This window comes from Paraprevotella sp., from assembly GCF_986071375.1.
The window spans coordinates 1-50,825 of record NZ_CFQRNQ010000023.1 but is presented as its reverse complement, the minus strand read 5'-3'; the positions used below and the strand labels follow the sequence as shown (position 1 = coordinate 50,825).

Here is a 50,825-nt window from a genome sequence, read left to right as displayed (position 1 = left end):
CCTGATATGAGTTCAATCCTTCACAGGATACCTCATATCAGGCTACTCACACCAATATTAACCTAATTTCTAACTGCATCTCTCTTATTAGACCAAGGTACGCTCCATCATCTTAGAATGCCTTCACATCAGGATTTCTGAAACGCATGGCAAAGATAAAACGAATCATCCATTCCATTGGTGACAGATAAGCACAAAAAATGGGACATTTTCATCCAAATGCACTTTATGCACCATTTCTACCCGTTTTTGACGCTTTTTGTCTAATTCCGGCTAAAGGATTCACCAAATATCATCCCAAACGTTCTTGTTCGACAACTGTTCGGCATCCGAATAATCATCATGGATATCCATTCCATTTCCTGACCCACAAAGCATGTCTTGTTGCAACAATACCACTGCGTCAACCTCAGGAGTTACATATACCTTCTTTTTCATTTCGTTTCCTATTTTAAGATTTTCCTTCCATTTATAATATAAATTCCTTTGGGCAACCCCTCCAAAGCCTCAGAAGCCTTCACACCGGAACGCACGCGTATGCCGGAAATCCCGTAGACATCCACAGGGGCTTCCTCTGCCGTAAGCTCTGTATCGGTGATACCCGTTGCATCAAAGTCGAATGCAAGGAAGTTGGCCTCTTGCGCCACGGCCTCCGGCAAAGCCAAATATGCCTTGTTCGCTCCGTTTACGATAGAGCTGCCGTCTTGGGTGGCAAAGTAGAAGCCTAAACCGTTCGTCACATCATCAGCCAGTTTGTAGTACTTGTAGCCTTCGGCATCCACAGTGGTTTCCACCAACGTGCCTTCCAACAGGTTATCCTCCGGACGCGACATGTTTGCCACACTAAAGTTACCCGTATAACCACCGGCCTTACCCCTAAGAAGGATACCGGTCAAACCCGGGACAGTACTGCCCGAAGCATAACGCCAATCCACAGCCAAAGTGGTTCCTCCATCGGAAATCCCGGTCACGACACCGGCTTCCAGACCTTCAGGCACAGTAAAGGCATTAGCGGAATAATAAGTAGCCATACCTGCGTCAGAGATGCGAATAGCCTGCGAGGCGGATTCGGGGACACCGATGTAATACAAGCGGAAGTTGTCGGCCTCCCAATGCTGTCCATTACCATGTACGATATCTTCACCCTTCACTCCCAAATAAAGGACACCTCCACTTACGTCCATCCGTAGTTCCGTGGTTGAACCATCGTTCACCCCGGTAGCGGCATTATAAACCGCTTCATCGCCATTGAAATCAGAGAACTCCATGTTTACGTTATCCAACGAACCATATAAATTCACATTCGCGGCATCACGGGTACAATAAGTGGCAGCTTTCAACAGATAAGTACCGTCTGGCAAATTAGCTACACGGTTTCCTGTCCCTCCTATTTTAGTATAATAATGAGCCTTGCCTACATTGTTGTTTTCATTGCTTGACCAACTAGAAGACCATAATGCGGCATCTCCTTTCCCCCCAGTGGTGACATCAGGACTATTGTTTTCTCCAAGTGCGGCCACGACCCATCCGTCCGGAGCTTCCTTGTTCTCTCCTACTTGATAAATATTCGGGTTCTGGATCAAACAGGTCATGTCTATGGGAGCATCTGATGTAGCCTTCGACAAGAAATCCATAGTCATTGCATTGCGGCAAACCAAATTCAAAGCCGCCACATCGGTTGTTACTTTCTCGAAAGTCAATGCCACATCATCCAAATCACTCACGACTTGCCGGTAAGCATCCGTCTCGCCAAGTCCCGTTATCGCATCAGCCAGCTCTTTGGCCTTTTCCAACGGATATATCATACCCATCCAAAGCCTGGCATCCCGGACTTGGGCATTAAGAATTTCCACGTAAACAGGAGCCTGTGTACCCATAGCCGACATCTGCGTTTCCTGCAATATCCTTTCGGCTTCAGTTATGCCCCGCTCCAAAGCTTCTTTCCCCTTGGTGGACAAGGTATATGTACCGTCCTCAACCTTTGCATAAAGCGACTCGGCTGTTTTTATGGAAGCCACTAAACTGTCCACATTGACCTGCACGTCCTTAGCTTCGGCCATGACCTCAGACAGAGCTTTCTGTGCTACTTCTATACCATCGCCCGAAACATCTTTATTTTTGTCATACACCTCCTGCAACTCCGTGGCGATGGCGGTTGCCCCGGAAACTGTAAAATCCGCAATCAAGGTTTCCAACATCTTCAATGACTGTTGGAATGCCTCAGAAGCATCTGCCTCTCCCAAATACGTTAAACGAAAGTTATCAAAAGCCGCCCAATCTTTTGATATATGTACATCCTTCCTCACACCAATCCTCAATGTACCATCCATCACGACCGTACGTACTTCATTACCGCCATAACGCCCAACCAAGAAAGCATCGGCAGCCTTCTCCATGTTATTAGGAATGCCTTTCCCGTCATCCTTCAGCAACTGAAGCGGAGTCTCATCTGCATTCGCATATAAAATAGCATTCTGTGCCCCATTGGCATCCACGTTACCGCCTGGACGATAATACCCTTGGCAGGATACCAAATAACATCCGTTTTTCAATCCTGTCATAACTTGGTATACCTCAAAGTTTGCATTGTCGTACGCCTCAGTACAGGAATTTGTAGACTTTGCCGCCCTGTCTGGTCCGATAAGCGTCAGTGTACCACCGGTATGGCTTTCCTTCCATTCACTCGGCTGAGAACGGTCGAAATTAGCTCCTGTGACATAAAACGTGGCATCTACGCCCTGCTCTTCCGTCGCGTTATCCAAAGCCTTGATACGTTGGTCCTTGGATACCAAAATCCATTCGCAAACATCTACAGTTTCCACCCGTGCCAGAACCGAACCCGAACCATTGTAATGTAAATAACGACCATTCCCGAACAAGGAAAACTCATACACTTCGTCTTCTATATTCTGGTCAGTAAAAATATATCCGGTCTTGTCTTTGTCAATGTAGTCATCTTTCAAATAATTATTAGCCGTCGTCTTGATGGCATATTTACCATCGGGCATAACCTCTAACGTACACAACAGGCCGGGCTGCCCTAACGAGGCTTGCGTGCCCCAAGTATTTGCCCCAAGCAGGAATCCTCCACCTTCCTTATTATAAAGGTAAAACTCTCCACCTTCGGCAGGCAAAGGTTCCCCCACCCAAGAAGATTCTTCCTGTGCCCACACCCCGTTCGCGGCCATACAAGCCACAAACACAGCCATCAACGGCCTACGCTTCCCCATCAACGGGAACAAAGAATTTGGTATTTTCTTTTTCATGTTTAAAAATTTTAAGGTTCTATTGTTTTCCACCGTGCCGCCACCGAACCTATTGACGAGGACACGGAGCTTTCATACGGAATAAACATCATGCTAGCCAACTTGTTTCTATTCCTTTTTCAGGATACAAAATTATATTCTTCCCCCACATTGGAATAAGACATAAAATAACCAATGATAGGATAAATCTTACCAAAATACATTTTCCGACCCGTTTTCCGTCATATATCATGCCATATTCCTTTCTTCCTTTGAAAAGAAGGATACGAATCGGACATATAAAAAGTCCGGATTGAAAACCTACCGTTTCAATCCGGACCCAATCAAAATAAGATAGACGCTGCCACCTGTTACACCGCCTTGTTCCACATACTTTTAGAACCTCCACTTCGGTTTACGCTTCTCCAGGAAAGCACGGCCACCCTCCTGCGCCTCATCAGTCATATAGTAAAGCATCGTGGCGTCCCCGGCCAGTTCCTGAATACCGGCCTGGCCGTCCAGTTCGGCATTCAGCCCCACCTTTATCATACGCAGGGCCAACGGACTGAGTTGCATCATCTCTTCCGCCCATGCCACATATTCGTCTTCCAATTCAGCCAAAGGCACCACCTTGTTGACCAATCCCATGTCGAGGGCCTCCCGGGCATTATACTTCCGGCACAGGAACCATATCTCACGGGCTTTCTTCTGACCTACGACACGGGCCAGATAAGAGGAACCGAAACCGGCATCGAAGCTGCCCACGCGAGGTCCGGTCTGCCCGAAAATGGCATTGTCCGAAGCTATCGTCAGGTCGCACACCACATGGAGCACGTGCCCTCCGCCGATGGCAAAACCGTTGACCGCCGCAATCACGGGCTTGGGCAACGAACGAATTTGTTTTTGCACCTCCAACACATTCAAACGGGGCACACCGTCGTCCCCGACATATCCCCCGTGCCCTTTCACGTGCATGTCGCCTCCGGAACAAAAAGCCTTGTCGCCCGCTCCTGTCAACACCACCACACGGACATCACGCCGCTCGCGGCAAATATAGAACGCGTCGCTCATCTCCGACACCGTGCGCGGCGTAAAAGCGTTGCGCACCTGCGGGCGGTTGATGGTGATACGGGCAATGCCGTTATAAAATTCAAAAAGAATATCCTCGTATTCCTTCAAAGTTTTCCATTCTCTGTTCATATCCTTCATCTTAAAAATTCTTCCATCTCTCCTTTATCGCATGATAGTAACTCCGCTGCTCTTCGGCATCGGCCTCCGCATCGGTAAACACTTCCAACAAGACAGGTGCCGTGGCTGTTTCGTCCAACAAATCATCAAAAGCGGCCAAGAGGGACACAGTGTCCGTAGCCTGCAAATAAGTGAATCCCTGCGATTCAGCCCAACCTGCCGCCGACGCGCCATGAGAAGCCGTCACGAAATGCCGCGTATCCCCGGCCATGTCCAATCCGGGCAAGGCATGGAAAATGGCCCCGCCGCCGTTGTTCAACACGACAATGCGGAGGTTGGAACGTATATGGCCGTTCCATAACGCATTCATGTCATAAAAGAAACTCAAATCACCTACAAGCAGGAAATTCATCCGGTCGGACACTGCCGCATAACCTACCGCAGCCGACACGGAACCCTCTATGCCGTTCACTCCCCTGTTGCATTGCACTTCCACACCTTCGGGCAGGCGGCACAATTCCGCCAAGCGCACCACCGAACTGTTGGCCAAATGGAGCACTGCATGGGGTGGCAATGCCTCTAACACGCGCCGCACGGCATACATCTCGGAGTATCCGGTTTCCGGAGAGGCCAACCGGGCACAACTTTCATGCCATAGCTGCGCATACGCCCCGGACGGCAAAGCCTCCGGCCGGAAAAACAAACGGAAGAAATCAGCAGGAGAAGCCTCCACAACCGTGGTCAGCGCACAAAACAAATCCGCCGGAAGGCCATCCGGCGAAACATGCCAGTGCACCAACGAAGGCGTACGCCTCAGGAACTGTTTCAAACGTTTCGACACGACATGCCCGCCCACGGTAATCACCAAGTCCGGGCGCAACGCCTGCAAGTCTTCCTCACGGGCTGCATATAACAAGGCATCGAAGCCCCGTACCGCATCTGAAGCCGACGGGCAATTCCCCAACACTTCAGCCAACCAAGCCACGCGACTGCCGGACAGGCAAGCCGCTACACCGGCCGCCTCGTCCGAAGACATCTGCCCCGACACGACCAGAACCCGACGGTACTTGGGAAACTCTTCTTTCAGGAAGAAAGACAAAGTCCGTCCCTCGTCGGACATATCCCGCCGTACCATACGCCGTACGGAAGGCAAAGCTTCCGCCGTAAATTGAAACAACGGTTCGGAAAGGGGGACATTGATATGCACCGGCCCGTAGCCGTGGTGGTCCACTTCAAGCAAAGCCTCGTTGACAAGCCGGTTGGCATACCATTCATCTTCCCCGGTACGTACCTCGGGCAGGTTGACCGCCTTCCGCACCAAGCCACCGAAAACACCCGGCTGCGGCAAAGTCTGCCCGTCCATCTGCCCGATCCAAGCCGCCGGACGGTCGGCGGAAATGACTACCAAAGGCACCCGACGGTAAAATGCCTCGCACACCGCCGGATGGAGGTTGAGCAAAGCCGAACCAGAGGTGCAACAGACCACCACGGGAGCCTGTACATGCAAAGCCAATCCGACGGCGAAGAAACCGGCACTGCGCTCGTCCGTCACCGAAAAGCATTCAAAATCCTCACACGTGGCGAAAGCCTGTACTAACGGTACATTACGGCTTCCGGGACACAACACCGCCCGGCGAATGCCGTGCGCACGCAGCAAGGCAACAAGCTGCAACACGTTCTTCTTATCCGAATACATCAGTTCCTCCTTTCGAGATTACATATTTCATAGTCTGCAACTTACGTTCCGTCTCCATCCATTCTTCTTCGCACACGGAAGCCGGCAAGATCCCGCCTCCGGCATACAGGCGGATTTTTTCCGCCCCTTCGCCACATTGCATGCATCGCAAATTCACATACAAAGCCGTCTTCCCCTCCGGCTCCCACCGTCCGAGGAAACCGGCATAATAGCCACGGTCATATCCTTCATGCGACAGGATGAAGCGAAAAGCCTCTTCTTTGGGCAACCCGCATACGGCAGGCGTAGGATGCAAAGCCTGCAACAAGCCGCCTAAGGCTTCGGCCGAAGAAAGACGGAAACGGATATCGGTTTTCAAATGGGCCAATTCTCCGGCCGTAGCCGTATAAGGCCCTTCCACAGTGAACCGGATATCCCGTTCCCGCAAGCAACCGCCGATATATTCCGTCACAAAAGCTTGTTCGCGGATGTTCTTTTCCGACCACGGACCTGCCAACTTGCCCTCTTTCAGGAATTGCGTACCGGCCAAAGCCACTGTACGGTAGTCCCCTTTTCCTCCGGCCAAAAGGATTTCGGGCGTAGCCCCCAACCAAAAACCGGTTTGCGGCGTATGGAACAAATACACGTATGAATGCACATAACGGCGGCAGGCCGCCGTGAAAGCCCGTGCCCATGAAAAGCCATGGGGAAAAGCATCCGTACAAGCACGGGAAAACACCAACTTCTGAAAATCCCCGGCACGAAGCGCACCGGAAAAAACACGAAAAGCCTCACGGTACCCCTTCGAGGGCTGTTCCTCCAACTGTCCGCAAAAGGGCATCGGCGCAGGTGCCTCCACCTCATCGGAACATACAGCCCGGGATATACCGGCTTCTATTTCCTCCTCCAAGGGAAGCAGCCATAAAGGATGCCCCTCTCCGAACCGAAAAGGGGCAAACACAAAACCAGTCTTCCCGTCCAACGGCGGGATGCCTTCAAAAGATTGCAGGGAGGACCGTGCCGCCCGTATGCCGTGACAAACACTTTCCCCCGGCTCACGGTAGAACACAAAGGCATCTTTTCCGCCCTTAATCCATTCATCTATTACCGCCTCGTCGTCCTGCATGCGGCTCATTTGCGTTTCATCACACTGTTCATCACCCGGATGGAAGACACCAATTTCCCCGTGGAAGTGAACACATCCACGTTCCACACGTGTGAAGAGCGCCCTTTATGCACAATCGTGGCCACAGCCCTCACCGTATCCCCCTCGTGGGCCGAAGAGATATGGTTGCCGCTCACTTGCATCCCCACAACGAATTCATCGGGATTGCAAATCACCATCGACCCCAACCCGGCCACTGTCTCTGCCAAAGCCAACGTGGCCCCGCCGTGCAGGATGCCGAAAGGTTGGCGCGTGCGGTGGTCCACCGGCATGGTGGCTTCTATCCGCTCGTGGGAAGCATACGTATATTGTATGCCCAAATTCCCCATCAACGTAGTCTGCGCCTGTGCATTCAAGGCATCAAGCGGTATCTCGCTTTCGCGCACCTCGGCCAGGAAAGCATTCTCCACCGCCACGGCCACACCGTCTTCATTGTTGGAGAGGGTCACGTAGTCGGCACAACGCTTCACCGAATCCGGGGCATTCCCCATGGCAATGCCCAAATCGGCCAACTGCAACATGGTCACGTCGGCCACGCCGTCGCCGAACACCACAATCTCGTCCGTCTTGATGCCCTCCATTTCCATGATGACGCCCAACGTATTGGCTTTGTCCACCCGGCTGCCCACCACTTCCAGGAAATACGGCTCGGAACGGAACACATCCAATACACCGTTCAAACGACGCTTCCAATGGTTCTCCAACCCCACCAAAGCTTCCTCGTCATCGCTCACCAACATACATTTGCAAGGCGGGTAATCTATTGCCGCAGAGAAAAACTCCTGATGCTCCAACTTCATGCCGTTCAAGGCCGCTTCGGCTCGCACATGCGGATCATCCGGGTTATTCGTCACGACCGTATCCCCGTTATAAGTAAGGATCGAAAAACCGTTTTTCTCGGCTTTCTTCTCCAAATAAGTGATATGTTCCGGATTGATACGGCGTTCAAATACCACCTCTCCGTTGGAAGCGTTAATCACCTGGCCACCGTTATAAGAGAGGATATACCCGTTATATGTACCCAATTCCAGTTTCTTGGCCAATGGCAACAAACCGTAAGTGGGACGTCCCGATGCCAACATGATGCGTACGCCCATCTGCTGCACTTTGAGCAACGTGTTCAGCGTCCGCTTGCTAATCTCCTTCTCGTCGTTCAACAGTGTCCCGTCCACGTCGAGCACTAACATTTTATATTTCATACTCCCACGTTTTTTTATTCATGTACACAAATATAGCGAAAGCCTTTCAGAAAAGAGGACGGAAGAAGTAGTTTATCGCAAAGCTTCACGTTTTTTAGGGAACGGCACCCGGAAATTGCCAAATTGTCAATTTGTCAATTCAGGCTCCACGTGGCTGCGCTATTTGTCCCCCGGTCCGCCCTTGTTCCCCGATACACGATTCTCACGCATCAGGAAAATGTCTTTTCGCCACCCCGGCCTCTCTTATATTGGCAAATTGCCCGGCCTCGCCACGCGGCATGCGCAGGCAAACCGGAAACACGTCAGCACATCGTGGCACCGGCCTGACATCCTGACATCCGGATTTTGAAGGCAAATCCCATCCAAATAGGAAAAACAAGGTGCCAAAAGCCCGTTTTTCACTTTGCCTTCCAAAGCCTTTTCCACCCACAAACGGACATCGGCGGAACAAGATGCGGACAAAAAAAATGTTTTTTCAGCCGAACGAAAAATCATTCGGCTGAGATTGGGGTTCTACTTAGGTTAAAAAACGTATAATAACAGGCTGAAACGCAAATTTATGTATCCGGAAAGGGTTTTAAAAGCTTATGGAAGGCTACAAATACAGGGGCAAGCATAAGCACAAAAAGGAAAGGAAGGTGTCATTTTGTCAACCGGAAGTCCATTTTTCTTAAAATGGTATGTAATACCCCATATTATGTTATTATTTGACCCATAACCCATTGAATATTGAACATATATTTGCAAGGTATGAAAATAAAATCGAGATGGTATGAAGAAAAAAAACGTTTTGTTATGGTTATGTACCTTATGTTTCCCGTTGGGAAGCATGGCACAAGGGTTTATCCATCCGGGGGCATTGCATACCCAAGCGGATTTTGACCGGGTGAAAGAGAAGCTGGCCAACGGCGAAGAACCATGGACTGCAGCTTACAAGTTTTTCAAAACCAGCCCGTATATCATGACCGTGGACGACCGGCATCCCACTCCGGTGCGCAGGATTGTCCGTGGCTGCGGGGCCGGTTGCCCGTGGCTACCCCCAGGAGAAAACACGGATAACTATGGAACACCACAGGATAATGCGCACGCGGCCTATCAATTCGCACTCGAATGGAAGATTACCGGGGATGAAAAATATGCCCGAAAAGCCGTCGAGTACTTGAACGCCTGGGCACGAACCTGCAAGGACATCGGCGGGAACAACAATTACGCCCTGGCTTCGGGACTTTCCGGCTATGCGTTTGCCAACGCGGGGGAACTGATGCGCGACTATGAGGGATGGAAACCCGCAGACTTCAAGCGTTACCAAGATTTTATACGTAGGGTGTTCGTCCGCAATTCCCTCAGTTTCCTTGAAAACCGCGCGGAAGGGCACGACGACCATTATTGGTCCAATTGGGGATTGTGCAATGTGCTTTGCATCATATCCGCAGGCATATTGTGCGATGACGTATGGGTGTATAACCGGGGCATGGAATTTTATAAGTATATGGAGGACCACCGTTACGGCGAGTCTATCCACATGTTGGTTTACCACTTGTTCGAGGATGAAGATGGCCCGTTCGGCTACATAGGGCAGATGCATGAGTCCAACCGCGACCAAAGCCATGCCAGCATGGCGGTAGCCCTAGCGGCAGATGTCTGCGGCGTGGGACGCAACCAAGGGGAGGATGCCTATATGCACAAGGACGACCGTATTGCGGCCGGTTTTGAATATGTGGCCCGCTATAACATGTGGCAGGACGTTCCATACGTACCCTACACGAATATGGAGGGAGGTTATTTCCCGGAACCCGGGTGGGGCGGACGCGGCGTGGACCGCCCATGCTGGCCGCGTATCATAAACTATTATGAGAATGTGCGCGGGGTGGAAATGCCTTGGGGCCATGCCATCATGATGAGGCATAATAATGGCACAGGACTTGACGGCGGAGGAGGCTTCTATGGCGGAGGAGGCGGTTATGACCATTTAGGCTTTACCGCATTGATGTGCAGCCTGGATCCATTGACAGACAAAACCAAGGTGCCGACCAAATTGGGCGGAACGGTGCAGTACAACGGCGTGTCCACCACCCGTACGGAAGTATCCAACATCCCGAAAGGCTCACAGATGAAGATTACCGTGATTTTGCCGGAGGACGAAGAGGATACCGGCAAGTGGTCATGGGACGACGACCCCACCTGTAAAAGCAACGAGCGAGAACTTACCTTGGAGACATCCAGTGTGATTCGCGTGCGTTACATCAACAGCAAGGGCGTGGAATGCACGCGCATGTACTCCCTGCACGTGGAAGGCGAAGGAACCCCCGAAGGCTATGCCGATGTTTATGCGAAGGTCAACAGTGTGGAAATCCATGACTCCGTGATTTATGCCAAGAAATATGCCAACGTGATATTAGGGATGAATTATGATGGCTTTACTATCCGTGAATGGAAATGGGAACGCAGCACAGACGGCAAGCGGTGGACTGACTTGAGAACGAATTGCAACCTGTTGGAGATTGAAAGCGTGGCCAAGACCTACTATTACCGTGTGACCATGACACATCCGTCCGGTGCCACCATCATAAAGAATTTCCTTGTGGAAGTGGCAGAGGTGGACCCTTATGTGATACACGGAAACCAATCCCAACCGGGAACCAACCTGGTGTTGGAGAAAGGTTCTTCCTTCAGCATGTACGGCGTTCCGACATCTATCTTAGGCAAGCTGCCGGAAACCACCCGTATTTATAAGTGGGTAGTGGGCACGGATACCATCCAGGCAGACACTTTGACTTATCATCTGGACGAACAAGGCAACAAAGTGGCCGACTTGAACGACACCTTGCATATCAAGAGCCTTGACAGCTGTTTCAAGTGCAAGTTGGTTTTCCAAAGGGTTGCCGAATCGGGAGCGGAAGCCAAGTCTGTTTGCCATTTCAACGTAGACGCGTATGAAGCATGCACGGAAGACCCGTCCTCGGAGGACAGCTATTACATCAGTAATGAGTGGGGTGCTTATCTTCGTAACACGGATGCCCAGTTCGTACCATACGCGGAAGAAAACGACCAGGATTACCTGTGGCGCCTGCGACGCTTGAGCGCAAGTTATGGCAACCGTTATATGCTCTTCAGCCGCACGAACAGCAAGATGCATCTGTCCAAAGACGGCAAGATGATGAACGGGAGCGATTATGCCAACAACTCGTTCAACATACTCCGCAAGTGTACGGACGAAGGTGTATATGCCATCCAACGCTCACCGGCGGCTTCCGGTGGCATGCTGTTGCCCAGCGAGGACGGCATGTTGTTGGAAGTGTCGCAAGCCCCTTGCTCCGGATTTCCCTTCCGTATCGTGAAAAAGACAGATAACCCCGACGGAATGGAAGAGGTGATGGCCGAAATGAAAGGTGAAGAGGCACAATTGATATCCTGTAACCGTCACGGCAACCATTTGGCGGTAGAAGCCCAAGAAAGCGGCATGCTGAAAATCTATTCTTTCGACGGCCGCCTGGTCAAGTCGGTGCGTTGTACGGCCGGAAAGAATGAGGTTGGCCTCCCGGTACAAAACGTAGGTTGGTTGTTGCACTATGTGGGAACCTCCGGCCGCACGCAAGGAATGAAAATGCGCTAAAAGCCATGTACTGACATAACCGAACCGGATAGTACAAAATTAAGAAACGCTCCTATTGCCATCAGGTTCGGCAACAGGAAGACGTAAAATGAGAACCTTTAAACTTATGAACATGAAAAGAAAAATTTCAAAAGGAAATGGAAAGCGTATCCCGTTGGCCATCATGTTTACCATGATGAGCAGTGCGGTGCTGTTCGCACAACAACACCAGTGGATTGATGTGACGGATACTTATCTGGAGAACGCGGATTTCTCGACCGGAACTTCAGAGGGTTGGCAAGACGGGAATTTGGATCCGGTTGTAAATAAGGACTTCAAGAATGCGGAATATTTCAGGAAAAAGAATATTGCCGGACAAAAAGTGTTCGGCCTCCGCCCCGGCAACTACAAATTGACCGTTCGCGGTTTCCATCGCGCCGCAGGGGCTAATGGCGGAAAGGATTATGAGGCCGGTACTGAAGTAATCAATGCGTTCCTGATAGCAGGAGATGCCGAAATCCCATTCGTATCCCTCTATAGCGGGGTAAAAGACGAAACCATACCTAACCAACGCGATGGTTGGCCAGACGGGATGGAAGGCATGGCGAAGTACTGTGAAGCCCACCCCGACCAGTATAACAACGTATTGGAGTTCACCGTTTCCGACAAAGGCGAAATGCTTATCGGCGTGGACATGCGTGGCGGCGAGTGGACATGCTGGGACGATTTCAAACTCTATTTCGACGGTGTGGCTTTCGATGCCTTCCGCATGCAGATGAACCGTGCCACCGTGATGCGCGACTCGTTGAACACCCTCGACATACCGGCCTCTTCCGAACTTACCACGTTGCTCGATAAATATTCCGGTTACACAGAATCCACGCCTGAAGAAGACATCAACGCAGCCGTGGGTGAAATTGCCGGAAAAGTGGAACTGGCCATGGCCGTATGCCTGAACGCGAACACGATGCAGAAAGACATTACCGCAGCCCAAGGCATCTACGACAAGATTGAGAGCGGAGCCTACACCGTGTCGGAACAAGTGAAGGCCAATCTCAGCAAGGCTATCTCCGAAGCCAAGGCCGTACTTGCCAAACCTACACTGGCAGAGGTGGCCGACGCATTGGTGGAAGGTGTGCCCGCCATAGAAGAAGCCATCAAGAATACCAATGCGGTGGTAGGCCTCAACCACTCCTTGCAAGTAGCCAAGGGGCTGGCAGACAAGATTGGCGGACTGAGCGACACGGAGGAATACAAGAAAGTGGCGGCCGACCTCAACGCGACCGAACTTACTTATACAGACATGGTGACTGATGTGGAGAAACTGAATGCCGTATGCAAGGCCGCGATGACGGAACAATTCCTGGGCACGGCATCGGCTGAACATCCGATAGACATGACCAGTTTCATTACCAACCCCAATATCTTCCAGGATGGAGTCATGACCGAAATGCCCGGCGGATGGGTGATGATCGATCGTGGAAGTTCCGACAACGGCAGTCCGACACTGGCAGACCACGCGGATACGGAACTGCATTGTTCCAGTTGGTCGGACAACGACGCGAACAGCATCTGCAAGGGACATTACCAACAGATGATAGGCAAGGAAGACGGGGTGAAGCTGCCTAACGGAGTGTATGAGTTAAGTGCCGCAACGTACACAACCGGCCAGGAAGGCACAAAGATTTACTTGTATGCCACTCCCGACAGCGTGAACTACTCCAGGGCCATTTTCAATCGGGACGCAGAAGCTTATGGCGACGCTTCCAAGAACATGGGAACCACTACGACTGTGCAGAATATCCTGGTGTCGGACGGCAAACTCTACATCGGAATCAACGGTGAAGGCCGTAGCGGAGTGATGGGAGCGGAATGGCGTGCCGATAATTTCCGTCTTTCTTACGTGGGCTCCGATGCCACAGAAGCCTATCGAGACCGTTTGACCGCACGCCTGGAAGAAGGCATCGTATGGCATGACTCATTGGTGAACTACGGTATCGACGACTGGGATTATCTGGGTTGGGTCTTGGACGAAGAAGAAGGCTACTACCAGTACTTGGCTGATGGCGTGCCCATCCAAGATATGATTACTGCCATCGAAGACATGGACAACCTCATCCTCGATGCCCAAAAAGTGATAGACCAGTATCTGGCTCTCACCCCGTTGGTGAGAAAGGGCAATGACTTGTTCGATGCCCTCAACAATGAAAAGGTTTTTGCACAACCGGCTGCACGCAAGACGTTTACCGACGCATTGGTGGAGGCCTCCATCATAGCAGAAGACATGACATGGGAGACTTATGTGAGCGACGAAGTGGGACGTCAGACTGAAGCTCTCAATGAGGCTACCACTACCCTGAAGTCCTCCATCGCCATTTGCTACCCGATGGGAACTGCCATTGTATTGGCGAACCAGATTGGCGGACTCTCTGAAAATGAGGCTTACAAGAACGTGAAGGAATTGCTCAAACAGGATGAATTTGACAACGTAGATGCAGACATGGCGGTGAAAGAACTGCAAGCCGTTTGCCTGACAGCCATGACACCCGACGTTTTGGCCAAAGCCACGAGCGACAACCCGTTCGACATGACCACCTTCGTGGTGAACCCCAACATCTACCAGGATTACGTGGATGAAGCCGGTAACCCCTCCAGGAAAGTCATCAACGGATGGATTTGCGAGACCAACGCAGACGGGACGGACCGCACTGAACATACAGAAGACACATGGTTGTGGTGCTACAGTTGGTCCGGACATGAAGGTCACAACATCGGATCAGCTACCAATTACCGTCAGGTTGTGGGAACACAGATTGGCGAAGAAGGCAAATTCGAATTGCCCGTGGGTACTTACCGTGTGGAAGCAGCCACTCATGCTACCGGCGGAGCTGATGCGCTGTGGTTCTATGCGCAGACAAACGACGTGGAAATTTCCACCGTGCCCGACATCCTCGGACAAGACAGCACCGTGTACACGTACACCGAAGACCAGTTTGAATATTCCATTTTGAACGGCAACCGTGACCTTTGGGACATCGCACAAGCCGAGGTTGGTACCAATACCATAATTCCTGCCGTCTATGTAGACAAGGGGGCTGTGACCATCGGAATAAAGGGTGACGGACGTGTCGTGGGCGGCCACGGCCAACAATGGTTTGCTGACAACTTCCGGTTCTACTACATCAACTCTGGAAAGGGCGATAGCATGGACAAAGTGTTGAAAGATTCCGAATCTCTGGAAACCGAATTAGTGGATGTATACGACCTTACCGGAACACTCGTACGCCGCCAGGTGAAACGCGCCGATGCCGTGAAAGGACTGAAGAAGGGTATCTACATTGCTGGCGGAAAGAAATATGTGGTAACCGGAAAGTAAATGCCGGAAAAAGCTATGAAGTTTTCTCATTCTTCTTAGCAAGTATTGAAGGGGTGGCACTATCATTTTGCCACCCCTCTCTTTTTGCCATCCCGTCAAGAGACTACAAAGAAAAAGCTGTCCCGCGCCTCATACTCCGGCGCAGGACAGCCACTCTCACAAATTTAACCTAAACAAAATTACTTAACTAACACCTTCACTGTTTTCTTCGTGCCGTCGCTCATCATGTCCTGACGGATGTAAATGCCACGCTGCTTCGGCTCAGCCACGCGCACACCGTTGATGGTGTACCATGCGGAACTTATCACCGTGGCCGTACCGTCGGCTGCCACGCCACCGATACCGCTCTCGAAGTCATCCGGCTTGTTGGCATCGCCGTCACCGTAATAGTAGAGGCGGAAGTTGTCGAAACAAGTCCAGTCGTTCGTCAGCATGCCTGTCTTGCGTACGCCCAATACAGGTTCTTTACCTTCAGCCACGTAAAAACTAAAGTTTACTTCATAGGCATTATCCTCAAACGCAAGTTTCGCACCTGCGACTTTATCCACAATGAAATGATACAACATATCGGATTCCGGGAACAAGGAATCAGGCAATGCCACATCGCTGCCGTCATATTTCAACTCGCTGACATGCTCAAAAATGGACGATAACTTTTCGGTCCACTTGTCTTCGCCGCATTCAACGAACAACTCAGCGTTCCGGGCATCTGCGCTGTCCCGACGAGCCACGCCCGCCTCAATAAAGCCTCCCGCACGATAGAAACCATTCATGACAACGCGATAATATCCCGCAGGCATATTATAAAGCGACTGATGTATCTCGCTACTGTCGCTGAACATCTCATAAATCATAGCTCCCGTCACCTTGCTAGAACTGTTCTCGTCCAAAGTGGCACCAACCCATCCATCGGCCGATGCGGCATCCACGATTTCCCCCTTGTCGTTCTCCGTCTTGGTCTGGAAACTCGGGTTGACTATCAAGCCCGTGGCATCCACCGGCTCGTCCTTGCTCGCCGTGGTGAAATCGATATGCCCGCTCAGCATCTTGGAGTAAGCTTTGTCCAAACGAAGGGAATAATCGTTGATTTCGTCCAAAGTAGCAAAGATGCCTTCCCCGTCTATTTTGTCGAAGACTTCAATGGTCAAGTCATACAGCTCTTCATATCCTTCTGTGTCGGAATACTCTTCGTAACTTGCTTCGCCATTACCGCTTAGCTTAGCATCGTGGGCAGTAACTTTAGTCTCCAATGCCGCAGCGGCATCCATGGACTCCTGCCCAAACTTGATGGCGGCATTCAACGACTCTGTCTGCTCCTTGTAAACCTCCGGGGTCAACTCTCCCACGGCAGAAGCGGCCTCTATGGCTTTGCTCAGGCCGTCCTTGGCCTCCTGCGTGGTCAGGACATCGGAAGCCAACATCCCGTTAGCCTCACGAATCAGGGCATCCAAGGCCGTTTGGGCACCTTCCATGTTGTCGGCCCCTAAGTATTCCACTTGGAAGTTGTCGAAGATGACCCAAGCCTGCCCCCAAGACACACCCGACATCTTCACCCCTATGCGGAGCTTACCGTCTTCACCCACGTAACAAGTCGTGGCATTCAGGTAATTCTCGCTATTCTGCTCGAAGATTTCCTGTGCGGAATTCTTTCCATGGCACAACCATTTCCCGGCCAAGGAAGCGTCGTCTGTCCAAGTCACTTCCTCACAGTCTTCAGCCACGTTCTCCTCCTGCGGACAAGCTGTAACATGGAGAAGGGGTTCAGAAGCATCGTTACCGAAAAGGTAACCCAGAATCTTGTTCGTCTCGTCGCCTTCCTGCCCCCAACCTTCATGCCATGCGTTATCATTTCCGGAACTCGGGGAATAGAACCCTTGCATGGTAATCTTATACGATCCTTGGGGCAGGCCGCTGATTTCCTGATAGACTTCCCAATTCCGTCCGTTCCACACCTCAGAAACCCTCGTGCCATCGTTCTTGAAATCCCCGTCGCCCGTCTTGGTCCAACCATCATTGCTCCCCGCAAAATTGGGATTCACCATTAAGCCGGTCACATTATCCGTAGTCCCGTCTGCCAAAGCTTTCATCACAGATTCACGGAAAATCCTGTCGGCACGGGGTTGGACGCTATCTAATTCGGCTATATCGAACGTACCATTGTCATAACCGGCTTGTAAAACATCGTCCAAATAAACCTCATAGTCCTCCAACCCGTCGTTGGCATAAGGCGTCTCATCGTAAGCCTTGTTCAAGGCTTCTATCTTCTGGGCCAAGGTCTCGTAAGCAGCCACGTTGTTGGCCAACGTGTCCATCCGCGCAAACAAAGAAGTTATGACACCGGTAAGCGCCTCACTGTCCAGACTCTGGTTTTGATAAGCTTCCTTAGCCGCAGCAATCATTTCTTCGTACTTCACCTTCTCCGATTCGCTGAAAGCCTTGTTGGCACCGGTATATTCGGCATACTGTGCCTCTGCACTCTCAATATTCTGGTTCAGTATTTCGCGTATATTGACCTCACCGCTTCCACTCTTGCCCATATATTCCAACGTGAAGTTGTCCACGGCCGACCAGGTGGAATTGGCTCCTTGTACGACATATCCTATCGTGATGATGCCACCAATGACATCTACATCCACGGTGTAATGGTGCCACGTGCCATACCCCCGCCCTTCATTGGCTGTTTCCGCAGGGTCAGTGGCTTCCACCTTCTTCTCCCCGGCTAAAGACTGGGCATACAGGAACAGACCTTTCGGAGTGGGCGCATCCTCCGTCGGCAATTTGTTGGTCAGAATCCAAGCCCCCACACGGTATTTTCCGTCAGGAATCCCTTCTATCTTCTGCTTGATAGACCAGTCAGGCATATTACTACCATTGTTGGTGGCGCACTCATAAAAGTTCTCAAGGGCTAACCCTTCCGGCAAACTTCCCGCGCCATTCTCGAAACGGTCGCCCGTCTTGCGTTGGTAGTTGGCACCTGAACCTTGCACGATATCCCATCCGTCCGTACTGTTGGCAAACGAGGCTTCCTTTACGAACTTTTCCGTCACGTCCAACGGATTTTCTTCCGTAGCCACGGAATAACCGAAGTCGATAATATCGGCCTTCAAGTCTTCCACTGCCTTTTCTATCGCCTCTACCGTAGCATCTGCCTGGTTATATAAAGCAGCATAATCGGTATATTCCGTAAACCCGATGGCATCGGCTGCTTCCAACTGTACCTTCAACAGCTTCTTGGCTTGGAAGACCTCGTAAGTTTCCGGTGCCACGAACTTCCATTCGTCTTTGGCATTCTCATACCCGGCCGTGTTCTTATCAATCAACGGATCCACCGTAGTTTTCCCTTCGTTTACTGCCATGTAGGAATTGGCATACAAGCCTCCATTGGCTTCCACACCGTAAATCTTGTCTTCGTCTATCACCTTGATACGGTACACCTCGCCTTCCTTCACGATTTTCCACAGGATATGGCCCGTCTTGTTATGGTCCACGTAAATCTCGGCACCACCCGGATTAATGAACAATTCATGGTATCCTCCGTTACTCGGTGCTTTCATCATGCTCAAACGCCAACCTTTGGCAGTGGAATATTCTTCATCCGTTTCCGGAAGATTGGCTAATTCATAATCTTCACCGTAGCTCAGGGTTACTTCCTGACCTGTTTCCGCTACAACCAATCGTGTACCATAAGGCTGCCCGTTAGTCATGAACTTCTGGGTGGCCACATGATAGATGTAGTACACGCCTCCGCCTGTTTCATCGGCGGTCAAGTTCGGTTCTACGAATTGCAACTCCGGGTCTTCCCACGCGGCCCATAAAGGTAAGGTGGACGATGTCGCACCACAAAGTGCCATCAAGGCAAGTAATCTGTTTTTCATTACACAGAAATTTAAGTTAATAATTAATGTTCTTTATCCTATAATAATATGGTATTACATATAAGATGTGATGCAAAATTATACTTTAAATCCATAAAAACAATGGTAACCATGTTGAAAATAATGGTAACTATGTTGATTTTACTTATAAAGCTGCCCCGCGCCTCATTTTTCCGGCGCAGGACAGCCACTCCTATTAATAACTTTAGCAAAACACTACTTAACTAATACCTTCACTGTTTTCTTCGTGCCGTCGTTCATCATGTCCTGGCGGATGTAAATGCCACGCTGCTTTGGCTCGGCCACACGTACACCGTTGATGGTGTACCAAGCGGAACTTACCACCTTGGCCGTACCGTCGGCCGCCACGCCGTCAATGCTATCTACGAAACCGTCCGGCTTGTTGGCATCGCCATCTCCCAAGTAATAGAGACGGAAGTTGTCGAAGCAAGACCAGTCGTTCGTCAGCATGCCCGTCTTGCGGACACCCAATACCGGCACTTCGCCTTCACCCACGTAGAAGTACGTGTCACACTCATAGGCACCGTCCTCAAAGGCCAACTTCGCACCGCCCGGTTGATCTACGATGAAATGGTACAACTTGTCGGATTCAGGGAACAGAGAATCTGGCAATGCCACATCACTGGTCTCATATTTCCACTCGCTGACGTTCTCGAAGATGGAAGGCAGCTTCTCCGACCACTTGCCCTTGCCGGACTCTATGAACAACTCGGCATTCCGAGCCTCCGTGCCATCACGGTGGGCCACACCGGCCTCGATATAACCGCCCGCACGGTAGAAACCGCTCAAGACAACGCGGTAATAACCCGCAGGAGCATTGTACAACGGTTGGTACACCTTGCTGCTGTCACTATAGATTTCACAGAGCATGGCATCCTTGACACCAGTCATGTCGTACTCCGACTCAATCATCCATCCTTCACCCGACTGGGTGTCTACAATTTCACCCTGTTCGTTCTCCGTCTTGGTTTGGAAGCTCGGGTTGACTATCAATCCTGTGGCATCCACCGGCTCGTCCTTGCTTGCCGTGGTGAAATCGATATGTGCACTCAGCATCTTGGAGTAAGCTTTGTCCAGACGCAGGGAATAATCGTTGATTTCATCCAAAGTGGCAAAGATGCCCACATCGGCAATTTTGTTGTCGAGGATTTCACCGACCAAAGTTTCCAACTCACCATGTCCCTCTGTTCCCACGTACGCTTCGTAGCTGGCTTCGCCCGTACCGCCCAATCTATCCGAATGCACGATGGCTTTATCCTCCAATGCCGCAGCGGCATCCATGGACTCCTGCCCCAACTTGATGGCGGCATTCAACGCTTCCGTCTGTTCCTCATAAATCTCCGGAGTCAACTCTCCCACGCCAGAAGCTGCTTCTATGGCCTTGCCCAAACCGTCCTTGGCCTCCTGCGTGGTCAGAGCATCGGAAGCCAACATCTCGTTGGCTTCACGGATCAAAGCATCCAAAGCCGTTTGCGCACCGTCCATGTTGTCGGCACCTAAGTATTCCACCTGAAAGTTGTCAAAAACGACCCAAGCGGCTCCCCAAGTCACACCCGACATCTTCACGCCCACACGGAGCTTCCCGTCTTTACCCACGTAACAAGTCGTGGCATTCAGGTAATTCCCTTCATCAGCCTCGAATACCTCCTGTGCGGAGTTCTTGCCGTAACACAACCACTTTCCGGCCAAAGAAGCATCTTCGGTCCAAGTCACTTCCTCACAGTTTTCAGCCACATTTTCCTCCTGCGGACAAGCCGTCACATGAAGAAGCGGCTCGGAAGCATCGTTACCGAAAAGGTAGCCATGGATATTACTCGTCTCGTCGCCTTCCTGCCCCCATCCTTCATGCCAAGCATTATCATTGGTAGAACTTGGATTATAGAAAGCCTGGGCCTTTATCTTATATGACCCTTGAGGAAGATTGTTGATTTCCTGATAGACCTCCCAGTTCTGTCCGCCCCACACCTCAGTGACTCTTGTGCCATCGTTCTTGAAATCCCCATCTCCGGTCTTGGTCCAACCATCATTGCTCCCCTCAAAATTAGGGTTCACCATCAATCCGGTCACGTTGTCAGTATCTCCGTTCGTCAAGGCTTCCCTCACGCACGACATCCACAGCCTGTCTGCGCGAGGCTGTATGCTGTCCACTTCTGCCGGGTCGAACGTACGCTGTTCATAGGCATCGTCCAGACCGTACACATATTTTTCATACTCGGGGAAATCCACTTCCGCATAAGGCGACTCGTCCCATTCCGTAAGAAGCTCCTGACGCTTTACATTCAATATTTCGTAAGCATTCACGTCGGCTTTCAGCTCGTCCATACCTTCTTGCAATGAAGTAAGTACCAGTCCCAATGTCTTGTCGTCCGTATCCGGATTGTCTGCCGCCTGCTTGGCCGTCTCAACCGATTGGTTGAATTTGGTTTCGCCGGCAGCCGAATATTTCTTGAACTGGAGGTCATAACCATTCTTCAACTCCTCGGCCTGCGTAATGACTTTCTTCAATTCCTCGGCCATACCGCCTTCAACCTGTCCTAAATACTCCAATTTGAAATTATCGACTGCGACCCAGTTGCAATTCGTATTGACGGTCTTGAACCCCACTTTAATGGTTCCGTCCATGGCAAAGAATTCCAACACGGTGTTACGGGGATATGGGTCGCTCTCTGAAACAACCCCTTCCCTTAATCCACCGAACTCCAGGCTATGGGCTTCCGCACGCGACTCAATACCACCGTTTTCCGCATAAAGGTACACTCCGTAGGGCACTATGTCCCTATTGCCTTGTTGGTAGCCTATGGTGTTAGCCGTCAGGCGGTATTTCCCGACCGGCATGCTTTCTAAAACCTGCGACACTTCCATCGGGTCGTTCGCCAGGCTGTTCAGGTTCGACCCATCTGCCCATGTCCATTTCTCCGCAAAATTTTGCATCTTGTATTCATTCGTGGGAGTCTCATAACTCACAGACTGGACACCAGGAGTGCCTACGGTGGTCCATCCATTGGTCGTGCCGTCCGCAAACGAATTGTTTGTAATGACATTGGTAAAGTCCACGGGGTGTTCCGGTGTCGCATTCGAACTTTGCCAGTTCACTATAGCTTGTTTAAGGCCGGTAGCCGCAGCCTCGACCTCTTCTGCCGTAGCTTTCGGATTATTGTAGACATCGGCATATTCCCCGTAACCAGTAAAACCAACTTCATCTGCCTTGTTCAACTGTCCCAACAACTTCTTCTTGGCTTGGAAAGCCTCATAAGCTTCCACAGACACGAATTTCCATTCATCCCCGGCATTCTCTTGTCCGGCCATACTCTTGTCAATCAACGGATCCACCTCGGTCTCGCCTTCGCCTACCGCAATGTATGAGTTGGCATACAAACCATCTTGGGCTGCCACGCCGTAAAGCTTGTCCTCGTCAATCACCTTGATACGGTACACCTCGCCTTCCTTCACGATTTTCCACAAGATGTGGCCCGTCTTGTTGTGGTCCACGTAAATCTCGGCACCGCCCGTATTGAGGAACAACTCATGGTATCCCCCGTTGGTGGGCGCGTTCATCATGCTCAGGCGCCATCCTTTCCCCGTGAAATATTCCGGATCCGTTTCCGGACGACGGCTCAATTCATAATCCTCACCGTAAGTCAGGGTAACTTCCTGACCTTGGTCGGACACAACCAGACGCGTGGCTGAATTCCCCATGAACTTCTGGGTGGCCACATGATAGACGTAGTACACTCCGCCGCCTGTACCGTCGGTGGCCAGATTCGGCTCTACGAATTGCAACTCCGGGTCTTCCCACGCGGCCCATAAAGGTAAGGTGGACGATGTCGCACCACAAAGTGCCATTAAGGCGAGTAACCTGTTTTTCATTACACAGAAATTTAAGTTAATTATTAATGTTACGTACCCTCCCATTCTCCCGGGAAAGTGAATCTTAATTCAATGAAGAACCTTGATACACTGCAAATATAACGAGTAATCCTTTCCCTATCATTGGACTATTTAAACTTAAATTAGGATTATATCAGCAAAAAAGTTTTTTTCGCATTTGTCAAGGAAAAGCACTTTATAAAATCAATCTGCGCCAAATGAAAAATCGTTTGCCGCAGATTGAAAAATCACTTGGCGCAGAACGAAAAATCATTCTGCGCCAAGTGATTTTATAATTTCAGCATACTGATTTTCAGTAAATTAAATCATAGAAATCCGAAATCAGATTGTTAATCCTTTTGTTAGCAAAAAAGGATTCCTACATCATCCCCGCCCAACGCGCCAGGCCCTCGTAGACGAAGCTCGCCACGCCCAACAGGCAAATGCCCGCCGTGCAGAGCGCCAACGTGAGGCGCACGCCCGGATGGCTGCGCAAGGGGGCCACCGCCGGGAGCCCGTCCTCCGTGAGGGGCGCGGAGATGTACATGGCCTTGACCACCAACAGGTAGTAGAAAAGGGAGACGATGGTGTTCACCAACGCGAGGAACACGACCAGCCACCACCCCCCGGCAAAGGCCGCCGCGAAGATGAAGAACTTGGAGAAGAAACCGGCAAACGGGGGTATGCCGCCCAACGAGAACAGGGCCAACGTCAGCACCAACGTCAGGCGCGGGTTCGTTCGATAAAGCCCGCGGTAAGCGTCACGGCCCGTCTGGCCGCCCGCGTGCTGTTCGACGGTGCTGATGACGGCAAAGACGGCCACGTTGGCCACCACATACACGGCCACATAGAACACCAGCGAGGCCATGCCCTGAGCCGTACCTGCAAGCACACCCAGAAGGATATAACCGGCCTGCGAGATGCTGCTGAAGGCCATGAAACGCTTCATGTCGCCCTGCAAAACGGCCATCAGGTTGGCCACGGTTATGCTGGCGACGGAAAGCAGGGCCACGGCGAGCGTCCAGTCTTCCCTCATCAAAGGGAACACAAAACGCAGGACGATGGCCAAGGCCACGGCAGCGGCTCCCTTGGAAATGACGCTCAGGTAAGCCGTCACGCTTGTGGGTGCCCCCTGATAGACATCGGCCGTCCACAGATGGAAGGGCACGAGGCTCATCTTGAATCCCATCCCGGCCAGGAAGAGCACCAGGGCAAACTGCTGCAACGCGCTGCCCTGAAGCATGGCCGGAAGGTCGGCAAAATAGAGCGTGCCGGAAGTGCCGTAGATGAACGACAGGCCGTAGAGCAGCAAGGCGGAAGAGAACATCGTGCTCAGGATAAACTTGGCACCGGCTTCCGCGCTGTGGTGGCGGTATTTGTCGAGGGCCACGAGGCAGGCCATGGGGATGCTGGCCATCTCCAATCCGATGTAGAATATCAGGAAATGCCCGGCGGACACCATGAAGAACATGCCCAACAGGGTGGCGAGCGTCAGCACGTAGAACTCGCCTTGTTTATAATGCGTGTCTTTCCGCCCTAGCCATTCGCCGCTTTGGAGGAAGATAAGCAACGTGCCGGCCGAAAGGATGGACTTGACGATAGATGTGAACGGGGTGTTGACATACATGCCGCCGAAGAGTGCGCGGGTGTCGGGCGTAAGGTTCAATCCTATCTGGAGGGCCATCAGCACGCAAACGGCCGGATGGAACCAGCGCCGGCGCAGCGGCCCGGCAAAAAGGTCGGCCAAGAGGGCTACCAACAGAATCAACACCAACGAAAGCTCGGCATGCAAAGACAATATAGCAGATAAATTACTGTTCATGACTTGAATCAGGGAAGATTAAAATGTGAAACAATAGGCTCTACACTGAAACTGACGGTGTCGCTCACCCACCACGGGGCAAGTCCCAGTCCTGCCACACACACAATCAGGCAAATGACGGCAAAACGCTCGTCCCACGTGGCATCCGTCAACTTCAGATGCCCGGGGTTGCGGCACGTGCCATAAAGAATCTTGCCCACCACACGCAGGATATACACTGCCGTGACGACGATGCTCACCGTGGCGATGACGGTGCAGGCGCGGTGGAACACATCGGGATGTTCGAAAGAACCCACGAACACCGTCATCTCGGCCACGAAGCCGCTCAGGCCGGGCAGGCCGAGATTGGCCAGACCGGCAATGACGTACCCCACAGCCAGGAAAGGCATGACCTTCATCAATCCGTTCAACTCGCGCACGTCACGGGTGTGCGTCCGGCCGTATATCATGCCGATAAGGGCAAAGAACAAGGCCGTCATCAGCCCGTGGCTCAGCATTTGCAGGATGGCGCCCGTGCAGCTCGTGCGGGTCGCCATCAGCAAGGCGAAAAGTACCAGGCCGCAATGGCTCACGGAAGAATAGGCGTTGATGTATTTCAAATCGGTCTGCACCACGGCACTGAAAGCCCCGTAAACCACAGAAACCGTAGTCAGTATCAGGAAGAAGTCGCCCCACTGGGCCAACCCTTCAGGCATCAGGTACATGGCCACGCGGAAACACCCGTATCCGCCCAGTTTCATCAACACCCCGGCATGCAACATGGACACCGCCGTGGGGGCGGAAGCGTGGCCGTCCGGGCTCCATGTATGGAACGGGAACAAGGCACCCAACACGCCGAAACCCAGGAACACCGCAGGAAAGAACAGCCGTTGCATCCCTTCGGGGATGTTATGCAGTCCGGCAATCTCCAACACATTCATCGTCTGCGCCCCGGCCCCGTAATAGATGCCCAGGATACCGATGAGCAAGAAAGCCGACCCGCCCATCAGCATCAGCGTCAGTTTCATGGCGGCATATTCCTTGCGCCCGCTGCCCCATACGCCGATGAGCAGGTACATCGGGATGAGGGCCACCTCATAAAACATGAACATGGTGAAAAGGTCGGTGGAGATGAAGAAACCGAACACGCCCGTGGAAAGCAGCGTGTACCACAGGAAATATTCTTTCGTGAGGGGTTTCAGTTTCCATGAAGCGAAAGTGCCCGTGAACACGATGATGGCACTCAGCAGCAACATGACCACGGAAATGCCGTCCACCCCGACGGAATAACAGATATGCAAGGGAGCGTACCACACGACACTATCCGTGTAGAGCATCTCAGGCTGCGGGAAAGGCAGATTGGCAATCAACGCACGAAGCCGGAGATAATCCACGGCAAGCCAGACCGCCAGCACCAACAACGCGGAAGAACCGGCTACCATCACTCCCCGCACTTGGTTGACACTACGGGCCATCCACAGACCGAGCATCATCAACAGGGGAATCAATACGAAAAGACTTAATATATTCATATCGTTTTTACTTTTTTAAAGAATAGTCAGACGGCCAACAAGACCAAAGTCAAAAGGATAATGCCGCTCAGGAACCAAATCACGTAAGCCTGTATCCGCCCGCTCTGCATGGGCTGTACTTCCTCGGCCGAAGCACGGGTGCCCCAAGCCAGGAAGTTCATGAAACCGTCTATCACATGGCGGTCGAACCATGCCAACGGTACAGACACGCAGCGGAAAATAATCCGTTTGGTGACGAACAGCCAGGCTTCGTCCATATAAAAACGGCGGTAGGCCGCACGGTGCAGTTTCGGGAAACGACGAGCCAAGGCATCGGCCACCGGCTGTTCGCTGCGGGCATACATGAAAGTGGCCAAGGCGATGGCCAATACAGCCACCACGCAACTTGTGGCTGCCACGCCACCGTCCAAATGGATGTCGTAAGACAAACCGTCGCCCGTGACAAAATGCCCGAAGGGAATGAAACCGGCCAGACAGGTCACGGCAGCCAATACCATCAACGGGAAAGTCATCGTAAGCGGACTTTCGTGCGGCACGTGCGCGGCATGCAGTTCCTTGTTCTCGTGCCCCCAGAAAATGCAATAGTACAGACGGAACATGTAGAAAGCCGTCATCCCTGCAATGAAAGTCATGACATAACCCATCACCGGGCTGAAAGCAAAGCAAGCCGTCAGGATCTCGTCCTTGGAGAAGAAACCGGAAAACGGCGGGATACCGGCAATGGCCAGGCAAGCGATGAGGAACGTGACATGCGTCACCGGCATATACTTGCGCAAGCCGCCCATCGTGGACATCTCGTTGCTATGCACGGCATGGATGATGCAACCCGCGCCGAGGAAGAGCAAAGCCTTGAACATGGCATGGGTGAAAAGATGGAACATGGAAGCCATGTAGCCCAGACCGCCTTCATGGCTCGGCATGCCAGTGCAGACTCCCAAAGCCACCATCATGAACCCGATTTGGGAAATGGTGGAAAAGGCCAACACCCGCTTGATGTCGCTTTGCACGCAAGCCACGGAAGCGGCATAGAAAGCCGTGAAAGCCCCGACGTAGGCCACAATGTGCAACGTTTCCGGCGCGTATGCGATATAAAGCGGGAACATCCGTGCCACTTGGTACACTCCGGCCACGACCATCGTGGCCGCATGAATCAACGCACTCACCGGCGTAGGACCTTCCATGGCATCGGGCAACCAGATGTGGAGCGGGAACATGGCGCTCTTACCGGCACCGCCCACGAACATCAGCCCCAATGCCCACGGCAGCATCAATGCGCCTTGCATAAGGTTCTCCTCGGCAGGCGCAAAGGTGAACGTACCCATATAATAACCGTAAATCAGGATACCGATGAGGAATCCGAGGTCGGCAAAACGTGTCACGATAAAAGCTTTCTTGGAAGCGGAGATGGCTTCAGGCTTCGTGTAATAAAACCCTATGAGCAGGTAAGAGGACACGCCCACCAGTTCCCAAAACACATACATCTGGAAAATGTTCGTGGCTACCACCAAGCCGAGCATCGAAAAGGTGAACAAGCTCAGGAAAGCGTAATAACGCTGAAAACCCTTCTCCCCTTTCATATACCCGAAAGAATAGATGTGCACCATGAGCGAGACGGTGGAAATGACCACCAACATCATCACCGAGATAGGGTCGAGCAGGATGCCCATGTCGATATGCAGGCCGGCCGTGAAAGGCAACCATACAAAATTATAAGGTACCAGGGTCCCAAACGTCCCGTCGGCCAAACGCGGCAAGGTGAAATAACCGTATGCCACGGCATAACTCAACACGGCCACAGCCCCCAATGACAACGAACCGACCAGACCGGCTGCGCGGTGGGACATCTTCATACCTGCCAGAGCCAACACTAAGAAACTCAGTACGGGCAGGAGGAGTATCAATATCGTATATTCCATATCATTCTTCTTTTTATCAGTTTCCGGCGTCAACCCTTCAGGTCGCTGACATCATCCGTCTGGATATTCCGGACATTACGGTACACATTTATCATAATGGCAATGGCCACAGCCGTTTCCGCCGCCGAGATGGCAATGCCGAAGAGCGTGAAGAAATGGCCTTCGAGCGCACCCGGATAAAAATAACGGTTGAACACGGCAAAGTTGATGTTCGTGGCATTCAGCATCAATTCCACGGAGATGAGCGTGGCCAACAGGTTGCGTCGCGTGAAAAAGCCGTAAATACCGGCAAACATCATCACCGTACTCAGTATCAGATAATAAAAAGCATCTATTTCCATAACTCTGTTTGTTTAATCAACGTTTACGCGCAATCATGATGGCACCGATCATGCAGGCCAACAACAACACACTGACGACCTCGAAAGGCAGGACAAACTGGTATTTCCCCATTCCGACAAGCGCGTTGCCGACTTTCACCGGATCCAGTTCCACCAACGGAGGAACGGAGAAACGTGCAAAACCGTAAGACGACAGCAAGAATACCGTCAACCCGAAACCGGCCAATACCGTCAGCATGGCCGCAAACCAACGTCCCCGTGGGATACGTTCGTTCATGTTCTTGTCCGAACGGGTCAACAGGATGGAGAAGACATAAAGCACGACGATACCTCCGGCATAAACCGACAACTGCACCGCTCCCAAATAGGTATAGCCCAACATGAAATAAAGGCCGGCCGTCCCGAAAAGCACAAACAACAGAGCCGTGGCCGCACGCAAAATACGCCCCGATGTCACAGCCAACACCGAACAGACCGCCATCATCAGTGAGACAACCCCAAAAACTACTTGCCCAAGAGTGATTCCTTCCATATTACATTATGCTTTTATAGGTTTGTTTTTCTCGGGAGCCGGTGCCAACACCGAACCTTCCCGGTTCAACGTGAGCAGCAACTTGTCACGCTCGAAAACCGAATTCTCAAAATCATTGGAAAAACGTATGGCGCCATGCGGACAGGCATTGACACAAAGCTGGCAAAACATGCAGGAACCCAAATCATATTCATACTTCACCAAATACTTCTTCTTCTTTCCTTCCGCATCTTCCCTCACTTCGGAAACCACACGGATTGTATCGTTGGGACAGGCCATCTGGCACAACCCGCAGGCCACACAATGATGCTGGTTCCGGTCGTCATGAATCATTTCCAACTGTGCCCGATGACGTTCCGGTATGTAAAGCGTCGTATGCCGGTTTTCCGGATACTGCTCCGTCACTTTCTTCCGGAAGAACACCTTGATGGACGTTTTCAGTCCTCCCGCCAGACTCTCCGTGCTACGCCAATATCTCTTTATATATTTTGTGAATTTACTCATTTCATTACTATCGTTTTAAAAAACCAATCCGAAAACCTTCATCACCACCATGGCCAACATGACTACGAGCGACAAGGGCATGAGGTATTTCCATTCCAACGTCAGCACCTGGTCGATACGCAAACGGGGGAAGGTCCACCGGATCCACATCAACAGGAATATGACGAAAAACGTCTTGCCCAGGAACCATACGATACCGGGAACATAGTCCATCACGGCATTGAACCCGTCGAGCCCGGCCACATGCAAAGGCATCCACCCCCCTAAGAAAAGCGTAGTGGCAATACCTGCCGTAATGAAAAGGTTCAGGTACTCGGCCAAGTAGAAAAAGCCGAAATGCATGCCGGAATATTCCGTATGGTAACCGGCTGTCAATTCTTGCTCGGCTTCAGCCAGGTCGAACGGCCCGCGGTTGGCTTCGGCATTGCCGGAAATGAGGTAAATGACAAAAGCCACCAACGTCAGGACATGTCCCCTGAAAATGTTCCATCCTCCGGCCTGGCTTTCCACGATGCCGCTGATGCTCATCGTCCCGCTCAGGATGACCATCGTAAGTACCGTGATACCCAAAGACAGCTCATAGCTGATAATCATGGCACCACTGCGGACGGCACCGATAATCGTGTACTTGCTGTTACTGCTCCATCCGGCCAACAAAATGCCGATCACCCCGATGCTCGAAGCGGCCAACACGAAGAATATCCCTATTTGCATGTCCAGAATCTCTGCTCCCTTGTGCCAGGGCAGACAGGAAAACGAAATGACGGAAGCCAGAATCACTAAATAAGGCGCCAGTTCATAAAGCACATGGTCGGACTTCCTGAGGCGTATGATCTCCTTGGTCAGTATCTTCAACACGTCGGCCGGCACTTGCAACAACCCGCCTTTGCCCCCCACACGGTTCGGCCCTATACGGCACTGGAAAGCGCCGCAGACCCTGCGTTCCATATAAATGAGCACCACGGCCAACACGGCGTATGCCAACAAAATGACTATGCCCAACGCCAACCCTTCGATAAAAACAGCCCAGTCCTCAGGCATCACGCCGCACAACGTACGGTGTATCCACTGCGTGAACGGTTCCAGGCTGTAATAATCCAAAAATGCTTGATCCATATATTTAAATGTGTCTGTATGTTATCTGTCAATATCCGGTATCACGAAGTCCATCGTACCGCCGATGGCAATCAGGTCGGCTATCTTCCCGCCCCGGCACACGGTGTCCATGGCATGCACCAACGGCAGGCCCGTGCTCCGGTAATGCAAACGGTAAGGCATCTTGTCCCCCCGGCTGATGAGGAACACGCCGAACTCGCCACGACTGGCCTCGACGGAAGCCGTAAACACGCCTTCGGGCAATTTGAGGATGGGCTTCGTCTTCACCCGGAACTCCCCTTCGGGCACGTTGTCTATCAACTGTTCTATGATCCGGCAGGATTCCATGATTTCGTCCATGCGCACCATATAGCGGTCAAACGAATCACCATGGGTATAGGTGATTTCCTTGAAGTCCACCTTGCCGTACATCGCGTAGGGATGGTGCTTGCGCACGTCGTTGGCCCATCCGCAGGCACGGCCCGTACCGCCGGTACAGCCCAACGAGATGGCATCCTCACGCGAAAGCAAGCCGACCCCCTTCAGACGGGTGCGGGCAATGACGCTCTTCGTAAAGATGTCGTGGTATTCATGGATAATGTTCCGCAAGTGCACGATAAACTCTTTCGTCTTCCGCACGAAATCGGGATGCAGGTCGGCCTGCACGCCGCCAATCACATTGTAGTTCTGAATCAACCGCCCCCCGGTGGTATCCTCGAATATGTCGAGAATCATCTCACGCTCGCGGAAACCATAGAAGAAAGGCGTAAGCGCACCCATGTCCATGGCCAGACAGGAATAAAAGAGGAGGTGGGAATCGATTCGTTGCAATTCGTCCATTATCGTGCGGATATACCTAGCACGTTCGGAAACCTCGATGCCTGCCGCCTTCTCGATGCATATACACAGGGCATGGCGGCTCTGGTGGGCGCTCAGGTAGTCCAGACGGTCGGTCAACGCCAATGTCTGCGGATAAGTCAGGCTCTCGTTCATCTTCTCGATGCCCCGGTGGATATATCCCAATATGGGGTCTATCTTCTTGACCGTCTCGCCGTCCAACGACGTACGCATGCGCAACACGCCATGCGTGGAAGGATGTTGCGGGCCGATGTTCACGATGAAGTCATCAGGGTTGAACACCACGTTCTCGCGCCGTTCAATGGTCCCGTCCGCACGCAAGTCATATTCCTCCGTCACGTCGGCATTCACCTCATTCTCCATGTTGAGCGGGTTGCTGCCCATGTCGTAATCCTTAAGGAGCGGGTAACCGGCCCAATCCTCACGCAAGTAGAGGCGGCGCATGTCAGGATGCCCCGTGAAGCGTATGCCGAAGAAATCGTATGCTTCGCGTTCCTTGATTTCCGCCGTCTTCCATATCCGGCACACCGAGGGCAGGAAAGGCTCCTCGCGCCCGTCCGTGTCCGTGCGCAACGTCACGCGGCCGCCCGTCCGGGTCGACTCCAACAGGTAGAACACGCTCAGGCGGCCGTCCCCGTCCGCCGCCACAAGGTCGCGCATGTAATCCATCGGTTCCTCCGCGTCGTCGTGCAGCCGACGGCATACCTCCGCCACGTCCCCCTTCGGGACCACTACCACTCTCTCGCCGGCCTCTTCCACTGTGGCGGCCGCGCACCACTGCCTTATCTTTTCTTCAATCATATTCCGGCCTCCTTTCTTTCCTCTGCCTCTTCCGGCTTCTCCTTGCGGTTGCGTCCCCCAAGGAAACGCTCTGCCTTGATTTTACGTTGCAACTGCATCATGCCATAAAAGAAAGCCTCCGGCCGCGGGGGGCATCCCGGGATGTACACGTCCACCGGGATAATCTCGTCGATACCGTTCACCACGTGGTAACTCTTGCGGAACGGCCCCCCGCTGATGGTGCATCCCCCCACGGCCACCACGTATTTCGGCTCGGCCATCTGGTCGTACAACCGCTTCAGTACCGGAGCCATGCGGTAAGTAATCGTGCCCAACACCATGATCATGTCCGCCTGGCGAGGCGAGTTGCGCGTCACCTCGAAACCGAAACGCGCCATGTCATAACGCGCCGCCCCTAAGGCCATGAACTCTATGGCGCAACAGCTCGTGCCGAAAGTAAGGGACCAGAGCGAATTGCTGCGGCCCCAGTTGATCAGGTCGTCCAACGTGCCCAACACGATGCCAGCCCCGTCGCGGTTCAGTTTCTCGGCCATGCGCAGCAGGTAATCGTTGTTCTTGAAATCGCCCGGCCCCATGTCCTTTATCTTGGGCAACCCGTGTTTCATTTCCATTCCAACGCTCCTTTCCTCCAGGCGTAAGCCAGGCCCAGAATCAATACCACAATGAAAAACACGATGCTCAACAGCCCTTGCATGCCTATACGGCCTACCACCGCCGCCCACGGGAAGAGGAACACCGTCTCGATGTCGAATATCAGGAACAGGATGGCATACAGGTAATAACCGGCATGGAACTGGAACCAAGCTTCCCCCCTCGTGGGCACGCCGCACTCGTAGGGCTCGCCTTTTTGGGGGTTGAACGTACGGGGGGCCGCAAGGCGCGCTATCAGCAAGGCAGCCGTCACTAAAGCGATTGCCGTAAGCACCACGACCGTTAACAATGTGAAATCCGTCATTCTTGAAGTTATATTTAATTTAACAACCAAAGATTATTGTAGTGAAAGACATATCTTTTATTTTCTTTTCCGAGGGGAAAAGGACCATAAGATATGGCACTCTGAAATGATACCTATTTATATAATATAGGCCCCGTAGGGGTCACACCCTGATTCGTCTCAAGGTAAAGATATAATAATCCCTGCTAGGTCCGGAATCATAAGAATAGTATAAAGACCTGCAAGGAGATAAAAAACAGTTTACGGAAGCATAAAGAAAACCGGATAATCTTTCCGAGGCCGCCCTGTACCCCGGACACGACGTTTCAGCCCCTTCATCCAAGGCAAAAGACAACGGGGCTATGTAATCAGAAGTAAAAAAGAAATAAGGAGTATCAGATGTCCAATATGTAGCTTCCTGTCCGAAACTTTCCACCGACAGAAAACTTGCCTCAGCACAAAACGCCGATGAACCATGTTTTTCCATCGTGGCAAAAGCCATTAAGAAAGACATGGAAAACAGTAGCCACATACAGAGTTTAAGCTTCATTTCCTCGTCTCTTTAACGGGCGCAAAGGTACATATATTATTTTAAAGCTTCTTTTATGGAAGATTAAAATATCTAAATTAGAACGATTTAAGTACTACTTAAAAAAACTACCGGCATAACCATTCACAAACTTTGTCTTGAAAGTCTTGTGCAGCCGCCACACGTTCCACACCTTGATTCATAATACAAAAGGCCAACAAATGGTTATTCGCCGACCGTACATAACCGGCCAACGTGGATACTCCTTCCAAAGTCCCGGTCTTAGCCCTTACGTTTCCGTAAGCTTTTCCCTTCCTCATACGTTTTTTCAACGTACCGTCAACTCCGGCTATAGGCAAAGCAATATAAAGAGGTGAAAAAATAGCCTCATCACGATAAGCGTATCTCAGGAAAGCAATTTCAAGTTCCGGTGTCAAGTAATTATATAAAGAAACCCCGCTCCCATCGGCCACTATATATTTTCCGGGATCATAGCCTAACCGCCCTATCAACCGCTCAATGTAGTACATAGCTTCTTTTCTTGAAGCGTATGGTTTTCCTGTACGGGCTGCCAACTGGTAAAACAAGGCTTCGGCACATAAATTATCACTCTCTTTCATCATCGGATGCAAAACGTCTGCCAATTGACGTGTCCGTCCGGCTAACAATACGCCATTTTGGGGACAACGGGCTTGTCCTCCAAAAACATGATGAATACCTAAGCCATGCAACATCTCGCTGAATGCCCTTATGAAAATATTCTTCTTCCCATATAATAAAGGAGTCAGCACCGGCATGTCATCATCCCAACACCACCCCCATCCCCATTGCAAGGTATCTTTCATCGACACGTCTGCATACAGTTTCCCAACTATAGAATCCACATCCGATTCTTTCAAAGCCTTGCCGAAAGAAAGCAAATCTTCTTTCCCGAAACAAGGGTCGAAACCTCCCACGACATATAAGTCTCCATACAAAACACGCCCTCGGATTTCGCCTGTGTAGAACAAGCGGGTTGCAAAACGATAATCACTCCCCAATTCGGAAAGCGCGGTGACAGCCGTTACCAATTTTTCAGTAGAAGCCGGCCGCATACGCTGTTTGGCCTGATAAGCATACAGTAAAGTATCGTCGGTCAAATCATATACACACAAACCTACTTGTGAAGTAAGGAATAGCTCATCTTGCAACAAGCTATCCAGTCCGTCCCGCAAACACACCGGCCACGAAGCCTCTTCCCCAAGTGGTTCACAAGAAAATCTCCCGGAAGCCAACAAGGGATTACCAACTCCCCCAACAAACCAGAAGACTCCCAAAAGTACTCTAAAAAGCCTCATATTCATAAGCCACCTGTCTTTTCAAGAAAATCTTCTTGTTTTCGTTTGAAATACCGGCAAAACTCTTCAGCCGGAAAAGGCGTGATGAACTTTATCGAACCGTCGCAAAACGTCAACATGACAGTATCCTTATTCTTTAAAAAAGACAAAGAAGACGGCCGTACGATATCCACCTTTTCGATGTCGGACAAAGAATGCCTGCTGACCTTGGAAAACCGCCCTTGATGAATGAACAAGCAACCTTCATCGGTAAAAACATAATACGTATGAATCAAACGTTCCACCACGAAAACCAAAAAGACCATACAACACAATGCAGCCAAAGGCAATTTTACCCAAAAGAAATATATGGCCAACACTGTAGCAGGCAACAAGCTGAAAAACATTATCTTCTTATTAATTTTTGCATGAAATGTCCGTATCATAAAACTAAAATTTGATGCAAGTTACACTTTTTACGGATTAAATCCACAGAAAGCCCAAAAATATCCTTTATTTTTTGTTTATTTAAAAAAAGACATATACCTTTGGGACGATAGCAGAAAAACAAACTAAAACCTATATATTATGAGAGCATTATTTGTTTTTTCCGGCTTATTGTTTTACTTTTCCGCTTTCTCTCAGAATGCGATAAGGTTTGCATACGATGCGTTAGGCAACCGGGTGAAGCGGGAAATCGTGCTGCAAAACTCAGATGTTGCCAAACGAAACCTGTCATCGGAAGAAAAAAAAGAGGATAATTTCTATTCCGACATGCTCTCTGAAAAACAGATCCGTATCTGGCCCAACCCAACGGAAGGGCACCTGAAAGTGGAAATCCAAGGACTCGCCCCCGAAGAAAAAGCCAGTTTGCGCATTACTTCGATGAGCGGAGCGGTCGTGGACGTAAAAGAAACAACCTCCCCCGTTTCCGAACTCGACCTGAGCCATTGCACAAATGGAATTTACCTGCTACATATCGCAACGGGCGGACAAGAAACCACTTGGAAAATCATCAAAAAATAACGCTTATGAAACGGTTTCCGCTTCTTTTCTTCCTTTGCGCGTGCTGCCTCCTTTCTGCCCTCGGACAAGAGGGGTATCCGGCTATTGACAACGATTATGTGCCTATCACTTACAAGATAGACACAAGAAATGAAGTGGGACAAATAGATATCACTTCAGGAGTATCTCCCACCGGTGCACGTACCTATACTGTCCCTATATCTGCTTATAAAGGAATACGGGGATTTAATCCGGAATTATCCTTTGTTTATAATAGCCAACAAGGCAACGGTTTATTAGGAATGGGATGGTCTCTTTCCGGATTGTCCGTCATTTGCCGCACAGTACAAACACCTTATTATGATGGGAAAATCGCTCCCATAGCTTTCAACCGTGAAGATGTTTTTATGCTCGATGGTATGCGGTTGGTCAAGGTGGATTCCGTCACTTATTTGAGCGAGCGCGGCTATATACGTGTCAAAGCGAACTATGCAGGTAATTCCTTACAGTATTTTGACGTGGCTTTCCCCAATGGCCGAACGGCCATATTCGGTTACAAAACCAATACCAACAATAACCTATATTACCCTCTCACGGAACTGAGTGATTTGTGGGGCAATACCATTACATACCATTATACTTCACAAAGGGACCATTACCGGATAAACAAAATTACATACAACGGAGCTTCCATAGAATTCTCGTTTGTCGGTTCACGGACAGACCCAGTATCCTTTTATCTTTCAGGACAGAAAGTAACAGAAAACTCTTTGCTGAAAACCATAACCTGTAAGTTTGGTAATACCATATTGGGAACTTACAAACTCAATTATAGGAATGAGAGCCAAACGCCGCTCAAACAATCCCTATTGGAAGAAATTGAGTATCTGAGTGGTGTGAAAAGCTTTCCTCCCTTGCATTTCTACTATGGTAAGGGAAATAAGGCAACAGGTTATGACACCCATTCTTTCGTCTGCAAAGGTTATGTAGGGACACCTTCTCCAAAACGTTTTGTCGTAGCGCGGAATGCTGACCACGGTAAAGCTGACTTAATTGTAGCAATACCCGATTACAATCCTTATGTCATCCAAAATGAACTGGAAGTGGTAAACGGTTTCGAGGGTTATTCCTGGATTGAAAACGGCTATCCCAACAACGACTATATTGATTACTTTTCTTTTTCAGGAGGCATGCAAGGCGGTCGGCACCAGTTGACCTACAGTGGCGACGGATTTATCGACATTGTGGCCGCAGACATCACCGGGTGCGGACGTGACTGCGTTGTACAAATAAACAACACCATAGCAAATAAGCAAACAGATCAAGTCACTTTCAGGATTCACGATAGTGAAAGTCTTTTAATGAATAAGCAACCCTCGCAACATATATATTATTTTTCCACCCTACATTCCTGTATACACGATAATATAGAAGCACTCAGTATCCAACCCAAATATTATTACCCTGGAGATTTCAACGGAGACGGGAAAACCGAAATTTTAGGCGTATCCGCCCACCAACCTTTCGGAGATACCGGCTTGCCTTCCCAATGTTACATCTTCGACCTGAACAAAGGCACGCTTCCTTACCAAGGCCATATATTCCCTTTCCATGTAGAATTCCAAACCACTCATAATTCCCCTACTCCGGAATTTATATATAATCGGACGGACAAAATTTTCGTGTTGGACTATGACGGTGACGGGTGTAGCGAAATCGTTCACCAAGATCGTAATGGAGCACACATTTATAAATTCGACATAAAAGGTTCGGTTTGGACACCTCGCAAAATAGCAGACGGAATCCCCCTGGTTTTTACTGACAATACAAAATTCCTCATAGGTGACTTTAACGGGGACGGACTGACAGACATGCTTAGATATGTCACCAAGACTTCCAACCGACAATATTGTGAATTGTTTATATCCCAAGGCAATGGGGTCTTTGACTTAAGCAATTTCAATTTACCTTTGCGTGATGGCGAAAGTTTAGGACAAGAACGCAGATATAATTTCTTACTTCAAGATGTCAACGGGGACGGACGTTCGGATTTGATAGACTATACCGACAAAGGGTTTTATACCTATTTATATAATAATGCCGGACGGTTCGAGGATCCTTTCTTTACTCCATATCCTTCTTCCGGCGGACAACTGTTGCCTTCACGCCTAAAGACGGGAAAGGATTTTTCCCAACTTGCCTGTTTTGATGGGAATGAGATTCATCTGTATTCTTTTTCACGCAACGACAAAAAAGAGAACCTTATTACAGGAATGGTGAATAGTCTTGGTGCCATAGAAAGGAACGATTATGCTATCACCAACGGAGATGCCACATTTTCATCCATATATCAGCCAGGTTACAATATCCACTATCCTTATGTAGAAGCCTTTGACAATCTTCCTTTACTTGCCATTTCAGAAAAATATGTGGATGGCAAGCAAATGGATGGATGGCATTATTACTATAAAGGTGGAATAAAACATCTTACCGGAAAGGGATTTTGCGGCTTCCAGCAAACCCGTACCGTGGATTTCAAGGGAAAGGAACTTATCCGTGACTTTGACCCTGAAAGGTATGGGATACTGACCCATGAGGCATATGATTTGGCCTACGAAAACTTTTATGAATATGAAATCGTGGAGCATCCTAACCGTATGGTTGAAGTCAACCTATATATGAAGGATGAAAGTGATTATTTAAAAAACGCGGACAATCTATATTATTATGATGGACACAAGTTAGGATACCCTTCCACGGAAGAAATAGAATATTGGGACGGACATAAAACAAAAACGAACACTGTTTTCAAACCGGTCTACACCGGATGGGCTGAAAACAAGATAGGAGGTACGTCACCTGACAGCATGGACGTGTGCTACATGTTGGCTTATATACCTTCCGGACAAGAATACCTTTTCGGACGCATCCACGAACAAACCGTCACAAATACCACAGCCGGAGGAAAAAGCGTGTCACAAAAAACCACCATTCCTTCGTGGCAATATGACATGCCCACAGTCCGAAGGGATTACCTCGGAGGAGAGACACGTTATGACAACCAATATGATACAAAAGGAAATCTCATAAAAGCAGTAACGGAGTGGACCGGTAAAGCAAGGATTTCCGAATCATGGGAATATGACAATTACGGGAGGATATCCTCGCATACTTCAGAAATAGGGACAACGGAAAAGTACGCATACGGGACAGACGGCAGGCTGAAGTCGCACACCGACAGCCGGGGAAATACTACAGCCTATACCTATGACGGCTTTGGAAGACAAGTAGAAACGGAACGTGCAGACGGCACCACCGTGACCAATGAATATGCATGGTGCAATGAAGCTACGGGAGGAGTATATGCAATCATAATCCGGGAAACGGGAAAACCGGACATGAAGACCGTCTATGACGCATTAGGACGGGTGGTTCGCCAAAGCGAAATGACTTTTGACGGAATATGGAGAAGTACTGACATAGAATATGACGTTTACGGACGTGTTGCACGCAAGTCACTGCCTTATACACAGTCCTCCCCTTCCCATTATACGGTTTACACGTACGATGATTTCGACCGGTTGGTTTCCGTCACGGACCGTCCCGGCCATACCACCACGTACACTTACAGCGATGACAATGACGGATACACTATAACCACCACGCAGGACGGGGTGGAAACCACAAGGGCTTACGACCTTCGTGATCGTCTTGTCAGGGTGGACGACCCGGGAGGCACCACGCGTTACGAACTGGATGCGGACGGCCACCCCCTTACCATTACAGCCCCGGATGGAACCCAGACCAAGTTCGAATACAACGACATGAGGAAATGCCGCAAAAGGACAGACCCCGGATTCGGAGAAAGCACTTATGGATATGAGGCTTTCGGGGACATCGCATGGGAAAAGAACGCCCGAGGGGAAAATATCAACAGGCTCTATGATTCATACAACCGGCTGACCAACATAGGATGGGGAAGTCCCAACGTGGCATATACTTATACGCCACATGGTGAAATAGCCACCATCAAGGGGTTCAACAACACATTCATCACCTATACCTATGATGAGTTCGGGCGTTTGGCATCATACCGGGAGGATGCCCCGGACGGAAAGTGGCTGCTGAAAGATTATACATACAAAGATGGAAATACGGCTTCCGTCACTTACACCTCGCAGAACGGCAGGTTGACCACTGAAAATTACGTGTATCAGAACGGACACCTGACAGAAATAAAACTTAATGATGGCACCTCCGTCCTTAAAATAGAGGATGAAAACGACATGGGAATGCCTACCAGAGCACAAACAGGGAACATCACAAGACTCTACGAATACGATGCATACGGTTATCCCCTGCACCGGACCGGGAAGACTGACCAGCTCACTTACCAAAACTTCACATATACGTTCGACACATCCCGGCAAAACCTTCGGACACGTACAGACCAAAGGTCGGGAAAGACGGAAACTTTCAACTATGACGGGATGAACCGCCTCACGGGGGACGGGACATCCGTCTTGGAATATACCCCCAACGGGAATATCATAAAGAAATCGGATGTAGGAAGCTACACTTACGAAATGCCCGGAAAACCTCATGCCGTAACAGGCATTGCCCCTGAAGGCAACCTCACGTCCGGAATGGGTACGCAGGAAATATTCTATACCAAAGCCTTGCGGCCTGACTCCATACACGAAGGGGCTTTTGATGCGAAGTTCGTCTACAATGGCAACTTGGACAAAGTGAAAATGACAGTCACACAGGACAAGGGACGCTCCTATCTCCGGAAATATTATCTCGGGGGGTGTTATGAACTGGAAGAGTCTTCTTCCGGCCCGGCAAGAGAAAGAGTATATGTGGGTGGAAACTATTATGATGCACCCGTAATGTTGGAAAAAACAGGCCCTCTCACACAATGCTATAGCCTGCTCCGCGACTATTTGGGTAGCATTACCCATGTGGTACGTTTCGACGGATACCTTATAAAAGAGCTAAACCACGATGCCTGGGGCATGCGGAGAAACCCCGTTTCATATAGCCCGGAAGTACGGCCTACCACATTGTCGGCTTCGACATTTTCACGTGGGTTCTGCGGTCATGAATATTTGGACGTATTCGGACTTGTCGACATGAACGCCCGGCTTTACGACCCCATACTTGGACGTTTCCTCTCGCCCGACCCCTATATGCAGATTCCTGATTTTTCGCAGGGATTTAACCGATATGCCTATTGCATGAATAATCCGCTTGCCTACGTGGATGAAAACGGAGAGAACCCACTCTTTATCATTGGTATCGCCATGATAGTTGGAGGAACGGCCAACCTTAGCTGGAAAGCCATTAACGGACAAATAGATGATTTTGGTGATGCCGTCTCTGCATTCGGAATAGGTGCGGCAGCCGGGGGATTCGGTGCGGCAGCAGGGTTTGTGGCCGCTCCAATGGTGGGTGCGGGCTTCTTAGGTGGATTTGTGGAAAGTGCATTCTCCGGTGTAGTGTCAAGCTCCATCCTCAGTGTAGGAAATTCCCAAGCTTTCGGCGATCCCCAAATGGGTTGGAAAGGATATGTTTTGAGTGCCATCGGAGCTGGTGTTATCGGAGGGGTCGTGAACGGTGGAATAGCTGCAAGCCAAGGAAAGAACTTTTGGACGGGTGCAAAAAAAACAATCAGTAACCGTGACCTGATTCAACAAGCTGCAGACATGGCTTATAAAGAAATTCCGGGTGAAGGGCCTGTTGTAGGAACTAAAAGACATAAATTCGCTAGTGATTATTTGAAAGAATATCAAATACAACATGGAGATAGACAAATAAAAACAAATGTCTATTTTATCGACAAAAAAACAGGGGCAAAAGGTATTATAGACATTGTTGATTATAAAAATGAAATCATTTATGATTTTAAGTTTGGTTATCCAAATAAGACCCCAGAAATGTTAAATAACACCAGACAAATGCAATGGTATAGGAAAAATATGAATAACTGGGCTTCCTTTATTATAAAGCCTAAAATAAAATATTAAAATTATGATGGATAGTAGTTCTATTAAAAAAAACTTACCTCTGACTGATTGGAAAAAAGCATTTCCAATTCTGTCACGTTATGCCTCAAACAAGCTACTTATGAAGCAAGATGTTGCACTTGTGGGATTATACTTCCAAAAAATAACGTTGATGAAAGTATATTACCGTCCCCTACTTGTGGCTTTTCCCTTATGGGAAAATACTATAGAAAAATGTATGTGTCCCATATTTATGCAAGATTTTCACGACGATCGAAACTTAACATTAGATATTACCATAGAGCAACATCAACAGAGATTTCATGACTCTGTAAAATACGTGGAATCACAAAGTTGGAATCTTCTTAAAGAGAATGTGAAAGTAAGCGATTTGTTTGATTTCTTAGATTATCACAGGAATACAAATGTCTTGCTTCTTAATATGTTTTCTATGCAGGCTGATTTTTTAAAACACAGATTGATCACAGCCCTTTATTTACAAGATAAAGGACTGATACAAAAAGCTTGTGAGCATGCAGAAAAGGAAATGAGCCTTTGGAAAAATTACAGTAATTTTGAAGAAACAATGGGTAAATTGGATACTTGGAGGTCTGAATTCTATCAACTAATAGACCAACGAGAAGAAATCATGGAACGGATTCGAATCAATTCCATGGACAAAAGGATTGCCAAACTGAAAGAATCCCATCTTATTATATAGACAAGCTTATGGCAAAAAGAATAGTAACAAGAATCGGAAACGTGTTCTGTACAGTATTTGGTTTTCTTTAGATCATTATAAATCATTTATTCCTATAAATTATAAATATTAAAATTATGAGAGATATAATTTTTGTACCGAATTCAGCAGACTATAAGATTGAAAATAGTCATATTGCTTATATCCCAAAAGTATGCAATAAGTTTGAATTATGCATAGCTGTAGCCAAAGCCATGAATTATCCTTATGTTGTTAATGAAAATTGGGATGCCTTACTGGATTACTATCGTTTTCCGGAAGGCTGTGTGGAAGAAGAAGAAATCGTAGTGATACATGAAGACTTGTCCGATTTGCCACAAGCGGAGTTTGAAATTTACATTAAAATCGTACAAACCACGGTCAATGAATGGGTAGATTGTCCTGATCATCATTATACTTTTGTGTTCAAGACATGTGAACAGGACAGAATAGAACCACTATTGCGTTTAAGCCCTTCTACTGAGTCTTGGGATATAGAAAATTATCAAATAAAAAATTATCAGTTAGAAGATGTACGCTTGATTGATTTTCCGGTGACATCAGACAGGAAAGTCTTATTCCGCGAACTGGCCAAAGCATTCCTTGGAAATGCAAATAAAGAAATAGACTGGGATATTTTTAAAACACTATATTTCCGAATGGCAGAGATTATAGGAAAGAACATTGTGATACGAAATAAGAATTTAGACTGTCTTGCAGAAGAAGACTTACGCCAATATTTAAATATTGTACAGGACTACATCTATTTCTGGGAAAAAAACAAGCCTGAATTTGTCACACAGTTTGTGTATCGCAATCAGGATAAGTTCTTAATTACCAAATACTGTTTTCATTTGTATTAACTACAAAGCCTCTCTCCTGTAACTCTGATAGGAAAATGAGACATGACAATGAACGTTATTGGAATAAATATAATGATTTGCCAACAGGTATAAACTATACAGAATATATATGTCCACCACCACGGGAACTTAATATTCACCGCCCTGGACCAAGAAGAATTATAATGGGAAATAATGGTAGTATATGGTTTACACCAAATCATCATAACACTTTTATACCTATAAACTGGAAATATTAATTTTACATGAAAGATATCATATTTACTTTAAACCCTTCAAAGCTTTATGAAAAAGACGCGAAGATAATTCATATAGGTCCAGTTACCAACAGACTGGAACTATGTAATTGCATTGTTACAGGATTAAATTATCCATATTATGTCCAAGATAATTGGGATGCACTGATAGATTGTTTCCGTAGTCCAGATGAGGGTATGATAAACAAAAGGAATATCATTCTATTGCACGAAGATTTGTCGGGTCTACCACAACAAGATTTTGAAAACTACATTGATGTGGTCCAAATTGTAACAAGTGAATGGATTGATGATCCTGAACATCATTATACTTTTGTATTCAATCTGCACGAACAAAAAAGGATAGAGCCTTTGTTGCGACTCAGACCATTCGTCTGGTGTTATGATATAGAACATTATGAAGTGGAGCACGCCGATATGATGGATTTTCCAAACAGAGGATATGCCAAAGAGTTATTGGAACAATGGTCTGGTTTACTATCTCTTCAAATAACAGATTGGGAATATTTAAAAAATGTATTTGTCCGATTGCCGGAGATAAGAAACCGGAATATTGTGATCAGGCATAAAAACATGTCTATATTGAATAAAGAGGACTTTTCACAATATATGGACATCGTGTATGACTGCACTGATAACTGGTTGAATCATAACGGAAAACGACATGTACTCCAATTTGCCTTTGCTTATAGCGACAAAGGTTTAATATCCGCATATCACATAAATCGGATTCTATCTAAGAGATGAACAAAGCTTATATAGCTATCAAAGAACAATAAAAATGGAAACAATTAAAAAGAAAAGAATCGTAACAAGAATCGGGAATGTGTTCTGTGCAGAAATAGACAACGAATGCAAACGGTTTTTCCAATACGTAGCCAATGACTTGGAAGAACTGAATAGTAGTGTCATACGTGTATTTAAAACCAAATATCCCATGGACTACAAACCGAATATTGAAGAGATTGTAAAAGATGAGGTCGAGTTTTATGCACACACTATTTTGAAGTTCGGTATTGTGTTTAATGCGTGGTACAAAGTGGAAACATCCAAAAACATCGGAAAGGGACACAAAGAAGCATTATTTGCAGATAACTTAGCAGAACTAAATGAAGATCCCAAAATACACTGGAATGTATGGCAATTTAATAAACAACCTTTTATTCAAGGTAAGTTAGATAAAAAATATGCTCAATTCATAGAGAGAGGTGGAGTTATTCCATACGTAGACATTATCAACCGGTTAAAATTCGGTTATTTCAAATACAAATTACCGAGCTGGAAAATAGAAAACGGAAAGAACGTACCCATTATAGAATAAAAGGAGACACTATAAACTATTCGGTAAATGCCAAGAATAAAAAAACAAAATATATAAATGGATTTCATCTATATCACATCGTAATATGGAAGATAAAGGAACTGAACCTATATCAGGCTCTCCTGTGAAAAGTCTGCCTCTGACCGATTGGAAAAAAGCATTTCCAATGTTATCAAGGTATTCTTCTAATACATTATTAATGAAATTAGGAGTTGGATTAATCGGATTTAAGTTTCAACGAATATATGGAAGTTATCGACCACTATTGGTAGGTTATTCTTTATATGATGAGAGGATAAATGACGACATTATTATAGAAATGTTCTACAATAAAAAGCATCTCACGTTAGATATACCATTCGAGAAGCACCAACAGATGTTTCAAGATGCAGTGGATGATGTACAGTCCCAACACGGCAACCTCCTCGGAGAAACAGTGAATGTAAAAGACTTGTTTGATTTATTAAAACACAAGCAAAAATATGACATGTTGGTTTGCCACAATTATTGCAGCCTGACAGAATTTCTCAAATACAAGCTAATCACTGCTCTTTATCTGGATAATGACGCATTGATACAACAAGTTTGTATGGACATGGAAGAACAAACCAATTCTTGGGATGACATAGAGCGTTTTGAACTTTTCTTAGGGAAACTTCCTGTATGGAAAGATAAGTTCTATCAACTAATAGACCAACGAGAAGAAATCATGGAACGGATTCGAATCAATTCCATGGACAAAAAGATTGCCAAACTGAAAGAATCCCATCTTATTATATAGACAAGCGTATGGCAAAGAGAACAGAAAATAAAAAAGAGAATGGTTGCTACGCAATAGGCAAATGGTTTGCATGGGTCGTGGCCTTGCTCGTTACAGGCTGTAGTCCGAAAGTGGCCACGGAAATCTATCATTCTTATCCCGCTACGCAAGCTGACGACGTACAAGTATTCAAGACCGGAACGAACCGGCCTTACTCTGCCGAACTCCTGGGCAAAGTGGCTGTAAAAGGAAACGGATATACCGCACATTTCAGTTATGACCAGGTCGTAGCACTGGCCAAGGCTGAAACGGCCAAAGTGGGAGGAAACGCCTTGGCTATCACCGAACATAAAGAACCTACCATCCTCGTTTCCTGCCATCAGATAAAAGGAGAAATGCTACGCATGAAAACCCAACAAAGGGAACAGATAAGGAAAGCCGACAGTTTGGAACTGGCTAGCCGGAAAAGCATAAAGCCACGTAAGCTCCCGCCCCCACTCCCTATCCATATCTACGGGAACGGAGGTTTCGGTCATGTGTTCAGCAAAGCTTACCATGACATTCCGGGCGGTCTCAGCGGCACGTTCAAAAACGGGGTGGATTTCCAGGGAGGAATCGACTGGGTGGGTAAAAAGTTCATGGGTGTAGGCATTCTCTATTCCGGCTACCGCTCTGGAGCATACCATACCAACTTCGTACGCAATCCCGATTACCCCAAGGAACAAACCGCCAATCCCAAAAGCCGGATGCACTTGGATTACATAGGCCCGGAATTTGTCATGAGGGCAGCCAACAAACATTGGTCCCTACGGTACGGCATCGGAGCAGGTGCCTTCATCTTGAATGTCGAGGAAGAGATGGATTTCAGTATGGGAAAAACTGTAAAAGGGATGGGATTGCATTACCAACTCAGTGCGGACTACCTGCTGAACAAACACGTAGGCATAGGAGTAAATGCCGGAATCATTTACGGAAACGTATATGACGAAGATGGGGTGATTCCCGGCTCCATGGACCAATCCGTAGAGTTCTACCGTATCTTTATCAACGGAGGACTGCACTTTTATTTTTAAAAGAAATCCTGCGGCAAACGCACAACCAACCGAGTTTTTAAGTAGTTTTGCAACGTCTAACATCAACAGCATGAACTGACGGCATGATACGCAAATTTGATTTTTTAGTGATAGGTTCGGGAGTGGCCGGAATGAGTTACGCCCTGAAAGTGGCCGATGCGGGCAAAGGCAAGGTGGCCATCGTATGTAAAACCACATTGGAAGAGGCCAACACGGCCAAGGCACAAGGGGGAATAGCCTCAGTGACCAACCTGAAAGTGGACAACTTCGAGAAACATATCAAGGACACCATGGTTGCAGGGGATTTCATCAGCAACCCTGCAGCCGTGGAACAAGTAGTGAAAAACGCACCGCAAGGCATACGCGACCTCGTGAAATGGGGCGTAAACTTCGACAAAAACGAAAAGGGAGACTTCGACCTGCACCGCGAAGGCGGACATTCGGAATTCCGCATCCTGCACCATGCTGACGACACAGGTTTTGAAATCCAGCGCGGACTGATGGAAGCCGTACGCCGCCATCCGAACATCACGATTCTGGAAAACCACTTTGCCGTGGAAATCATCACCCAACACCATTTGGGCATCGAGGTGACGCGCCGCACGCCGGACATTGAATGTTACGGGGCATACGTCTTAGACCCGGATACCCAAAAGATAGATACTTTCCTCTCCAAAGTCACTCTGATGGCTACCGGTGGTACGGGAGCCGTCTACGCCACTACAACCAACCCCAACATTGCCACAGGCGACGGCATCGCCATGGTCTACCGTGCCAAAGGTACGGTGAAAGGCATGGAGTTCGTGCAGTTCCACCCCACGGCCCTCTTCCATCCGGGCGAGACGCACCCGGCTTACCTCATCACAGAGGCCATGCGGGGATACGGCGGCATCTTGCGGTTGCCCAATGGCGAAGAGTTCATGCAGAAATACGACAAGCGGCTTAGCCTCGCCCCACGCGACATCGTGGCCCGTGCCATCGACAAGGAAATGAAAATACATGGCTTGGACCACGTGTGCCTGGACGTGACGCACAAGGATGCGGAAGAAACCAAACACCATTTCCCGAACATTTATGCCAAATGCCTCTCCATCGGCATCGATATTACCAAGCAATACATTCCCGTCGTGCCTTGCGCCCACTACATGTGCGGCGGCATCAAGGTAGACCTCAACGCCTGTTCCAGCATCCGGCGGCTCTATGCTGTGGGCGAATGTTCTTGTACCGGACTGCACGGCGGTAACCGCTTGGCCAGCAATTCGCTCATCGAAGCCGTGGTGTATGCCGACGCGGCAGCCCGCCACAGCTTGGAGGTCATAGACCAATATGCTTTCAATGAAAAGATACCCGAATGGAACGATGAGGGTACGATGAGCAACGAAGAAAAAGTACTCATCGCGCAGGACATGAAGGAAGTGGGACAAATCATGAGCAACTACGTGGGCATCGTGCGGAGCGACCTGCGCCTGAAACGGGCATGGACACGCTTGGACCTGCTATACGAAGAGACCGAAGAGCTTTTCAAGCGTGTCAAGGCGACCAAAGACATTTGCGAACTGCGCAACATGATTAACGTGGGTTACCTTATCACGCGGCAAGCCATCGAACGCAAGGAAAGCCGAGGATTGCACTATACGATAGACTATCCCAAACACGCTTACGACCAAAAATAAGGTAACCATTTACAATGGCCTCGTAAAAACTCCTTTCTCTAATAAAAACATATTGAGAAAGGAGTTTTATTATTTCTAAAAATCCGCTTAATTTGACGGATTTAATAAAACAATTCCGGTAAATTCCGTAATTTTGCACCCACAAAAGAATGTGTTTTTCAGGAAAAAGAGATTCGCCATGACGAAAGAGATGACGGAGGGTTCACCCCTACGGTTGATATTCAACTTTTCGCTCCCGCTCATTTTGGGAAGCTTGCTCCAACAGACTTATAGTCTGATAGATGCAGCCATCGTAGGAAAATATTTAGGCATCAACGATTTGGCAGCCGTGGGAGCCAGTACATCCGTCGTGTTCCTCATCATCGGATTCTGCACCGGCTGCTGTTGCGGTTTCGGCATTCCCGTGGCCCAAGCGTTCGGCGCACGTTCATACAGCGACTTGCGGCGTTACGTAGCCAACAGTCTTTGGGTTTCCCTCATCATTTCCATTGTGTTGGCCGTCGTCACTTCCCTGCTTTGCGAGAGAATCCTGTTCATGATGCAGACACCGCACGACATCCTGCATAGTGCCTACCTCTATCTTCTGGTCATCTTCATCGGCATTCCTTTCACTTTCCTTTATAACCTGCTCTCCAGTCTCATCCGAGCATTGGGCGACAGCAAGACCCCGTTCTACTTCCTGCTGCTGTCCTCCGTCCTGAACATCGTCCTCGACCTGTTCTGCATCCTCGTGTTGCATTGGGGCGTGGCCGGAGCCGCCATCGCCACGGTCTTCTCACAAGCCGTCTCTGCCCTGCTTTGCCTGTATTACATGTTCAGGAAATTCGGCATACTGAAAATGGAAAAGGGAGAAACCGCCTTGGACAGACACTACATAAAAGGGCTGTTGGATATGGGCGTACCGATGGGACTACAGTTTTCCATCACGGCCATAGGGAGCATCATGCTCCAAAGCGCGAACAACGCCCTGGGTACTTCGTGCGTGGCAGCCTTTACTGCCGGCATGCGCATCAAGATGTTCTTCATGTGCCCGTTGGAGAGCATGGGCATCGCCATGGCCACGTATTGCGGACAGAACTATGGGGCGGGAAAAACAGAACGTATCAACATGGGGCTGCGCGCCAGCTTTTTCATGGTCTGCCTCTACTGCATCTTCTGTTTCATCGCGTTGCATCTTTTCGCCCGCCACATCATCTACCTGTTTGTGGATGTCCATGAATATGAAATCATAGAAAAGGCCAACCAGTTCATCGTCACCTCCTGCACCTATTTCATCCCGTTAGGACTGCTGTGCCTGCTCAGGTACAGCATCCAAGGATTAGGATACAGTAAACTGGCCATGATGTCCGGTGTATTCGAAATGGTAGACCGCACGGCCGTCAGCCTGTTCCTGGTCCCTATTTTAGGATATACGGGAGTTTGTTACGGCGACCCTTCGGCTTGGTTTGCCGCAGACCTCTTCCTCATCCCGGCTTACCTTTACGTGCATAAACGCCTGTCCCGGAAGAGATGTTACGTGCAAGCCTCCTGAATTTTAAAGGAAAGTTACATACAAAAATGGCTTGGCTGAGAACGGAATTCCGTTCTCAGCTAAACTATTTTTCAAGGAGAAGTGTCAAAATGCTCACCTCCTTCTGATTGTAGATTGTGTATTTTGTTTTCCTTATTCCTTATATTTCGCTATTTCCGCTATCTTTTTAGGTATTTCCGTGTTGTCTATGCGTCCGGTGAATTCTTCGCAAACCATACTGCAGAGTCATGGAG

At 49.1% G+C, this 50,825-nt stretch carries 33 protein-coding genes; 12 read left to right on the top strand and 21 right to left on the bottom strand.

The genetic code is table 11. The features are described from left to right. Window positions 1-282: 282 nt before the first annotated feature. From AC5RDV_RS11570 to AC5RDV_RS11545, 6 genes are all read right to left on the bottom strand, one after another. Entirely contained in the window at window positions 283-438 is a 156-nt protein-coding gene (locus AC5RDV_RS11570) for a hypothetical protein (RefSeq protein ID WP_008627960.1), read from the bottom strand. An 8-nt stretch (window positions 439-446) separates the two neighbouring features. After that, window positions 447-3,266 carry a hypothetical protein gene (locus tag AC5RDV_RS11565; RefSeq protein WP_282747776.1) on the bottom strand — a complete coding sequence of 940 codons (2,820 nt, stop codon included), beginning with the start codon at window positions 3,264-3,266 and terminating at the stop codon, window positions 447-449. Between the two features lie 375 nt (window positions 3,267-3,641). Continuing rightward, the gene (menB, locus tag AC5RDV_RS11560) at window positions 3,642-4,454 is read right to left on the bottom strand and encodes a 1,4-dihydroxy-2-naphthoyl-CoA synthase (RefSeq protein ID WP_276789143.1); all 813 of its coding nucleotides are present in this window, start codon (window positions 4,452-4,454) and stop codon (window positions 3,642-3,644) included. A gap of 1 nt (window position 4,455) precedes the next feature. Further along, window positions 4,456-6,129 (bottom strand): 2-succinyl-5-enolpyruvyl-6-hydroxy-3-cyclohexene-1-carboxylic-acid synthase, encoded by a 1,674-nt coding sequence (gene menD / locus AC5RDV_RS11555; protein WP_282747775.1) that lies wholly within the window; start codon window positions 6,127-6,129, stop codon window positions 4,456-4,458. Further along, on the bottom strand, window positions 6,116-7,243 hold the full coding sequence (locus AC5RDV_RS11550; protein WP_282747774.1) for an isochorismate synthase: 1,128 nt from the start codon (window positions 7,241-7,243) through the stop codon (window positions 6,116-6,118). Before AC5RDV_RS11550 ends, menD begins: the two co-directional genes overlap by 14 nt. Further along, window positions 7,240-8,472 carry a Cof-type HAD-IIB family hydrolase gene (locus tag AC5RDV_RS11545; RefSeq protein WP_008627978.1) on the bottom strand — a complete coding sequence of 411 codons (1,233 nt, stop codon included), beginning with the start codon at window positions 8,470-8,472 and terminating at the stop codon, window positions 7,240-7,242. The genes AC5RDV_RS11550 and AC5RDV_RS11545 overlap by 4 nt, the downstream gene beginning before the upstream one ends. Window positions 8,473-9,244: 772 nt before the next feature. Here AC5RDV_RS11545 and AC5RDV_RS11540 point away from each other — a divergent pair. Continuing rightward, window positions 9,245-12,085, top strand: a complete 2,841-nt coding sequence (locus AC5RDV_RS11540) for an alginate lyase family protein (RefSeq protein ID WP_040602895.1) — start codon at window positions 9,245-9,247, stop codon at window positions 12,083-12,085. 112 nt (window positions 12,086-12,197) lie between these two features. Beyond that, window positions 12,198-15,440 (top strand): hypothetical protein, encoded by a 3,243-nt coding sequence (locus AC5RDV_RS11535; RefSeq protein ID WP_282747773.1) that lies wholly within the window; start codon window positions 12,198-12,200, stop codon window positions 15,438-15,440. Window positions 15,441-15,619: 179 nt separating this feature from the next. Here the strand turns inward: AC5RDV_RS11535 and AC5RDV_RS11530 are convergent, their stop codons facing one another. The 15 genes from AC5RDV_RS11530 to AC5RDV_RS11460 form a co-directional block, all read right to left on the bottom strand. Then, the gene (locus tag AC5RDV_RS11530; RefSeq protein ID WP_282747772.1) at window positions 15,620-19,315 is read right to left on the bottom strand and encodes a hypothetical protein; all 3,696 of its coding nucleotides are present in this window, start codon (window positions 19,313-19,315) and stop codon (window positions 15,620-15,622) included. Between the two features lie 216 nt (window positions 19,316-19,531). After that, window positions 19,532-23,203: a hypothetical protein gene (locus AC5RDV_RS11525; RefSeq protein WP_282747771.1), complete on the bottom strand. Its 3,672-nt coding sequence runs from the start codon at window positions 23,201-23,203 to the stop codon at window positions 19,532-19,534. 379 nt (window positions 23,204-23,582) lie between these two features. Further along, window positions 23,583-25,025, bottom strand: coding sequence for an NADH-quinone oxidoreductase subunit N (locus AC5RDV_RS11520; protein WP_282747770.1), 1,443 nt, complete (start codon window positions 25,023-25,025; stop codon window positions 23,583-23,585). Between the two features lie 8 nt (window positions 25,026-25,033). Next, window positions 25,034-26,536 (bottom strand): complex I subunit 4 family protein, encoded by a 1,503-nt coding sequence (locus AC5RDV_RS11515; RefSeq protein ID WP_008627992.1) that lies wholly within the window; start codon window positions 26,534-26,536, stop codon window positions 25,034-25,036. 26 nt (window positions 26,537-26,562) lie between these two features. Beyond that, the gene (gene nuoL, locus AC5RDV_RS11510) at window positions 26,563-28,452 is read right to left on the bottom strand and encodes an NADH-quinone oxidoreductase subunit L (RefSeq protein ID WP_040602897.1); all 1,890 of its coding nucleotides are present in this window, start codon (window positions 28,450-28,452) and stop codon (window positions 26,563-26,565) included. A gap of 29 nt (window positions 28,453-28,481) precedes the next feature. After that, on the bottom strand, window positions 28,482-28,793 hold the full coding sequence (nuoK, locus tag AC5RDV_RS11505; RefSeq protein ID WP_008627995.1) for an NADH-quinone oxidoreductase subunit NuoK: 312 nt from the start codon (window positions 28,791-28,793) through the stop codon (window positions 28,482-28,484). A gap of 16 nt (window positions 28,794-28,809) precedes the next feature. After that, window positions 28,810-29,325, bottom strand: coding sequence for an NADH-quinone oxidoreductase subunit J family protein (locus tag AC5RDV_RS11500; RefSeq protein WP_008627997.1), 516 nt, complete (start codon window positions 29,323-29,325; stop codon window positions 28,810-28,812). A gap of 6 nt (window positions 29,326-29,331) precedes the next feature. Continuing rightward, a complete protein-coding gene (locus tag AC5RDV_RS11495) occupies window positions 29,332-29,829 on the bottom strand; it encodes a 4Fe-4S binding protein (RefSeq protein ID WP_008627999.1) in 498 nt (165 codons plus the stop codon). Window positions 29,830-29,844: 15 nt separating this feature from the next. Then, window positions 29,845-30,945, bottom strand: coding sequence for an NADH-quinone oxidoreductase subunit NuoH (nuoH, locus tag AC5RDV_RS11490; RefSeq protein WP_008628006.1), 1,101 nt, complete (start codon window positions 30,943-30,945; stop codon window positions 29,845-29,847). Window positions 30,946-30,966: 21 nt separating this feature from the next. Next, complete coding sequence (locus AC5RDV_RS11485; RefSeq protein ID WP_276789166.1) at window positions 30,967-32,583, bottom strand: NADH-quinone oxidoreductase subunit D-related protein; 1,617 nt, start codon at window positions 32,581-32,583, stop codon at window positions 30,967-30,969. After that, window positions 32,580-33,194, bottom strand: coding sequence for an NADH-quinone oxidoreductase subunit B (locus AC5RDV_RS11480; protein WP_008628009.1), 615 nt, complete (start codon window positions 33,192-33,194; stop codon window positions 32,580-32,582). The genes AC5RDV_RS11485 and AC5RDV_RS11480 overlap by 4 nt, the downstream gene beginning before the upstream one ends. Beyond that, window positions 33,185-33,538: an NADH-quinone oxidoreductase subunit A gene (locus AC5RDV_RS11475; RefSeq protein ID WP_008628010.1), complete on the bottom strand. Its 354-nt coding sequence runs from the start codon at window positions 33,536-33,538 to the stop codon at window positions 33,185-33,187. Before AC5RDV_RS11475 ends, AC5RDV_RS11480 begins: the two co-directional genes overlap by 10 nt. A gap of 142 nt (window positions 33,539-33,680) precedes the next feature. Beyond that, on the bottom strand, window positions 33,681-34,067 hold the full coding sequence (locus tag AC5RDV_RS11470) for a hypothetical protein (protein ID WP_282747769.1): 387 nt from the start codon (window positions 34,065-34,067) through the stop codon (window positions 33,681-33,683). Between the two features lie 107 nt (window positions 34,068-34,174). Then, complete coding sequence (locus AC5RDV_RS11465) at window positions 34,175-35,389, bottom strand: D-alanyl-D-alanine carboxypeptidase/D-alanyl-D-alanine-endopeptidase (protein ID WP_008628012.1); 1,215 nt, start codon at window positions 35,387-35,389, stop codon at window positions 34,175-34,177. After that, the gene (locus AC5RDV_RS11460) at window positions 35,386-35,769 is read right to left on the bottom strand and encodes a hypothetical protein (RefSeq protein ID WP_276789174.1); all 384 of its coding nucleotides are present in this window, start codon (window positions 35,767-35,769) and stop codon (window positions 35,386-35,388) included. The genes AC5RDV_RS11465 and AC5RDV_RS11460 overlap by 4 nt, the downstream gene beginning before the upstream one ends. Window positions 35,770-35,950: 181 nt before the next feature. Between AC5RDV_RS11460 and AC5RDV_RS11455 the strand changes: the two genes are divergently transcribed. The 10 genes from AC5RDV_RS11455 (at window position 35,951) to AC5RDV_RS11410 (ending at window position 50,592) form a co-directional block, all read left to right on the top strand. Continuing rightward, a complete protein-coding gene (locus tag AC5RDV_RS11455) occupies window positions 35,951-36,388 on the top strand; it encodes a T9SS type A sorting domain-containing protein (protein WP_282747768.1) in 438 nt (145 codons plus the stop codon). A 5-nt stretch (window positions 36,389-36,393) separates the two neighbouring features. Then, window positions 36,394-42,396: an RHS repeat-associated core domain-containing protein gene (locus AC5RDV_RS11450; RefSeq protein WP_282747767.1), complete on the top strand. Its 6,003-nt coding sequence runs from the start codon at window positions 36,394-36,396 to the stop codon at window positions 42,394-42,396. 4 nt (window positions 42,397-42,400) lie between these two features. Then, the gene (locus AC5RDV_RS11445; protein ID WP_282747766.1) at window positions 42,401-43,096 is read left to right on the top strand and encodes a hypothetical protein; all 696 of its coding nucleotides are present in this window, start codon (window positions 42,401-42,403) and stop codon (window positions 43,094-43,096) included. Window positions 43,097-43,212: 116 nt separating this feature from the next. After that, window positions 43,213-43,977, top strand: a complete 765-nt coding sequence (locus AC5RDV_RS11440) for a barstar family protein (protein WP_282747765.1) — start codon at window positions 43,213-43,215, stop codon at window positions 43,975-43,977. A gap of 245 nt (window positions 43,978-44,222) precedes the next feature. Next, window positions 44,223-44,981, top strand: coding sequence for a barstar family protein (locus AC5RDV_RS11435; RefSeq protein ID WP_130893787.1), 759 nt, complete (start codon window positions 44,223-44,225; stop codon window positions 44,979-44,981). Window positions 44,982-45,015: 34 nt separating this feature from the next. Beyond that, window positions 45,016-45,555: a hypothetical protein gene (locus AC5RDV_RS11430; protein WP_130893788.1), complete on the top strand. Its 540-nt coding sequence runs from the start codon at window positions 45,016-45,018 to the stop codon at window positions 45,553-45,555. Window positions 45,556-45,640: 85 nt separating this feature from the next. After that, the gene (locus AC5RDV_RS11425; RefSeq protein ID WP_282747764.1) at window positions 45,641-46,336 is read left to right on the top strand and encodes a hypothetical protein; all 696 of its coding nucleotides are present in this window, start codon (window positions 45,641-45,643) and stop codon (window positions 46,334-46,336) included. A gap of 8 nt (window positions 46,337-46,344) precedes the next feature. Continuing rightward, complete coding sequence (locus tag AC5RDV_RS11420; protein ID WP_282747763.1) at window positions 46,345-47,388, top strand: hypothetical protein; 1,044 nt, start codon at window positions 46,345-46,347, stop codon at window positions 47,386-47,388. 83 nt (window positions 47,389-47,471) lie between these two features. Then, complete coding sequence (gene nadB / locus AC5RDV_RS11415) at window positions 47,472-49,061, top strand: L-aspartate oxidase (RefSeq protein ID WP_282747762.1); 1,590 nt, start codon at window positions 47,472-47,474, stop codon at window positions 49,059-49,061. A 178-nt stretch (window positions 49,062-49,239) separates the two neighbouring features. Further along, window positions 49,240-50,592 carry an MATE family efflux transporter gene (locus AC5RDV_RS11410; protein ID WP_282747761.1) on the top strand — a complete coding sequence of 451 codons (1,353 nt, stop codon included), beginning with the start codon at window positions 49,240-49,242 and terminating at the stop codon, window positions 50,590-50,592. The last annotated feature ends 233 nt before the right edge of the window (window positions 50,593-50,825 follow it).

What these genes read in the sequence shown, in the direction of transcription:
- AC5RDV_RS11425 (WP_282747764.1), top strand. Translation starts at nt 45,641, where the DNA reads ATGGAAGATAAAGGAACTGAACCTATATCAGGCTCTCCTGTGAAAAGT.
- AC5RDV_RS11525 (WP_282747771.1), bottom strand. Translation starts at nt 23,203, where the DNA reads ATGAAAAACAGGTTACTCGCCTTAATGGCACTTTGTGGTGCGACATCG.
- AC5RDV_RS11495 (WP_008627999.1), bottom strand. Translation starts at nt 29,829, where the DNA reads ATGAGTAAATTCACAAAATATATAAAGAGATATTGGCGTAGCACGGAG.
- AC5RDV_RS11455 (WP_282747768.1), top strand. Translation starts at nt 35,951, where the DNA reads ATGAGAGCATTATTTGTTTTTTCCGGCTTATTGTTTTACTTTTCCGCT.
- AC5RDV_RS11435 (WP_130893787.1), top strand. Translation starts at nt 44,223, where the DNA reads ATGAAAGATATCATATTTACTTTAAACCCTTCAAAGCTTTATGAAAAA.
- AC5RDV_RS11465 (WP_008628012.1), bottom strand. Translation starts at nt 35,389, where the DNA reads ATGAATATGAGGCTTTTTAGAGTACTTTTGGGAGTCTTCTGGTTTGTT.
- AC5RDV_RS11450 (WP_282747767.1), top strand. Translation starts at nt 36,394, where the DNA reads ATGAAACGGTTTCCGCTTCTTTTCTTCCTTTGCGCGTGCTGCCTCCTT.
- AC5RDV_RS11535 (WP_282747773.1), top strand. Translation starts at nt 12,198, where the DNA reads ATGAAAAGAAAAATTTCAAAAGGAAATGGAAAGCGTATCCCGTTGGCC.
- AC5RDV_RS11475 (WP_008628010.1), bottom strand. Translation starts at nt 33,538, where the DNA reads ATGACGGATTTCACATTGTTAACGGTCGTGGTGCTTACGGCAATCGCT.
- nuoK (WP_008627995.1), bottom strand. Translation starts at nt 28,793, where the DNA reads ATGGAAATAGATGCTTTTTATTATCTGATACTGAGTACGGTGATGATG.
- AC5RDV_RS11460 (WP_276789174.1), bottom strand. Translation starts at nt 35,769, where the DNA reads ATGTTTTTCAGCTTGTTGCCTGCTACAGTGTTGGCCATATATTTCTTT.
- AC5RDV_RS11420 (WP_282747763.1), top strand. Translation starts at nt 46,345, where the DNA reads ATGGCAAAGAGAACAGAAAATAAAAAAGAGAATGGTTGCTACGCAATA.
- AC5RDV_RS11470 (WP_282747769.1), bottom strand. Translation starts at nt 34,067, where the DNA reads ATGAAGCTTAAACTCTGTATGTGGCTACTGTTTTCCATGTCTTTCTTA.
- menD (WP_282747775.1), bottom strand. Translation starts at nt 6,129, where the DNA reads ATGTATTCGGATAAGAAGAACGTGTTGCAGCTTGTTGCCTTGCTGCGT.
- AC5RDV_RS11550 (WP_282747774.1), bottom strand. Translation starts at nt 7,243, where the DNA reads ATGAGCCGCATGCAGGACGACGAGGCGGTAATAGATGAATGGATTAAG.
- AC5RDV_RS11500 (WP_008627997.1), bottom strand. Translation starts at nt 29,325, where the DNA reads ATGGAAGGAATCACTCTTGGGCAAGTAGTTTTTGGGGTTGTCTCACTG.
- AC5RDV_RS11545 (WP_008627978.1), bottom strand. Translation starts at nt 8,472, where the DNA reads ATGAAATATAAAATGTTAGTGCTCGACGTGGACGGGACACTGTTGAAC.
- AC5RDV_RS11520 (WP_282747770.1), bottom strand. Translation starts at nt 25,025, where the DNA reads ATGAACAGTAATTTATCTGCTATATTGTCTTTGCATGCCGAGCTTTCG.
- nadB (WP_282747762.1), top strand. Translation starts at nt 47,472, where the DNA reads ATGATACGCAAATTTGATTTTTTAGTGATAGGTTCGGGAGTGGCCGGA.
- AC5RDV_RS11540 (WP_040602895.1), top strand. Translation starts at nt 9,245, where the DNA reads ATGAAGAAAAAAAACGTTTTGTTATGGTTATGTACCTTATGTTTCCCG.
- AC5RDV_RS11485 (WP_276789166.1), bottom strand. Translation starts at nt 32,583, where the DNA reads ATGATTGAAGAAAAGATAAGGCAGTGGTGCGCGGCCGCCACAGTGGAA.
- AC5RDV_RS11430 (WP_130893788.1), top strand. Translation starts at nt 45,016, where the DNA reads ATGGAAACAATTAAAAAGAAAAGAATCGTAACAAGAATCGGGAATGTG.
- AC5RDV_RS11515 (WP_008627992.1), bottom strand. Translation starts at nt 26,536, where the DNA reads ATGAATATATTAAGTCTTTTCGTATTGATTCCCCTGTTGATGATGCTC.
- menB (WP_276789143.1), bottom strand. Translation starts at nt 4,454, where the DNA reads ATGAAGGATATGAACAGAGAATGGAAAACTTTGAAGGAATACGAGGAT.
- nuoL (WP_040602897.1), bottom strand. Translation starts at nt 28,452, where the DNA reads ATGGAATATACGATATTGATACTCCTCCTGCCCGTACTGAGTTTCTTA.
- AC5RDV_RS11530 (WP_282747772.1), bottom strand. Translation starts at nt 19,315, where the DNA reads ATGAAAAACAGATTACTTGCCTTGATGGCACTTTGTGGTGCGACATCG.
- AC5RDV_RS11570 (WP_008627960.1), bottom strand. Translation starts at nt 438, where the DNA reads ATGAAAAAGAAGGTATATGTAACTCCTGAGGTTGACGCAGTGGTATTG.
- nuoH (WP_008628006.1), bottom strand. Translation starts at nt 30,945, where the DNA reads ATGGATCAAGCATTTTTGGATTATTACAGCCTGGAACCGTTCACGCAG.
- AC5RDV_RS11565 (WP_282747776.1), bottom strand. Translation starts at nt 3,266, where the DNA reads ATGAAAAAGAAAATACCAAATTCTTTGTTCCCGTTGATGGGGAAGCGT.
- AC5RDV_RS11440 (WP_282747765.1), top strand. Translation starts at nt 43,213, where the DNA reads ATGAGAGATATAATTTTTGTACCGAATTCAGCAGACTATAAGATTGAA.
- AC5RDV_RS11480 (WP_008628009.1), bottom strand. Translation starts at nt 33,194, where the DNA reads ATGGAAATGAAACACGGGTTGCCCAAGATAAAGGACATGGGGCCGGGC.
- AC5RDV_RS11445 (WP_282747766.1), top strand. Translation starts at nt 42,401, where the DNA reads ATGATGGATAGTAGTTCTATTAAAAAAAACTTACCTCTGACTGATTGG.
- AC5RDV_RS11410 (WP_282747761.1), top strand. Translation starts at nt 49,240, where the DNA reads ATGACGAAAGAGATGACGGAGGGTTCACCCCTACGGTTGATATTCAAC.